The organism is Brevundimonas sp. Br13, from assembly GCF_055391505.1.
On record NZ_AP044008.1, the window covers coordinates 607359 to 664203 of the forward strand.

The window sequence follows — 56845 nt, forward strand, 5'->3', positions numbered from 1 at the left end:
CAGGATGTTGGCGGAGGCGGTCAGCCGGGCCGCCGCCGTGGCCTGGTCGGCCAGGGCGAAGGCCTGTTCCTTGAACGGGGCGGTGACGTTCAGGCCCTGGATCAGACCGGCCCGGCCGGCGGCGACCAGGGCCTCGAACCCCGCCGCATCGGCGGGGGCGAAGGGGACATAGGCGCCGTCGATGTCCCCGGCCGCCAGCCAGGCGTTGTGGATGACGGGGCTCAGGGAATGGGCCACCGGCTTGCCGGCGATGCCGGCGACCAGGGCGGCGCCGGTAATGCGATGACGGCTCATGCGGACAGGACCCCAACGCGACGCAGCTCAGTCAGGACCGGCCAGAGCGGCAGGCCCAGGACGGTGAAATAATCGCCGTCCACCGCCTCGAACAGCTGGGCGCCCAGTCCCTCCAGCCGATAGGAGCCGACACAGGCCAGCAGGGCCTCGCCCTCTGCGGCCAGATAGGCGTCCAGAAAGGCGTCGGAGAAGTCGCGCATCCGCATCTCGACCGTGTCCACGCCCGACCAGACGATCTCGCCCTTTATCGCCAGGGCGGCGCCGGAATGGAGATGGTGGGTGCGACCACGCATCGATTCCAGCCGCGCGCGGGCGGCCTCGAGCGATTGGGCCTTGGAGACCAGCCCCCCGTCGAAGGCCAGGGTCTGGTCCGAGCCGAGAACCCAGGCGGTCGGATCGTCGCGCGAGACCGTCAGGGCCTTGGCCTCAGCCAGACGCACCGCGAGGGCGGCCGGGTCCAGATCGGTCGAGACGGCCTTGATCGCCGCCTCGTCCACATCGGCGATGCGAATGTCGAAAGGCACGCCGGCGTTTTCCAGCATGGCCCGGCGGGCGGCGCTCTTGGACGCCAGGATCAGGGTTTCGGCCGTCACCAGCTGGTTCCGATCTTATGGGTGCGGTGCTCGCTCAGCAGATTGGTGATGGCGGCCGCCGTCTCCTCCACCGAACGCCGGGTGACGTCGATCGTGGGCCAGCCCCGCCGAGCGAAGGCGCGCTTGGCCTTGATCGTCTCCTCTCGAACCGCGTCCTGGTCCGTATAGCTGGACGACTGGTTGGCGTTCAGGTTTTCGATCCGGTTGCGGCGGATCTGGACCAGGCGGTCGGGCGAGACGGTCAGGCCGATGACCAGGGGATTCTTCAACTGGGTCAAGCGCTCGCCGTCCTCCTGGCCCGGCACCAGGGGCACATTGGCCGCGCGGATGCCGCGATGGGCCAGATAGATGCAGGTCGGAGTCTTGGACGTTCGGCTGACGCCGCACAGCACGACATCGGCGCCCTCCAACTGCTCCAGGGTGCCCTGACCGTCGTCATAGGCCATGGCGAAATCGAGCGCGGCGATCCGATTGAAATAGTCGTGATCCAGAGCATGCTGGGCCCCGACGCGGGTCGAGAGGGCCGCCGCGCCGAGATAGCGGGACATGGCGCCGACGAGGGGGTCAAGGGCGCCGATCTGGGGCATTTCCAGCCGGCGACATCCCTCCTCCAACTGTTCGCGCAGCTGGCGGTCGACCAGGGTATGCAGCACCACCCCCGGCGCGGCCTCCACCTCCTGCAGAACCCGGTCCATCTGCTTTTCCGAGCGGACCAGGGCGTAGATATGTTCGATCGGAATGACGCCGTCGAACCGCGCCGTCACCGCCTTGGCCATCGCGTTCAGGGTCTCGCCGGTCGAGTCCGACACCAGATGCACGTGAAAATAGGTGGCCAGGCGGGCAGGGCCGGGGCGGGCGGCGGCGGGTCGCGCAGGACTCATTCGGGGATCGTCTCTCTGTTGAAGGACGGGTCGCGCCCTGGGGATGGCTGGGGACCGTCCGGGCGTTTCTCTCCTTAGACCCAGACGGCGACGGCGGCGAGCGGGGATGAGGGTGGACGACGAAAACCCTCCGGCCCCGGTTCATCCCAAGGCGGAAAACCGTTTTCCGCCTCTTTGTGGAAAATCCTAATGAAGGGTTAACGCCGGTTTACCTCGTTCACAGGCCGAACGCCCCGCAAAGCCTTTGCCGTTAAGGTTTCATTAGAGATTGTCCACCGGCCGTATAATCCTGTTCCGCATCCCCGACGGCGCCTGGAGGCGCGTGGATATCCGCTTTTGTTCCGCCACAGCCGCCGCATTCATCCCCGCCGTTCCACCGCCCTACCTGCCACTACGAATCTTTTAATTCTTAACTTGATTAGGGATTGAGAGCGGTGGGCTGTGACCTTAATCGTCCGGCATGACCGATCCGACCCAGAACGCCGTTCAGACGCCCCAAGAGGCGCCGATGATGATTCGGGCTCTCCGAGGAGAGACGCTGGATCGACCGCCGGTCTGGTTCATGCGTCAGGCGGGACGGTATCTGCCCGAATATCGCCGGCTGAGGGCCGAGGCGCCGGATTTTATCAGTTTTTGCCTGAACCCGGAGATGGCCGCTGAGGCGACGCTCCAGCCGATGCGTCGGTTCGGCTTCGATGCGGCCATCGTATTCGCCGACATCCTGCTGATCCCCCAGGCCCTGGGTCAGGACGTGTGGTTCGAGGCGGGGGAGGGACCGCGTCTGGGCGCCATGCCCATTCCGGGGCGGATGATGGAGTTGGCCGCCGGGGCGGGCGAGCATCTGTCCGCCGTGGGCGAAACCCTGTCGATCGTGCGCGCGGCGCTCGAGCCGGAGCGGGCCCTGATCGGTTTCGCCGGCGCGCCCTGGACCGTGGCCACCTATATGCTGGACGGCGAAGCCCGGACCATCGGCAAGGGCGAGCGGGCGGCGGCGCGGACCTACGCCTATGCCGATCCCAGGCGGGTGGATGAGACACTGGAGGTACTGGTCGAGGCGACGGCCCGGTATCTGAAGATGCAGGCCGACTCCGGCGCCCAGGTGCTGAAGATCTTCGAGAGCTGGGCTGAGGGCCTGCCCGACGATCTGTTCGAAAGGCTGGTCCTGAATCCCCACCAGGCGCTTGTGAAGCGCACGCGGGAGTTGGGCGTCACCGTGCCCCTGATCGGTTTCCCGCGGGGCTCTGCAGCCCTGGCGGAGCGGTATGCCCAGGCGGTCGAGGTCGATGCGGTCGCCCTGGACACCGCCTGTCCGCTGGAAGTCGGCGGACGGGTGCAGCAGATCAAGCCGATCCAGGGCGCGCTGGACCCCCTGCTGCTGCGCGCCGGGGGCGAACTGTTGGACCGCCGGGTGGATCAGCTGATGGAGGCATGGGGCCAGGGGCCGTGGGTGTTCAACCTGGGTCATGGCATATTGCCCGACGTGCCCATCGACCATGTCGAACAGGTTCTGAAAAGGATCGGCGCCCAATGACCCAACCCTTGCCGGGCCGCCGCATCGCGGTGGTGCTGTTCAATCTGGGCGGACCCGACGATCAGGCTTCGGTGAAGCCCTTCCTGTTCAATCTGTTCAATGATCCGGCCATCATCGGCCTGCCGGGGATCGTGCGAACGCCCCTGGCGAAGCTGATCTCCAGCCGGCGGGAGGCGAGCGCCCAGGCCAACTACGCCTTGATGGGAGGCGGGTCGCCCCTGCTGCCTGGAACCCGGCTGCAGGCTGAGGCCCTGGAGGCGGTGCTGAACGCCCGGTTGGCCGGGGACGAGGTCCGGGTCTTTATCGCCATGCGCTACTGGCGGCCGCTGACCGATCAGACGGCGGTCGAGGTGGCGGCCTTCGCGCCCGACGAGGTGGTGCTGCTGCCCCTCTATCCGCAGTTCTCGACGACGACGACCCAGTCCTCGCTGAAGATCTGGAACGAGACCTATGCCGGGTCGGGCGTCAGCCGGACGGTCTGCTGTTATCCTCGCGCCGACGGCTGGGTCGAGGCCCAGGCCCAGGCGATCGCATCCAAACTGGATGAGGCGGGCGACGGACCGGTGCGGGTGCTGTTCTCGGCCCACGGCATCCCGGAGAAGTTGGTCAGCGGCAAGGGCGACCCCTATCAGGAACAGGTCGAGACGACCGTCGCCGCCGTGGTCGCCGCCATCGAGCGCGACCGGGGCCCCATCGACCATGCCCTCTGCTACCAGAGCCGCGTCGGACCGATGAAATGGCTGGGGCCGTCCACGCCTGAGGCGATCGAACAGGCCGGCCGCGACGGGGTCGGGGTGGTCATCACCCCCATCGCCTTTGTCTCCGAACACATCGAGACCCTGGTCGAGCTGGACATCGAATACGGCGAACTGGCCCATGATAAGGGGGTCAGGCCCTATCTGCGCGCGCCGGCGGTCGGCACTGCGCCCGTGTTCATCGAGGCTCTGGCGGCGGCGACGATCGACGCCCTGGGCCGCACGGGGGTCGCTCCCTTCGGTCTGGGCTGTCAGACGGACTGGAAGGCCTGTCCCTGTCGTAACGAAAGGAGCGCAGCGTGAACCTGTACGATCTGGCCCGGGGCCTGCACATACTGGCGGTGATCGCCTGGATGGCGGGTCTGCTGTTCCTGCCGCGGCTCTATGCTTATGACGTCGAGCAGAACGCCAAGCCCGAGCCCCTGCGCGGCGAGATGCAGGCCCTGCTGAGGCTGTGGCAGACGCGGCTGCTGCGCATCATCCTGAACCCGGCCATGATCCTGGCTTGGGGCTTCGGCCTGTGGCTGATCCATATCGACGTCTCGGCGCGGGGGGCGGCGCTTCTGGCCGAGCCGTGGATGGTGGCCAAACTGATCGGCGTCCTGCTGTTGAGCGGCTGGCACGGCTTCCTGGCGGCGCAGCGCAAGAAGATCGCGGCGGGGACGTCGAAATATTCCGGCAAGTTCTGGCGGATGACGAACGAGGTCCCGTTCGTCCTGGCCATCATCATGGTGCTGTCGGTCACCACGGAGTGGACGTTCGGGTGAGCGGCTCCGCTTGACCTGACCTCTCGCCTGTGGTTCCGCTGGTGGTGAACCGTTCGGTCCGTCCAGCGGTCCCTCTCTTTTCGCGACGCCCGCCGGTTCGACCAGCGGGAGACCGTCGTGCCCCCCTTCGGCCGAAAGGCCAGACATTTCCAGAGACCTGACGCCGTGCGGTTCCGTGCGCGCGTCCGCGAGCCTGTATCATGACCGACGTCACCGACACTCCCGAGACCGAAATCGAGGCCGAAGCCCCGACCCATCACGGCGCCGCGCATGAGGCCGGCGAGGCGGCGGGCGCAGACTCGGGCGTGGACACTACGGCGGACGAGGATGAGGACGGCGAGCCCGTGGTGCCGAACGGCCGGATCACCCTGGCCGAGTTGAATGAGAAGACCCCGGCCGACCTGGTCGCCTTCGCCGAACAGCTGGAGGTCGAGAACGCCTCCAACCTGCGCAAACAGGATCTGCTCTTCGCCATCCTGAAGGCCCTGGCTGAGGAAGAGGTCGAGATCATCGCCGACGGCGTGTTGGAAATCCTTCCCGACGGGTTCGGCTTCCTGCGCAGCCCGGACGCCAACTATCTGCCCGGCCCGGACGACGTCTATGTGTCGCCGTCCCAGATCCGCCGCTTCGGCCTGCGCTCGGGCGATACGGTCCACGGCGCCGTGCGGGCGCCGCGCGAGGGCGAGCGCTATTTCGCCCTGCTGAAGGTCGACACCATCAATCTCGAAGACCCTGAGATGGTGAAGACCAAGGTCCTGTTTGACAACCTGACGCCCCTCTATCCCGAGGAGCGGCTGCACATGGAAATCCAGGATCCGACCCTGAAGGATCGCTCGGGCCGGGTCATCGACATCGTCGCCCCCCTGGGCAAGGGCCAGCGCTGCCTGATCGTGGCGCCGCCGCGGGTCGGCAAGACGGTGATGCTGCAGAATATCGCCAAGTCGATCGAGCGGAACCACCCGGAAGTCTTCCTGATCGTCTTGCTGATCGACGAACGGCCGGAAGAGGTCACCGACATGCAGCGGACCGTCAAGGGCGAGGTCGTGGCCTCGACCTTCGACGAGCCGGCCACGCGCCACGTCGCCGTCGCCGAGATGGTGATCGAAAAGGCCAAGCGCCTGGTCGAGCACAAGAAGGACGTGGTGATCCTGCTGGACTCCATCACCCGCCTGGGCCGGGCTTACAACGCCACCGTCCCGTCGTCGGGCAAGGTGCTGACCGGGGGCGTGGACGCCAACGCCCTGCAACGGCCCAAGCGCTTCTTCGGCGCGGCGCGGAATGTGGAGCAGGGCGGGTCTCTGACCATCATCGCCACGGCCCTGATCGACACCGGCAGCCGGATGGACGAGGTGATCTTCGAAGAGTTCAAGGGCACCGGCAACTCGGAAATCGTGCTGGACCGCAAGGTGGCGGACAAGCGCATCTTCCCCGCCATCGACGTGCTGAAGTCCGGCACCCGCAAGGAAGACCTGATCACGCCGAAGGACCAGCTGGCCAAGACCTATGTGCTGCGCCGCATCCTGAATCCGATGGGTCCGCAGGACGCGATCGAATTCCTGCTCGACAAGCTGCGTCAGTCGAAGAACAACGCGGACTTCTTCCAGTCGATGAACACCTGATCCGTCATCTGATGGTTTCACGTGAAACAGGAGGCACGGCGGCATGAAGGTTCAGATCGAGATCGATTGCACTCCGGCGGAGGCGCGCGCCTTTCTGGGACTGCCTGACGTCGCCCCGCTGAACGAGGCCATGGTGGCCGAGATGACCAAGCGGATGGAAGCCAATGTCGCCGCCATGCAGCCGGACGAACTGCTGAAGACCTGGACCAGTTTCGGCCTTCAGGCGCAGGATCAGTTTCGGCGGTTGATGGAAGCGGCGGTGAAGTGAGCCACAGGTTTCTCCGCAGTTGGAGAAGCCCCTGAGACCATGACCCAGGACACCATCTTCGCCCTCGCCACCCCGCCCGGCCGAGGCGCCATCGCCGTCTTGCGTCTTTCGGGGCCGGCCGTCGCGCCGACGCTGAAAGCCCTGGGCGCGGGGGGACTGAAGCCGCGGCTGGTTGCGGTCCGGGATCTGAATCATGATGGCGTCGCCATTGATCAGGCCCTGGTCCTTCGGTTCGTCGGGCCCCATTCCTACACAGGCGAGGACGCAGCCGAGCTTCATCTGCACGGCGGCCGTGCCGTGGTCGAGGCGGCTAGTCGCGCCCTGATCGCCTTGGGACTGCGGCCCGCCGAGCCGGGTGAGTTCACCCGCCGCGCCTTTCAGAACGGCCGGATGGATTTGGCCCAGGCGGAGGCGGTGGCCGATCTGATTGATGCGGAGACGGCGGCCCAGGCGAGACAGGCTCTGGGTCAGCTGGACGGGAAGCTCAGCGAGACCTACGCCGGTTTCCGTCGCGACTTGCTGAAGGCCCTGGCCCTGGTCGAGGCCGAGATCGACTTCCCCGACGAGGAGGTGCCGGACAATCTGGCGCGGACGGCGGGGCCTGTGCTCGAGCAGCTGGCGCGCGATCTGCACCGCGCCGTCGAGGACGGGGCGCGGGGAGAGCGGGTCCGGGACGGCTATCGCGTCGTCCTGATCGGCGAGACCAACGCCGGTAAGTCGTCGCTGTTCAACGCCCTGATCCAGCGCGAGGCGGCGATCGTCACGCCGATCGCCGGGACGACGCGCGATGTTTTGGACGCCGAACTGGTGATCGGCGGCTATGCCGTCACCCTGTCCGATACGGCCGGATTGAGAGACAGCGACGACCCGGTAGAGGCGGAAGGGGTTCGGCGCGCGCGGGCGCGCGCAGAGGGGGCGGATCTGAGGCTATGGGTTCGAGCGCCCGGCGATGTGGAAGGCGTGGCGGCGGACTATGTTCGGTCGGGTGATCTGATCGTGGCCAATAAGAGCGACCTGGGATCGGCCGATATCCGCTCCCAAGGCTGGGATCAGATCGCCGTAAGCAGTCATACCGGCGCGGGCCTGAGTGAGCTTCATGACTGGATCGCCGCGCGATTGGAGCGGGATCTGTCGGGGGCGGACTTCCCGGCGATCACGCGCGAACGTCATCGGCTGCGGCTGAGCGAGGCTCTGGCGGACGTACGGACGGGCCTGGCTGCGCTGGAGGTCTCTCCCGAAATGGCGGGCGACGATCTGCGCCGCGCCGCTCAAGCCCTTTCACGCGTCACCGGCGAGATCGGTGTCGAAGAGGTGTTGGGCGAGGTGTTCTCGACCTTCTGCATCGGCAAGTAATACCGGTGTTTCACGTGAAACACCTTAAGTAGGACTACGTTCAGCGAACCCTGTCGTCACCGTCGCACGCTCTCGCCTCTGGCGAAATCTGCTGTTTTGGCCTATGTGGCGCGCATGATCCCCACAAGCGACTATTCGTTCGACGTCGTTGTCATCGGCGGCGGCCACGCCGGCTGTGAAGCCGCCGCCGCCTCTGCGCGCGCGGGGGCCCGAACCCTGCTTCTGACCCAGAAGTTGGAGACCATCGGCGAAATGTCCTGCAACCCCGCTATCGGCGGCCTGGGCAAGGGGCATCTCGTGCGTGAGATCGACGCCATGGACGGGATCATGGGCCGTCTGGCGGACGCCTCGGGCATCCAATTCCGACTGCTGAACCGGTCCAAGGGCGCCGCCGTTCGGGGACCACGCAGCCAGATCGACCGACGCCTGTATCGGGAAGCCATGCAGGCGGAGCTGGCCCAGACGGCGAACCTGACGCTGACGGCCGGCACGGCGGAGCGGCTGATCTTGGACGGCGACCGCGTCACGGGCGTGATTACCGGGGCAGGGGAGAGGATTCGAGCCGCTGCTGTCGTCCTGACGACCGGCACCTTCCTGAACGGCGTCATTCATCGGGGCGATGAGCGTATTCCGGCAGGCCGGCACGGCGAGGCGCCGTCGACGGGTCTGGCCGTTGATCTGCACGCCGCCGGCCTGACCATGGGCCGGTTGAAGACCGGCACGCCCGCGCGACTGGATGGGCGGACCATCGCCTGGGACCGACTGGAGATGCAGGAGGCCGACGAAACCCCCAGCGCCTTCTCCTTTCTGACGGATCGGATCACCGTTCCCCAGATCGCCTGCGGTGTCACCCACACGACCGAACAGACCCATCGCCTCATCGCTGAGAACCTGAGCGAGAGCGCAGTCTATGGCGGGCGTCTGTCGGGGCGCGGCCCCCGCTACTGCCCTTCGATCGAGGACAAGGTCGTGCGGTTCGCTGACAAGACCAGCCACCAGATCTTCCTTGAACCGGAAGGTCTGGATGATCCGACCGTGTATCCCAACGGGATTTCGACCTCCGTATCCGAAGCCACCCAGCAGGCCTTCCTGCGGACCATCCCCGGTTTGGAGACTGTTGAGGTCTTCCGTTACGGCTATGCGATCGAATACGACTATGTCGATCCGCGCGAACTGACGGCCGCCCTTGAGGTCAAGAAGAGACCGGGTCTCTATCTGGCCGGCCAGATCAATGGGACGACCGGATATGAGGAGGCGGCGGCCCAGGGCTTGATGGCCGGGCTGAACGCCGCTCGGGCGGCGGCGGGCCAAGATCCAGTGATCCTGGGTCGGGACCAAGCCTATATCGGCGTCATGGTCGATGACCTGGTGACGCGCGGCGTCACCGAACCCTATCGCATGTTCACCAGCCGGGCCGAATACCGTCTGACGCTGCGGGCCGACAATGCGGATCAGCGGCTGACGCCGCTGGCGATGAAGCTGGGGATCGTCGGCTCCGACAGGGCGGCGCGCTTTTCGGACAAGGCCGGAGCCTTGGCCTTGGCGAGCCGTGTTTCACGTGAAACGCTTTTCACGCCGAAAGAGGCCAATGCCCTGGGCATTCCCGTGAACGCCGACGGCCGTCGCCGCTCCATGCGTGAACTGCTCGCCTTTCCGGGCGTCACCCTGCAACAGTTCATGCCGACCATCCCGGCCATCGCGGACTGGAAGCCTGAAGTCCGCGAGCAGATCGAAATCGACGCCGGCTACGGCAACTATCTCGATCGCCAGGCGATCGACGCCCAGGCCCTGCGCTCCGAGGAGGATCTGATCCTGCCAGCCGATCTCGACTATGGCGGCGTCGGCAGCCTGTCCAATGAGGTGCGCGAGAAGCTCAGCCGCATCAGGCCCCGCACCCTCGGCCAGGCGGGGCGTATCGAGGGCATGACGCCGGGCGCCCTGACGGCCCTGCTGGCCCATGTCAAAAAGTCGCCCAAGGTCGAGGCGGTCGCCTGATGCTGGAAGGGGAGATGGCTGCCTTCCAGAGCAAGGCCGGCGCTTCAGATGAGCAGATGGCCGATCTGGAGGCCTTTCGCCTGCGGTTGGGCGAGGCGAACGCGGTGATGAATCTCGTTGGGCCGGACAGCCTGCCGGATTTTTGGAACCGCCATGCCTGGGACAGCGCGCAACTGCTGCAAATGGCCCCTACGGCGCGCAGTTGGGCAGATCTCGGCGCCGGCGCGGGTTTTCCCGGCGTGGTCCTGGCGATCTTGCTGAAGGGGCGATCGGACGCCCGAGTCTGGTTGATCGACAGCCTGGGAAAACGCTGCCGGTTTCTGCAGGAGGCGGTCGATGCTCTCGCCTTGCCCGCCACGGTGATCAACGGCCGGGCGGAGGATCAGACCATAAAATGCGACGTGGTGACCGCTCGCGCCGTGGCCCCGATGGAGCGGCTGCTGGGTTATGCACAGCCCTACTTTGAAAGGGGTGCACAAGGTCTGTTCCTCAAGGGGGAAAGGGTCGAATCCGAGTTGATCGAGGCCCGTAAATCCTGGCATTTCGAGGCTGAACTGGCCCCGTCGCAAAGCGACCCGCGCGGCCGCATCGTGACCGTCCGGAGTGTTCGTCGTGCCCGTTCCAAGCACTAACAAACTGCCTGCCCGTGTTCTCGCCGTCTCCAACCAGAAGGGCGGCGTGGGCAAGACCACGACGGCGATCAATCTGGGAACCGCCCTGGCCGCTATCGGAAAGCGGGTGCTGATCGTCGACATGGACCCCCAGGGCAATGCCTCGACCGGTTTGGGCGTTCCACGTGAAACACGACGGGTCACCATCTATGATGTGGTGGTGGATCAGCGCTCTATCGAAGACGCCGCCGTCCAGACCACTGTTCCGGGGCTCTGGATCGTCCCTGCCGATGCGGACATGTCGGGGGTTGAGATCGAGTTGAGCCAGGCGGATCGGCGATCCTATCGCTTGAGGGACGCTCTTCGGCAGCATGACGACGGCCCTACCGCGTATGACTATGTGCTGATCGACTGTCCGCCGTCGCTGAACCTGCTGACCCTGAACGCCATGGCGGCGGCGGATGCGGTTCTTGTGCCGCTCCAATGCGAGTTCTTTGCGCTTGAAGGGCTCAGCCAGTTGATGCGGACCATCGACATGGTCAAACAGAGCCTGAACCCGTCTCTCGAAATCCAGGGGCTGGTGCTGACGATGTTCGATCGGCGGAGCGCCCTGTCGGGCCAGGTCGCCAATGACGTGCGCGCCCATTTTGGCGACAAGGTCTATGACAGCGTCATCCCGAGAAATGTTCGGGTCGCCGAGGCGCCGTCGTTCGGAAAGCCCGCCCTGATCTATGATCTCAAATGCGCCGGCAGTCAGGCCTATCTGCGCCTGGCCAAGGAAGTGGTGAAGCGCGAACGCCAGCGCCAGAAGCTGGCCGCCTGAACGGCCGCTACACGCCTGATTAGAAGAAGAAACGGAACAGTATTTTGGCTGAACGACAAAGAGGTCTGGGCCGCGGCCTGTCGGCCCTGATGGGCGAGAACATCGAGGCGCCGACGGCGCCCAACGCCGCAATGCCTTCCGGCGTGCAGCGCGTGCCGATCGAGAGTTTGAAGCCCAATCCCGATCAGCCTCGGAAAATCTTCACCCAGGAACAGCTGGATGAACTGACGGCCTCCATCCGTGACAAGGGGGTGCTTCAGCCGATCCTGGTCCGCACCCATCCCAAGGAGGAGGGGGTCTGGCAGATTATCGCCGGTGAGCGCCGCTGGCGCGCTTCCCAGGCGGCCCGGCTGACGGAGGTGCCGATCGTCGTCCATGAAATGGATGACGTCGAGGTTTACGAAGTCGCCATCATCGAGAACGTCCAGCGCGCCGATCTGAATCCGCTGGAAGAAGCCGACGCCTATCGGATGCTGATGGAGCGGTTCGGCCGCACCCAGGATCAGGTCGCCGGCATCGTCGGCAAGAGCCGCAGCCATGTGGCCAACACCCTGCGTCTGCTGCAACTGCCTGAAGAAGTGCTGTGGTACGTACGGAACGGCAAGTTGACGGCCGGCCATGCCCGCGCCCTGGTGACGGCGCCCAACGCCGGCGCCCTGGCCGAGCAGGCCTATAATGAGGGGCTGAACGTTCGCCAGGTCGAGGCCCTGGCTCGCCGCGCCGCCGAGGGCCCCAAACCGGTTAAGGCCAAGCCTGCGCCCAGCGAGGAAGGAACGGCCGACGTCGCCGCCCTGCAACAGGATTTGGCCGACGCCCTGGGCCTGTCCGTTCAGTTGAACGACCGCGCAGGCAAGGGCGAGCTGACCATTCGCTACGGCTCCCTGGAACAGCTCGACGACCTGTGCCGTCGATTGATGCGCGGCTGAGCCCCGCGATGTGCTAGACAGGTGGAATGACCGATAATGTTCCGCCGCCAACCGCCGCCGAAAATCTGAAACAGGCGCTGGCCGCCAAAAAGGCGCGCCGGCAGGGCGGAGCGGGCCAGGGTTTCGCCGGTCCAGCCGGCGCTCCGTCCGCCGGCGACGAGCGCAGCGTGGCCGCCCGCAACATGGCCCTGGCCAAGCCCGCCTTCCGCAAGGCGTCAAAGCGAGGCTGAGCCGCAGCAGCCCCGCTCAAAGCCCCAGACGCTTAGCCCGTCCGGCGATCTCCAGCAGCAGGCGTTCGGCGATCAGCTGGTCGGGCATGCCGGTCGTCTTGGTGGCGACGTCGGCGGTGTTGACGCTGTCGAGCACCTCGTCCAGCGCCTCCAGACGCCAGGCGCGGGCCTGACGCAGCATCTCCGCCTCCTGTTTCCAGAAGACGCCCGCCGCCTTGGCCGCCTCCTTGGCGCCGGCCCCGTTGGCCTGAAGAATATTGATCCGCCGCAGCCGCCCCAGATGCAGGGCAGCGGATCGGACGGCCAGGACCGAGGATTCCCCCTCTGCGAAGGCGCGACGCAGACCCGCTTGAGCTGGGCCGGGCCGCCCGCCGAAGGCCTGGAGCGCAGCGTCGGACAGGGAGGCGTCCGGCTCGACCCCAAGATGCTGGTCCAGAAGCTCGCTGTCGATCGTCCGCCCGGAACCGGGACCGATGAACAGGGCCAGGCGTTCGATCTCCTGGCGCATCAGACCCCGCTCACGCGGCAGGCGAGCCACGAAACGATCGAGGGCGTCGGCGGTCAGACCCACCTTGTCGGCCGCCAGGGCCTCGCGAGTCATGCGGGCGACGTCGCCGGTCTCGTCTTCATAGCAGACGATGCCGACGGCGCCGGCCTCCTTCTCGGCGGTCTTGCGCAGGGCGGAGTCACGGCCCAGCTGGTCGGCCTCGACCACCAGCATGGCGTCGGGATTATAGCCGCCCTCGGCATGGATCTTGACGGCGGCGGCCACCGCCTTGTCCACTCCGGGTTTCAGCGCCGACAGCCGGATCCGCACCAGACGGCGCCCGCCCATCAGGGACATGGCCGTCAAGGCCTCTTCAAGCTTGCTTTCTTCGCTGTCGATGTCGCTGTCGGTCAGGACGGTGACGTTGAAAGGGTCGTTCAGGTCCGGGGTGATCGCCCTGCACAGGATCTCGGCCCGTTCGGCGACGCCCGACCGATCCTTGCCGTGGATCACCGCTGCTCGGATCGCCGGATCGGGCGCCTTCAGAAAGCGGTCGATCTCGGGGCGTTTGGCCAGAATCACCGGTTCGACAGGGCCTGCATCAGGTCCAGCCGGATCAGACGCGCCAGTTCGGCGGCCGCGCGTTCTTCACCGTCCTGCTGGGCGGCGATGGCGGCATAGGGCTGGTCGTCGGCGGCGTAGGTGGTGGTGACGGTCTCCACCCCGGTCGCGGGCGCGCCTCCAGCGACGGGCGTAAGGGTCCAGGTCGCCTTGACCGTCAGCTCATAGCGGGTGGCGGTGTCGTCGATCCGGCGCCCCAGGGGCCGCCGGTCCTGTTCGACACGGGTCGTCAGCCGGTAAAGCGGCGCTGCGGACCGATCCCAGGCCAGGGCGTCCTCCAGCTGTTCACGCAGGCGATAGCCCAGTCGGTCGTCCTGGGCCGTCACCGCGATCCGGCGCAGGGGCGAGCCCACGCCCGGCTCGGCGTACATGGGCGTAAAGCCGCAGGCTGCGAGCGCCAGGACGCTTAGTAGGACAAGACTGGTTGGGACGCGCATCAGCCGGCCACCAGATTGACGATCCGGTCTTTGACCACGACGATCTTCTTCACGCTCAGACCCTCCAGACGCGCCTTAACCGTCTCGTCGGCCAGAACCAGGGCCTCGACCTCGGCCGGCTCCATGCCGCGCCCGACGCGGATTTCCGCCCGACGCTTGCCGTTGATCTGGATGGGCAGAACCACCTCGTCGTCGGCCGCGAGCGCAGCGTCCCACACCGGCCAGGGCGCGTCCAGAACCATCCCGTCCTCTCCCAGCCGGGTCCAGCATTCTTCAGCCAGGTGGGGGGTGAAGGGGGCGATCAGGCGCGCCAGGGCCGACAGGGCCTGACGCTTGGCCTCGCCGCCCGCCTGGGCGCTGTCACGCACCGTGGCGACGAAGGCGTAGAGCTTGGCGATGGCCGAGTTGAAGCGGAAGCCTTCGACCCCCTCGGACACGGCCTTGATGGCCTTGTGGGTCTCCCGCAGCAGTTCGGCGTTGGCCTTGTCCTCGCCGGCGAAGCCCGGGTCATAGGCGTCGAACAGGCTCCAGGTCCGCTGCACGAACCGGCTGGCGCCCTCGACCCCGCCCGGCGTCCATTGCACGTCCCGCTCGGGCGGGCTGTCGGACAGTACGAACAGACGGCCGGCGTCCACCCCGTGGCTTTCCAGGATTTCCTGAGGCGCGACGACGTTCTTCTTGGACTTGGACATCTTTTCGATGTCGCCGATCGACAGACGCGCGCCGTTCGACAGGCGGGTGGCGACCCGCTGGCCGTCGACCGTCTCGATGCGGACGTCGGTGGGTTCGACCCAGCGCGGCTTTCCGACCTCGTCCTGGCCTTCGAAATAGGTCTCGTGGACCACCATCCCCTGGGTGAACAGGCCCGCGAACGGCTCCTTCACCGCCAGCATGCCGGCGTCCGAAAGGGCGCGGGTGATGAACCGGGCGTACAGCAGGTGCAGGACCGCGTGCTCGACCCCGCCGATATACTGATCCACCGCCAGCCAGCGGTTCGCCGCCTCGCTGTTGATCGGCTCGGCCGCCTTCGGGTCGGTGAAGCGGGCGAAATACCAGCTGGAGTCGACGAAGGTGTCGAGCGTGTCGGTCTCGCGCGTCGCATCCTGGCCGCACGACGGGCATTTGACGTGTTTCCAGGTCGGATGGCGGTCCAGCGGATTGCCGGGCACGTCGAAGGTCACATCCTCGGGCAGTTCGACCGGCAGCTGGTCGGCCGGAACCTCCACCGGGCCGCAGGACGGGCAGTGGATGATCGGGATGGGGCAGCCCCAGTAGCGCTGGCGCGACACGCCCCAGTCGCGCAGCCGATAGATGGTCGCGCCCTGGCCCGTCCCGGCCGCCTCGACGCGGCGGATCGCCTCGGCCTTGGCCGCCTCGATGTCCAGCCCGTCCAGGAAGTCGGAATGGAAGATGGAGCCGGGGCCCGTATAGGCCTCGTCGCCCACGGCGAAGTCGTCGCCGGCGCCCTCGGGGCGGACCACCGGGATCACCGGCAGGCCGTATTTGCGGGCGAAGTCCAGGTCGCGCTGGTCATGAGCCGGGCAGGCGAAGATGGCGCCCGTGCCGTATTCCGACAGGATGAAGTTGGCGATCCAGACCGGGATTTCGGCGCCGGTGAAGGGATGAAGCACCTTCAGACCCGTATCCCAGCCGATCTTTTCCGCCTGTTCGATCTCGGCCTGGGAGGCGCCGCCCTTGCGGCATTCGGCGACGAAGTCGGCGATGCGCGGATCGGCCTCGGCCAGCTGTTTCGAGATCGGGTGATCCGGCGCCAGGCCCAGGAAGCTGGCGCCGAACAGGGTGTCGGGCCGGGTGGTGTAGATCTCGACGCCGGTCTCGTAGCCGGCGGGGGCCTGGCCCGAGAAGTCCCAGGTCATCTGAAGCCCCTTGGAGCGGCCGATCCAGTTCTCCTGCATCAGCCGGACCTTCTCGGGCCAGCGATCCAGGGTCTTCAGCCCGTCGATCAGGTCGTCGGCATAGTCGGTGATGCGCAGGAACCACTGGTTCAGCTTGCGCTTCTCGACCACGGCGCCGGAACGCCAGCCGCGCCCGTCGATCACCTGCTCATTGGCCAGGACGGTGTTGTCGACCGGGTCCCAGTTGACCACCCCGTCCTTGCGATAGACCAGACCGCGCCGATACAGCTCCAGGAACCAGGCCTGCTGCTTGCCGTAGTATTCGGGGTCGCAGGTGGCGAATTCGCGTGACCAATCCAGCGACAGGCCCAGCAGCTTCAGCTGCTCGCGCATGTTGGCGATGTTGGAATAGGTCCAGCCCTTGGGGTGGATGCCGCGTTCCATGGCCGCATTCTCGGCCGGCATGCCGAAGGCGTCCCAGCCCATCGGGTGCAGGACGTCGTAGCCTTGCGCGCGCTTGGACCGCGCCACCACGTCGCCCATCACATAGTTGCGGGCGTGGCCCATGTGGATGTTGCCCGACGGATAGGGGAACATCTCCAGCACATAGTATTTCGGCCGGCCGGTGTCCTTGGTCACAAAGGCGGCGGCTTCGGCCCAGCGGGCCTGCTGGCGGGGTTCGGCGGTCTTGGGTTCGTAACGGGCCACGGTCGTCCTGAAGTCAAAAGGGCGCTGCCGCCCTCCCGGCTCACTAGCCCGAAGGACGACAGCGCCCAAGCAGATTTGCGCTCAAACCGCCCTCTGAGCGGCGCCAGGCGCAAAAGGGTGCTCAAGTAGCCCGAAGGGCGGTAGCACCAAAAAAGCGCTCAAACAGCCCGAAGGGCGGTAGAACCTACAGGGAAAGCTAAAGCAGGCGTTAGCCTGCTTTAGCCCGCATTAGACAGGTTCAGCTGGCGCGCCTTGGTCAGGATGGCGTTTTCCAGGTCCGCCTCGGTCTGGGCGGCGACCGGAGCGGCGGTCCACTGACCGTCGGCGCCCTTGATCTCCTTGGTCACGGTCACGTTCAGCGCATCGGCGCGCAGACGAGTGTCCAGGATGAAGACGGTGGCCTTGAAACGCTCGTTCGGCGTCTGGGGGTTGATGTACCAGTCATAGTTGATGACCCCGCCCCACGGATCGGCGGTCAGCAGGGGCATGAAGCTGAGGGTGTCCAGCGAGGCGCGCCAAAGATAGCCGTTGACGCCGATGCCCTGCTGCACGTCCGTCTTGGCCTTCTTCTTGCCGTTTCCGACAAAGGGGAGGCTGGAGCAGGCGCTCAGGGCCAAGCCTGAGACCAAGGCGACAGCGACGCCGCGAACCAGGGCCTTGTTGAGGCTCATCAAGGAAGTCTCCGTAAACTCAGGGACGTGAAGGCCCTCGCCCCCACGCGCGCGCGGCGTCGCTCTGACGGTCTGCGCCGTTGCGCTGTTCTATAACACGGGCAAAAGGGGCGATGACAAGGCGAACTCGGCCGTGAGACGTCGCGGGAGCGGTCTCGCGGCGGAGGAGACGACGGTTTTGGCCAGAATCTCGTGACGCTTGAGCCACATCGCGGTGCAACAATGCAGAGGAACCCCGCCCCGGCGCCAACGTTGCGTTGACCGGAAGCGCCCCCGGTGTCTAATCGCGGCGTTCACGGCCCAAAGCGCCGGGGCAGGGTTGAAGGCGTCGCCGTCGGCGGCGTTTGAAGGGTTTGGAATGCGTTTCGGCGGTTTCTCGGCTGGACTGGTTGCGGCGACGGCTGTGCTTGCCGCCACGCCTGTGCTTGCGCAGAGCGCAGCGTCACGCAGTTCGAGCCTGTCCCTGTCGGAAGCCCAGTCGGCTCAGCGCCACGCCCCCGCGCAGCAGCGTCGCGGCCTGCGTCTGAACGACAGCGGACGCTGGGCCCTGGATTTCAATCTGAACCAGCCTGTGGGCCGCGAGACGGACTGGGGAGACGTCGAAGCCGGCGCCTATTACCGGCTCAACGACCGTCTGCGCGTCGGCGCCGCTGCGGCTGTGGCCTCGCCGGAGGCTGATCCTGCCCGAGCGCCGGAAACCAGCGCCCGCACCCAGCCCCGCGTCCGTCTGGAAACAATCTTCAAGTTCTGACGCCGCCGAAGGCGGATTGGATCGTCTCCACCGCCGCCAGGCCACAGGCGCCCGATCCCGTCAGCAGAGCAACCCGGTCCGGACGCAATCCTCCCAGGGCGTAAACAGGAACCCCGGCGCGTTGGACCAGGGTTTTGAACGCCGGCGCCCCCAGGGCCGGCTTGGTCGCCGACGCGCCCCCAGCCGGAAAGACCGGCGACAGGATCAGGGCCTCCACGCCTGAAGCCGGCGGTCCGGCGCCGTGCCAGGCCGCCGTCAGCCGCCAATCCGGGCGCCGTCTTCGCACATCGGCGGCGCGATCACCTTCTCTCTCCGGCAGATGCAGGCCGTCGGCCGATACGGCGTCGGCGAGATCGGCGTCCTTTCCGACCAGAAGTTCAACCCCGGCCTCATGCGTCGCGGCGCGCAGGCGACGGCCGATCTCGAGCGCCTGATCGGCGCCGAAGGCGCGATAGACCACGGCCGATCCCGGCGGCAGGCGGGCCGCCGTCTCCCAGGGGCGGGGGGTGCGCGCCGGGTCGGTGAAGAACAGCAGCGGCGGCAGACGCGCCGCCGCCGGGCTGACAGAGGCGGCGGCGCGGTTTAGAGCGGTGGCCGCATCCCAGAGCATGCGCGCATCGTCGCTGTAACCGGCCGGCAGGATCATGACCTCTTCTTCTCCCGCTTCGGCGTCTCCGTCCACCGATGCCGCCGCAATCTCCGACAGGCTGGCCGTCGTCCGCGCCCGTATCGCAGAGGCCTGCCGTGCCGTCGGGCGCGATCCCGAAACCGTCGTTCTGACCGCCGTCTCCAAGACCCAGCCGCCGGAGGCCATCGCGGCCATGAGGGCGGCGGGCCAGAGGGTGTTCGGCGAAAACCGAGTGCGGGATGCGCAGGGACGTTGGGCCGAGGGCCTGTACGGCCGCCCCGGCGGAGCGGAGCTGGAGCTGCGTCTGATCGGGCCGCTCCAGACCAACAAGACCGAAGACGCCGTGGCCCTGTTCGACGTCATCGAGACCCTGGACCGGGAGAAGCTGGCGCGCACCCTGGCCGAGGCTGCGGCGAAACGGGGCCGATCGCCTCGTCTGCTGATTCAGGTCAATACGGGGGCGGAGCCGCAGAAGGCCGGCGTCCTGCCCGACGCCGCCGAGTCTCTGATCGCGACGGCGCAGAAGACCTATGGGCTGACGGTCGAGGGATTGATGTGTATTCCGCCCGCCGATGAGCCGCCTGAACCCCATTTCCGCCTTCTGGCGCGGTTGGCCGAGGACAATGGTCTGTCGGTCCTGTCCATGGGGATGAGCGGCGATTACGAGACGGCGATCCGCTGCGGCGCCACCCATGTCCGGGTGGGAACGGCGTTGTTCGGGGAACGAAAACCATCCGAAACAGTCTCTAGGCCGTAACTCGACGTGAATTCGCACCCCCAAGCCTTGGCGCGGGGGCCAAGCCTCGCCATTGTCTGTCCATGCCCACGCCCAAGACCATTCTGATCATCGATGACGACGACGACCTGCGCGAGGCCTTGGCCGAGCAGTTGAATCTGCACGAAGAGTTCAAGACCCAGCAGGCCTCGACCGCCGCGGACGGCGTCCGTATGGGGCGCGAGATCCGTGCAGACCTGATCCTGCTGGACGTCGACCTGCCCGATATGGACGGCCGCGAGGCCTGCCGCCTGCTGCGCAAGGACGGGGTCTCCACCCCAGTCATCATGCTGACCGCCCAGTCGGCCGACGCCGACGCCATCCTGGGCCTAGACGCAGGCGCCAATGACTATGTCACCAAGCCCTTCCGGTTCGCGGTCCTGCTGGCCCGCATCCGCGCCCATCTGCGCAGCCACGAACAGTCGGAAGACGCCGTCTTCTCCATCGGCCCCTATGAGTTCCGGCCCGCCGCCAAGGTCCTGATGGACGCCAAGGGCAAGAAGGTGCGGCTGACGGAAAAAGAGACGAACATCCTGAAGTATCTCTACCGCGCCGGCGCCAAGCCCGTGTCGCGCGAGGAGCTGCTGACCGAGGTCTGGGGCTATAACGCCGGCGTCACCACCCACACCCTGGAAACCCACATCTATCGCCTGCGCCAGAAGATCGAGCCAGAGCCGGGCCAGGCCAGGCTTCTGCTGACCGACGCGGGCGGTTATCGGCTGCAGCCCTGAGGGGTTCCGAAAAAGGCGTCGCTACACTGGGCGCGCCGGTTCTCTGTCAGGAAGCGTTTTTCGCCCTTCCTCCTTTCCCACCGTGAATACCGGAAGGAAGATCTGGACCAGCGGGCCGATGGCGAGGGCGTAGAGGATCGTCCCGACCCCGACCGAGCCGCCCAGGGCCCAGCCGGCGACGACGACAGTCAGTTCGATGGCGGTCCGCACGACCTTGATCGGCCAGCCGGTGCGGGCGACCAGACCTGTCATCAGGCCGTCGCGCGGTCCTGGACCCAGGCCCGCCCCGATATAGGCGCCGCTCGCCACGCCATTCAGCACAATCCCCGTCGCCAGGAACAGGCTCCGAACCGGTAGGACCGCGTCCGTCGGAATGTGCCTCAGCGCCAGGCCGGCGACCGAGCCGATGACCAGAACATTGGCGATCGTGCCTATCCCCGGCTTCTGGCGCAGCGGAATCCACAGCAGCAGCACGGTCATACCGATCAGATTGACCACCATGCCGAAGCCGAGACCGGCGGGTTCGGCGAACCGTTCGAAAACGCCCTGGCTCAGGACGTCCCAAGGGTCGAGACCCAGATCCGCCCTGACGATCAGGGCGATGGACAGGCCGTAAAGGCTCAGGCCCAGGAAGAGTTGGATCAGGCGGCGGGTCATGAGAGGCGTTTCGCCTGAACTGGCTGTGGAAAAAAGGTCCAGTTCTGTCATTCTGGCCCCATGTCCTCGCGCTCTATCGGCACAGCCTCACTGATCCGCCACTTAGGCGTTTGGCGCGCGCCGGGCGCCGGCCCGGCCTACCGTCAATTGGCCGGAGCCGTCAGACTTTTGATCCTGGACGGACGACTGCCTCTGGCGGCGCGACTGCCGGGCGAGCGCGAAGCGGCGCAGGCGCTGGGTTTGAGCCGTACGACCGTGTCGGCCGCCTATGGGCGACTGCGGGATGACGGGTTTCTGACGGGGGGACGCGGCGCCTCGGCGCGGACCAGCCTGCCGGGGGAGGCGCCGACGGGCGGCTCGCGCGGCCTTCCTGAAGCTAGAACCTCTTCCCGCGCGGACGAGGTACTCGACCTGACCGCCGCCGTCCTGCCGGCCGATCCCAGCGTTCACGCCGCCTATGTCCGGGCCTTGGAGCGGCTGCCGATCCGTTTGCCGGGCCACGGCTATGAGGCCTTGGGGGTTGAGGCCCTGCGCGAGGCGGTGGCGGCCGCCTATCGCCGGCGCGGCTTGCCGACCTCGCCCGCCCAGATTCTGATCACCCACGGGGCGCACAATGGACTGGTTCATCTGCTGCGGCTGATGGTCAGGCCGGGTCAGCCGGTCGTCTTCGACCATCCCACCTATCCCCAGGCGCTGGACGCCATTCTCGCGGCCGGCGCGCGTCCCACGCCGGTCGCCCTGCCGGACGACGCCGGGGCGGGAGCGGGGACTGAGGGGTGGGATGTGGAGGGTCTGATCGCCGCCTGTCGGACCAGTGGCGCGCCCCTGGCCTATCTGGTCCTCGACCATCACAATCCCACCGGGCGGATGATGCGGGCGGCGGATCGGCTGCGGCTTCTGGCGGGGCTGAAAGGGTGCGAGACCCTGCTGGTGCTGGATGAGACCCTGGTGGAGCTGACCCTCAGCGGCCCGCCCGCCCTGACGGCCTCGGCGGTCGATGCGCCGCGTGTCGTGCGCCTGGGCTCCCTGTCCAAGAGCGTCTGGGGCGGGTTGCGCATCGGGTGGATTCGCGCGGACCGGGCGGTGATCCAGCGGCTCGCCCAAAGCCGCGCCAGTTTCGATCTGGGCGCGCCGATCCTGGAGCAGCTGGCGGCGGTCGAACTGCTGGGCGACGGCGGCGCCGGCCTGGCGGCGCGACGGCCTCTGCTGCGAGCGCGACGCGACCATCTGCGGATGCGGCTGGCGGAACGGCTGCCGCTGTGGGCCTGTCCCCGGCCGGCGGGCGGCCTTTCCGTCTGGGCGCAACTGCCGGCGCCGATCAGCTCGGCCCTGGTGGTCCAGGCGGCCGAGCGCGGCTTGAGATTGGCGTCCGGTCTGCGCTTCGGCGTGGACGGCGCCTTCGAACATCGGCTGCGGCTGCCCTACACTCTGCCGGAGCCTGTTTTGGACGTGGCGGTCGAGCGATTGGCTCAGGCGGCCGAGGCGCTGGAGCGCAAGACACGGCCGGTTTCCGCGCCCCCGCCCCGTCGCGTCGCCGTCTATTGAAGGCGCGGTTCGCCTATCCGGAAACGATAGAGGGCGGCGGATTTGCTCCGCCGCCCTCCTGAGCGTCAATCGACTGGGTCGTAGGATCAGAAGGTGGCGTTGACGCTGACCTGGAAGATCCGACCGGTTTCCAGATAGCCGCCCTTGCGGTCGGGCGAGACATAGCGTTCGCCCGCCCCGACGGTCGACCAGCGGGTCGGTTCGTCGGTCAGGTTGCGGACCGCAGCCCCCACTTCCAGTCCCGGCGCCAGGGTCAAGGCCACGCCCAGGTTCAGCTCCTTGGACGGCTGAACATAGATGTCGGGCTGGCTGTCCTGAACCGTGTCCAGGCGACGACCGGTATAGTTGTACCAAAGGCTGGCCCGCACCGGCCCGTGCTCATAGCCGGCCTCCAGATTGTACATCAGCTCGGGCGCCTGGGGCAGGTCGCTCTTGCGGGTCAGGGTCGAGGAGAGGCGGTATTCAGCCTCCGTCTGCTGATAGGTCAGGTTCCCGCCCAGCGACAGGCCGTCCATCCAGCCGTCGACCGGCAGGGCGTAATGACCGCCCAGTTCGATCCCGGTAGCGGAGCCGCCCAGGCCGTTGAACGGCTTGATCAGAATGACGCCATCGCTGGTCGTGCTCGTGCCCGTCCGCAGGGCGGTCGGCACGACGATATTGTCCAGGTCCTTGTGATAGACGGCCATCTGAAGGTTGGAGCCGGCAGCGTACCATTCCAGACCCAGATCATAGCTCCAGCCCTCGACCGGCTTCAGATCGGGGTTGGGCTGGCTGATGCTGATGACGGCGTTGGTGACGGGGTCGCGGCTGACGGTGGTCGGACCCGCCAGCTGGCTGCCCGCGGGCCGGCTGTAGCTGGAACGCGCGGCCGCCCGCACCACCAGGGCGTCGCTGGGACGCCAGGCGGCGATGACGCTGGGATCGACATGGTCGTAATCCCGATCTGCGGTCGCGAAACGGGCGCCGTCGGCGTCCTTCACGAAGAAGCGGGCTTCGAAGTGGTTGTCCTCGTAGCGGACCCCCGGCGTGATCTCCAGGGCGCCGCCGGCCAGTTTCAGGGTGGCGGCGGCGAAGGCGGCCGTCCGGTCTTCCCGGCTGTCCGACAGGCCCTGGTTCAGCTTCTCTTGCGAAACCACCACGGTCGAGCCGTACAGATCGCGTTCGTTTTCGACGAAGCGGCGATCGACCAGCTTCACCGGGCGCACCGTGCCGTGGTCCATGAAGTCGGTGATCAGGCGGCCGGGCGTCGCGCCGATCGACGGGCCGTCCACGGTTCCAGCCTGCAAGGACGTGCGGAAACGGTAGCGGGTGTCGTCCGGGGCCAGGCTGCGGCCGTCCTGATCGGCCGTCTCGTACAAGCCGCCGACCGAGGCGCTGGCGAGCACGCCGGAACCGGCCCAGGTCAGGTCGCCCTTCACCGTCTTCTTCACCTCCGACAGATAGCCGTAGCCCTGCTGGACATAGATCTGGCTGGGACGGTCCTGGCTGGCGACATAGGCGGTCGCGCCGGCCGACAGCACCGGCATGGGCCAGCGAGGGTCCGACAGGTCCAGCTTCAGCCCTTCGGTCGAGGCGCCGGTATTGCCCGTCGCGCCGTTATAGGCGACGCCTCGCCAGGCGGCCTCGATCGTATTGGGCGAGTCCAGACGGCCGTCGGCATAGGCGGCTTCCAGCGAGGCGGTGAAGTCGCCGAAGCGCAGCTTGCCCCCCGTCTGGACCGACAGCAGCTCCTGTTCGACGTCCTCGACGCGGAAATAGTTGGCCGGATTGATGCCGTAGGGCGTGTAGTCGCCGGCGGCGTTGTAGTTGGCGCCGCCCGGATTGGGATTGGTCTGGCCCGAGGTCCGCTCGCTGCGAAGCCCCGTCTGGTTCATCGTATTGGTGTTGGTGTAGGTCGCATAGTTGACCCGGGCGAACAGGTCCAAGGGCTGGGTGCGATAGTCCAGAGAGGCCGTGGCGCCGTAGCGTTCCACCGTGGAGTTGAAGAAGTTCCACTGAAGACCGTCCGCCGACAGGGCGTTCTCATTCTCGCGGGCCGAGCCGACATTGGCCCTGGAAGTCTTGTAGTCGTTCTGAACAGCGACGCTTTCGGCGGCGCTGTCCTTCTGCTCGTAATAGGCGGAAGCATAGACGCCCAGGCGACCGTCGGCGAAGCGACGCGCCATGTCCACGCCGACTGCGCCGCCCAGGCTGTCCTGACCGCGATCCTGGGCCAGTTCGGCCATCTGGCCGACGGCGCGCAGGCGCAGCATCTGGTCACCGAAGTCGAAGGCGGTCGGCGTGACCAGATTGACGATACCGGCGATGGCGTCGGCGTCGAGCGTCGCATCCGGCGTCTTTTCGATGCCGATGGTCTGGATGGCGAAGGGGCTGAACAGGTTCAGCGAGATCGAGCGGCCGCCGGCCGTCTGGGGCAGGCGCAGGCCGTCCAGCGTATAGGCGTTGAAGCTGGTGTCGAAGCCGCGGATGGCGACGTATTGGGCTTCGCCGGTGGCCGACTGGTTGCGGCCCTGGTCCTGACTGACCGACACGCCGGGCAGGCGCTTGGCCAGGTCGGCGATGGTGGTTTGGGGGTTCAGGCTGACGTCGCCGACGGCGACGGCGTCCACGACGCCGGTCGCCTGGCGTTCCTCGACCAGAACCGTCTGGGCGCGCCGGGCGCCGGTCACGACGATCTCTTGCAAGGTGGCTGGGCCGGTAGCGGTCTCGGACTGGGCCCAGGCCGAACCGCCGGCGCAGAGCGCGGCGAGGCTGCAGGAAACGCCGAGAAGGGCGCGCCGGGTGGACGAACCTGAAATGGTCATTGGAAATCCGATTAAAAAGGCCGCGCCCCCATGGGCGGCGCGGGCTCCTTAGTGCGGGTCAATGACAGGCTGCCTAAAGCTATGCGCCTGAAAGGCTAAGCTTGTGCGACGCTTGTGGGACAGTTGTCGGGGTCAGACGGACAAATCGACCGTCACCGGCGCATGGTCGGACGGCCGGTCCCACTCGCGGACGTCATCATGAATCCGGGCCGTGTCCTTGATGACGGCCGGGGTCAGGCCGGGCGAGGTCCAGATATGATCCAGGCGCAGGCCGCGGTTCGACTTGCGGAAGTCGGCGGCTCGATAACTCCACCAGCTGGCCAGCTTCTGCGGTTCGGGGAAACGGTCGCGCAGCACGTCGGCGAAGCCGCCTGTAGCCTGAAGTCGGTTCAGCACCTCCACCTCGATCGGCGTGTGGCTGACGATCTTGGACATGTAGCGGTGGTTCCACACGTCGCCCTCGCCCGGTGCGATGTTGAAATCGCCGGCCATGACCAGGGGGCGAGACCGATCCTGTCGGGCGACGATCTCGGTCAGCTGTTCGTAGAAGTCGAGCTTGTGATCGAACTTGGGGTTCAGCGTCCGGTCGGGCACGTCGCCGCCGGCGGGAATGTAGAAGTTCTGAACGTCGATCCCGGCGACCCGGGCCGAGACGCAACGGGCGTGGCCCAGTTTGCAGACCTGGAAGGTCTCGCTGTCCTCAAGCGGCAGGCGGCTGGCGATCGCCACCCCGTGCCAACCCTTCTGGCCGGCGACACGCATATGAGGCAGGCCCATCTCTTCGAAGGCGGCGCGCGGGAACTGATCCGTCGTGCATTTGATCTCTTGCAGCATCAGAACGTCGGGAGCCCGTTCGGCGACGAACCGGGCGACCTGATCGATGCGCAGGCGGACGGAGTTGATGTTCCAGGTGGCGAGGCGAAGGGTCATGCTTCGCTTTAACAGGCCGCGCTCCGGAAGAACCACCCAGAAAAAAGGCCCGGCCTCTGCGGGCCGGGCCGATCCAGTTTCGTCTCTCTCGCCGCCGGGGAGGGGGATGCATCCGGGCGGTAGAGCGGCCGCCGCCGCTCTGTGTTCTAGATGTCACGACCGAAGGAAAAGGTCAAATTGTCACATTTCTCGCTTGGCCGTGATTCTCCGGCAACGGACGGATACCGATGATTCGCGACTTCCGCTCTTGCAGGCGCTAGTTCCGACCGGGTCGGCGGGTAGGGTCTCGCAGTTGGAACAGGCTGGCCGCCAAGCCGGAGGCAGGCTGAAGCGAGGTCAGCTGAGTGCGGGTCCGCGATCCCTGGGCGTCGGAAATGGTCCATTCGTGCAGGCGGATCGGATCACCGGCGAAGGCCAGAACCACCTGGCCGTCGTTGGGCCGATTGGCGTCGCGGGCGGTGATGGCGAAGGCGCCGGACTGCATCCGCGTGACGCGGTCGATACGGACGCCCTGGTCCAGCCGCACATTGCGCGCAAGGAAGGTCGAAAGGGGCGTTCGTCCCAGCGGAACCTGCTGGAAATTGTTCAGTCGCGGGTCATAGCGTTTGACGTTGTAGCCGTCCGACACGACCAGCAGGCCGGCCGGATTGGTGTATTCGAACCGCATCTTGCCGGGGCGCTGCAGATAGAAGCGGCCCTCGCGGCGCTGTCCGCCCGGACCTGTCTCGACGAACGTGCCCTGGGCCGAGGTCAGGCCTTGGAGATAGGTCTGGGCCCGTTGAACCACCGCCCGATCCTCGGCCGATAGATTGGATTGGGCCTGGGCCGCGTCGAACATCCCCAGGGCGGCCAAGCCCGTCACAAGTCCGGCGCCCAGCAGCAGGGCGCGGCGGTGGGAATCGACGGGGGCGCCGATCGGGGCGGCGAGGCTCTCGGCGACGGCGGTGGTGGTCATGAAGTCAGTCTCCCGTTCGGGATGGTCAGCGATGCCGCCGTCTTGCCCGATCGGCTTGGCGTCGGAATGACGCGAGCCTGACCATATTCCGGCGCTCCGATGAAGCCCTGTTCATCGAAATGCTGAAGCTTGGACGCGACGGCGGGTCAGACAACGGCTCGAAGGCGCAGCCGTTCCTCGGCTTGGCTCACACCATCGGCGGCGGGCCGGCCAGGACATCGCGCTTGCCGGCGTGGTTGGCGGGGCTGACCACGCCTTCCTGCTCCATGCGCTCGATCAGGGAGGCGGCGCGGTTGTAGCCGATCTGCAGACGACGCTGGACGTAGGAGGTCGAGGCCTTGCGGTCGCGGGTCACGACGGCGACGGCCCGGTCGTACAGATCGTCGCCCCCGCTCCCATTTGGGCCGCCGTTTCCACCCTCGTCGAAGCCGCCGTCCCCGTCGCCGTCCGGTTCGTCGGTGATCAGGTCCAGATAGTCGGGCTCGGCCTGGGCCTTCAGGTGTTTGCAGACGTCCTCGACCTCCTTGTCGTCGACGAAGGGGCCGTGCAGGCGGGTGATGCGGCCGCCGCCGGCCATATAGAGCATGTCGCCCTGGCCCAGCAGCTGTTCGCCGCCCTGTTCGCCCAGGATGGTCCGGCTGTCGATCTTGGAGGTGACCTGGAAAGAAATCCGGGTCGGGAAGTTGGCCTTGATGGTGCCGGTGATCACGTCCACCGACGGGCGCTGGGTCGCCATGATCAGGTGGATGCCTGCGGCGCGGGCCATCTGGGCCAGGCGCTGGACGGCGCCTTCCACATCCTTGCCAGCGACCAGCATCAGGTCGGCCATCTCGTCCATGACCACCACCAGATAGGGCATGGGCTCGGGACGGATCTTCTCGGACTCATAGACGGGGCGGCCCTGGTCGTCGAAGCCGGTCTGGACGGTGCGCTCGAAATGCTCGCCCTTCGCCTGGGCCTCGCGGGCGCGCTCGTTGTAGCTGGCGACATTGCGCACGCCGAGCTTGGACATGCGGCGATAGCGGTCCTCCATCTCGCGCACCGTCCATTTCAGGGCCACGACGGCCTTCTTCGGATCGGTGACGACCGGGGCCAGCAGGTGCGGGATGCCGTCATAGACCGACAGCTCCAGCATCTTGGGGTCAATCATGATGAAGCGGCACTCGGCCGGGCTGTGACGATACAGGATCGACAGGATCATGGCGTTGACCCCGACCGACTTGCCCGAGCCGGTGGTGCCGGCGATCAAGAGGTGGGGCATGCGGGCCAGGTCGGCGACATAGGGTTCGCCGCCGATGGTCTCGCCCAGCGCCAGAGGCAGCAGGTGGCCCTTCTTGTCGTATTCGGCGCTGGACAGAAGGTCGCGCAGATAGACGGTCTCGCGCTTGGCGTTGGGCAGTTCGATGCCGATGGCGTTCCTGCCCTGAACCACCGAAATCCGGCAGGCGCGGGCGGACATGGAGCGGGCGATGTCGTCGGCCAGGGCGACCACGCGGCCGTGTTTCACGCCGGGGGCGGGGACCAGCTCGTACAGGGTGACCACGGGGCCGGGGCGGATCTGGTCGATCACGCCGCGCACGCCGAATTCCTGCAGCACGCCTTCCAGCATCTTGGCGTTCTGCTTCAGGGAGTCCTCATCCACCGAACCGACGCGCTGGGCGGGCTTGGTGAGGATGCCCAGCGGCGGCAGGTCGAAGGCGCCTTCGGGACGGTCGAAGACGAAGGCCTGCTGGTCGACGTCTTCCTTGCGCGGCTTGGGCGCCTTGACCGCGGCGACGCGGGGTTCGACCGCTCGCGGCGCGGCGCGGGCGGCGGGGGCGGGCTCCTCCTCCCAGGGCGGCAGGTCGTCATAGGCCGTCTGGGGACCGTCGGCGTCCTGATCCGGCGCGACGGCGGCGTCCGGGGCGGGGGCGGGCGTGCGAACCTCGGGCTTGGGCGCCGCCTTTTCGCGTGCGGGGGCGCGCGGCTTTTTGGCAGCGACGGCAGGCGGGGGCGCGGCGGGGGCGCGCAGCGAGCGGCCCCAGTGCAGGGCGTCGATGAAGTCCATGGCGCGCAGGCCGATGGCGAAGCCCGTCAGCCACAGGCCGCCGCCCAGGAACAGCAATCCGGCGATGATCCGCCCGCCGGGAATCCTCAGGGCGGCCAGGCCCTGGGCGGTCAGGCCGGTGAAGGCGTCGCCCCACAGACCGCCCAGGCCGGCGGCTAAGGGCCAGGCGGCGGGGGCGGCCAGGGCCGCGAGGGCCCCGGACAACAGCAGGGTTCCGGCCGTGGCCGACAGGGCCTTGATCGGGCTGGGTTTCAGACGTTGCTGGATGGCGTCGCCGATGGCGCGGGCCAGGCCGAAGGCGATCGCCAGCAGGGCGGCGAGCCAGGCGGCCAAGCCTAGGGACTGCATGAACAGGTCCGCGAACAGGGCGCCGTTCGCGCCCAGCCAGTTGGTGGTCGGCAGGCTTGAGGCGGCGTTCAGACTGGCGTCCGCCGGATTCCAGGAGATGAGGGCGATCAGCAACAGGGTCGCCAGCAGGGCCTGAAGCACCCCCCGGAACCGCACGACGAAGGGCGCCTCCCAAAGGATACGGGCGCTGATCCAGGCCTGGCGGCCGACGGCGAGGGCGGTGGACATGAAAGGCGAGACCTTCCGGGCGGCTGACGTTCGACCCGCCTTGTCGCATCCCCAGGGTTAAGGGCTCATTTACCAGGCGCCGGAGACAAACCGTCCTCTGGACCTTTTGAGCGTGCGGCGCGACAAGCCTGCCATGGCAGAGACCGAACGCTACGACATCATCATCGCCGGCGCGGGCCTGGCCGGGGCGAGTTTCGCCCTGGCGGCGGCGCAGGGCGGGCTGAAGGTGGTGCTGGTCGATCCGCAGCCGTTCAGCGCCCAGCTGGCGCCCAGCTTCGACGGGCGTTCGACCGCGATCGCCTTTTCGACCTTCCGAATGTTGGACGCCCTGGGCCTGGGCGAGACCCTGCGGCCGCACGCCTGCCGGATGGATCACATTCTTGTCACGGACGGCCGTCGGCCAGGCGCGGCCAGCAAGTCGCCCTCGCCGGCCTTCCTGCGCTTCGACGCCGAGGAGATCGGCGGGCGGACCGGGGGCGAGCCCCTGGGCTATATGGTCGAGAACCGGCGGATCCGGGCAGCCCTGGCCGAGGCGGTGACGGCGGCGGGGATCGAGGTGCGGGCGCCGGCCTCGGTCGTCTCGGTCGAGCGGGATGCGGGCAAGGCGACCGTGACCCTGGCCGACGGCTCGATCCTGACCGCCGCCCTGGTGGTGGGGGCGGAAGGTCGGGGCTCGATCGTGCGCCGCGCCGCCGGGATAGAGACGGTCGGCTGGGCCTATGGCCAGAGCGGGGTGGTGGCCACGGTCCGGCTGGGCCGCGACCACGGCAATGTCGCCCACGAATATTTCCTGCCCAGCGGCCCCTTCGCCATCCTGCCCCTGACCGACCAGCGGGCCAGCCTGGTCTGGACCGAGACGACCCGGCGGGCCGAGGCCCTGCGCGGCGCCTCGGACGCGGCCTTCCAGTCGCATCTGATGCGGCGGTTCGGGGCCTTTCTGGACGGGGTTTCGGTCGAGGGGCCGCGCTTCGTCTATCCGCTGTCGCTCAGCCTGGCCGAAAAACTGGTCGCGCCGCGTCTCGCCCTGATCGGCGACGCCGCCCATGGGGTGCATCCGGTGGCGGGCCAGGGGCTGAATATGGGGCTGAAGGACGCCGCCGCCTTAGCCGAGGTTCTTGCCGAGGCCGCGCGCCTGGGCGAGGACCTGGGGGCCGAGACGGTGCTGGAACGCTACGCCCGCTGGCGCCGGTTCGACAACGCCGCCCTGGCGGCCGGTTTCGACGCCTTCGTGCGGCTGTTCTCCAACGACATCGGCCCGGTCCGGCTGATGCGGGATCTGGGGATGGCGGCGGTGAACCGGATCGGGCCGCTGCGCCGGGCCTTCATGCAGGAGGCGGGCGGGGCGACCGGCGACCTGCCGCGGCTGCTGCGCGGCGAACCGGTCTAGTTCAATCGCATTCGAACGCGCTCGAAGGTCGTCGATCGACGCGCTTCTTCGACGCCGTCCAGGCCGCGAGCCCGCGACAGGGCCTCCAGTGAACCGGCCAGGGCGCCCTGTTTCTCGCGGGCGGCGGCGACGTCCAGCCAGGGCCGGTGGTCTTCTGGATCCAGGAGGGCCCGGCGCAGGGCCGAGCGTTCGGCCGCCTCATAGTCGTGGCTGCGGATGGCGCGGCTGAACAGCAGGTTCTGCAGCCGCATCAAGGCCTGACGGTCGCTGACCGGAGCCATCAACAGGTCCAGCCTGTCGGCGACGTGCGGCGTCAGACCGGCCCGAAGCGCCCGCCGGGTCAGTTCGCTGGGCAGGACCAGCCGACCCTGGCTGAAGGGATCGAGCGCCACCGGACCCTCGGCCGTCTCGACCCGGACCAGGAAATGGCCGGGGAAGTCCACCCCCGCCGCCTTCAGCCCCGCCGCTCGGGCGGCGTGGAGATAGAAGACCGCCAGGGCGGCGGACAGGCCGCGGCGGCGCTCGGCCACCTCGATCAGATCCGTGTTGGCGGGATGGTCGTAATGGAGCAGGTCGCCGTTCAGACGCAGGTCGGCGGCCATGGTTTCGGACAGGGCCTCGTCCGGGCTTTCGCCCCCGACCCGCTCCTTCAGCCTTTCGCAGGCGCTGCGGGCCAGGGTGCGGACGGGTTGGGGGTCACGGAAGGGATGATCGTGGATGGCGCAGGCGATCGCCGCCTCCAGCAGGGGGAAGCCCTCGTCGCCGCCCTCACCGGCCGACGTCAGGATGGCCTCGGCTTCTTCCCGGGTCATGCGATCCCTTCAGTTCCCGCGCCTCTGAACGCCGCGAAGATGACGCGGAAATCGACTGGGAGCCAGCGCCACCATATCAATTCTCAGTTCAAGGGGTTGCAGGGCCGGGCGATTGCGGCGGACGGCCTCGCCCGCCGCAACCAGCCGATCGTGCTGAGCGGGCTTCAGCGCCAGGACGGCGAGGTCGAGCCGGGAGCGGCGCTTGACCTCCACCACAGCCAGGATTCGGCCGCGACGGGCTAGCAGGTCGATCTCGCCGGAGCGGGTATTCAGCCGAAACCCGAGAATCTGGTAGCCCTTCAGCATCAGCCAGAGGGCGGCGATCCATTCCGCCGCATGGCCGGCCTTGAAGGCGGCGCCCCCCTTGGCCTGACGCCAGGCCGCCTTCGGACGTCGATCCAGCGTCGGGCGGGGCAGGCGGGGGCTCACTTGCCCTGAAGCTCCAGGGCGCGGCGGTACAGGGTCTTGCGGTTCAGGCCCAGGGCGCGGGCGACTTCCGAGGCGGCTTCTCCGGTCGAAAGCCGGGTCAGGGCGTCGCTCAGGGCCGCGTCGGCGTCCGCCTGGGTCGCTTCCTCCGCCTCGCCGGGGCCGATGACCACGACGATCTCGCCCTTGGGCGCATCCAGTCGGGGATCGACCGCCAGTTCGTCGAGCGAGCCCCGCACGCATTCTTCGTACAGCTTGGTCAATTCACGCGCCACGGCGGCCGGGCGAGGGCCGAGAACCGCCGCCATGTCGGTCAGGCTGTCGCGCAGGCGCGGCCCGCTTTCGAAGAAGACCAGGGTCTGGCGCTGGCCTTTCAGCCCTTCCAGGGCGGCGGTCCGCCCGGCGGTCTTGGGCGGCAGGAAGCCGGCGAACAGGACGCGGTCGGCGGGCAGGCCGGCGATGCACAGGGCGGCCAACAGACTGGACGGGCCGGGGATCGGGTGGACGGGCAGGCCCTCGGCGATCACGGCGCGGGCGACGACGAAGCCGGGGTCGGACACCAGGGGGGTGCCGGCGTCGGAGACCAGGGCCACGACCTCGCCGTTCCGGAGGCGCTCGATCGCCAGTTCGGCCGCACGGCCGGAGGCGTGGTCGTCGCAGCGTTCCAGCTTCGCCTTCAGTCCATAGGCGGTCAGCAGCTTGGCGGTGACGCGGGTGTCCTCGGCCAGGACCAGGTCGGCGGCGGCCAGGACGTCGAGCGCCCTGAGCGTCATGTCGCGCAGGTTCCCGATCGGCGTCGCCACCAGATAGAGACCCGGCTCCACCCGCCGGGGCGGGGGGGCGGTGGGCGGGAAGGAGCCGGGCTCGCTCATGATCAGACGGTGGGGGGGACCGCCGTGCTCGGCTTTTCGACCACGGCGGCGGGCGGGCGCGGCGCCGAGGTCAGGCCCGAGCCCTGGAAGGCCGGACCGGCGTCATAGGCGGCGAAGGTGGCGGCGGTGATGATCTCGCTGACCGAAGCGCCCAGGGAGACGATCTGGACCGGCTTCTCCAGCCCGACCAGCAGCGGTCCGATGACGGTCGCGCCGCCCAGGGCCTGGACCAGCTTGGTCGAGATGGCGGCCGAGTGGATGGCCGGCATGACCAGGACGTTGGCCGGCTTGGTCAGGCGGTTGAAGGCGTAGGCGGGATGGCCCTTGGGATCCAGGGCGACCTCGGGGGGCATTTCGCCCTCGTATTCGAAGTCGACGCCCTTCTTGTCCAGGATGCGGATCGCCTCACGGACCTTTTCGGCCCGGTCGCCGGGCGGATTGCCGAAGGTGGAATAGCTGAGGAAGGCCACGCGCGGATTGCGGCCGAGTTTGCGCACAGTCTCGGCGGCCTTGATCGCGATGTCCGCCAGCTCAGCGGCGTCCGGCAGTTCGTGAATGGTGGTGTCGGCGACGAACAGGGTCCGGCCCTTGGCCAGCAGGATCGACAGGCCGATCAGGGTGTCGTCCACGTCCAGGACGCGCTGGACCTCTTTCAGGGCCATGTTGAAGTTGCGGGTGACGCCGGCGACCATGGCGTCGGCCCGGCCCTTGGCGACCAGGGTGGCGGCGAAATAGTTGCGGTCCTGGTTGATCATCCGCTGAACGTCGCGGCGCAGATAGCCGCGACGCTGCAGCTTCTCGTACAGCCAGTCGGTGTCCTCGACATTGTGGCCGGAGACGCGGGCGTTGGTGATCTCTATGCCCAGATCGTCGAAATTCAGCCCGGCCTCGGCGGCGTTCTGGCGGATCAGATCCTCGCGTCCGACCAGGATGGGGGTGCCCAGATCGGCCTGTTTGAAGCCCCAGGCGGCGCGGATGACGGCCGGCTCCTCGCCCTCGGCGAAAACGATGCGCTTGTTGGGTCCGCCGCGCACGGCCGAGTTGATCTTCTGCATCAGGGCGGCGGACGGATCGACGCGCGAGCGCAGGGCGTTGCGATAGGCGTCCATGTCGTCGATCTGGACGCGGGCCACGCCCGAATCCATCGCCGCCTGGGCGACGAAGGGCGGGATGTACCAGATCAGCCGAGGATCAAAGGGGGTCGGGATAATGTAGTCCGGGCCGAACTTCAGCTTGCGGCCGCGATAGGCGGCGGCGACCTCGTCCGGCACGTCCTCGCGCGCCAGGGCGGCCAGGGCCTGGGCGCAGGCCACCTTCATCTCATGGTTCACCCGGCGCGCCCGCACGTCCAGGGCGCCCCGGAACAGATAGGGGAAGGCCAGGACGTTGTTGACCTGGTTCACATAGTCCGAGCGGCCGGTGGCGATGATGGCGTCCGACCGTACCGACTTGACGTCTTCCGGCGTGATCTCGGGATCGGGGTTGGCCATGGCGAAGATGATCGGATTGGGGGCCATGGAGGCCACCATCTCCTTGGTGATCGCGCCCTTGGCGGACAGGCCCAGCACCACGTCGGCGCCGACCATGGCCTCGGCCAGGGTGCGCAGCGGGGTGTCGGTGGCGTGGGCCGCCTTCCACTGGTCCATGCCGTGTTCGCGGCCCTTGTAGACGACGCCGTCCTTGTCGCAGATGACCGTGTTCTCGGCCTTGACCCCGGCGGCCTTCATCAGGGCGATGGAGGACAGGCCTGCGGCGCCGGCGCCGGCCAGAACCACCTTGACCTCGTCCAGCCGCTTGCCGGCGACATGACAGGCGTTGATCAGGCCGGCGGTGGAGATGATGGCGGTGCCGTGCTGGTCGTCATGGAAGACGGGGATGTCCAGCAGGTCCTGAAGTTCGCTCTCGATGACGAAACATTCGGGGGACTTGATGTCCTCCAGATTGATGCCGCCCCAGGTGTCGCCGATGTTCTTCACCACGGTGATGAACTCGTCCGGATCGGTGGTCTTCACCTGGACGTCGAAGCTGTCCACATCGGCGAAGCGTTTGAACAGGACCGACTTGCCCTCCATCACCGGCTTGGAGGCCATGTGGCCCAGATTGCCCAGGCCCAGAATGGCGGTGCCGTTCGAGATGACGGCGACCAGATTGCCCTTGGAGGTGTATTCGTAAGCCTTGTCCGCATCCTGGGCGATGGCCAGGACCGGCACGGCCACGCCCGGCGAATAGGCCAGCGACAGGTCGCGCTGGGTCGCCATCGGCTTGGTCGGGGCCATCGAGATCTTCCCCGGCGTGGGGATGCGGTGGAAGTCCAGCGCCTCCTGGTCGGAGAAGGTCTGTTTTTCTGTTAGATCGGGCATCGGGACGTCCAGGGTTCGGCGCGGCTGTAACCGTTCGTGTCCTAGAGCTTGGGACGCGCCGCGCCAAGCCTTGACGCTCCGGAAGGGGCACACGCCTCAGCGCAAGCTTCCCTTCACGTCAGCGTCACCCCCATCGTGTCAGAAGGGCAGGGCGCCGGTGCGCTCGACCTCGACCGGGCCGGTCATCAGCACATGGTCCGTCGCCGGATCCCAGTCGATCGTCAGCTCGCCGCCGTCGACGACCACGGTGGCCTTGCGGTCGGTCAGGCCGCGGCGGACCGCCGCCACCTGGGCCGCGCAGGCGCCGGTGCCGCAGGCCTTGGTCAGGCCGGCGCCCCGCTCCCAGACCCGAAGCCGGATATGATCGCGGTCCAGCACATGGGCGAAGCCGACATTGACCCCTTCGGGAAACAGGGGGTGGTGTTCGACCAGGGAGCCGGAGCCGGTCACGAAGGCGTCATCCTGCCGGTCGGTGAAGAAGACGACGTGCGGATTGCCCATGGAGACGGCGCCCGGCGTGTGCAGGATCGGCGCGTCGATGGGGCCGAGCTGAAGCTCGATCCCGCGGGTGTCCATCTCTTCGGCCAGGGGGACTTCGGTCCAGTCCAGCCGGGGCCGGCCCATATCGACCGTCACCCTGTGGTCGCCGGCGCGGGACGCCGTGGTCGGGCCTGCGGCGGTGTCGATGACGACCCGGTCGGAGCCCTTGGCCTCCATCAGCAGCCAGCCCACGCAGCGCAGGGCGTTGCCGCAGGTCTCGACCATGGAGCCGTCGGCGTTCCAGACCCGCATGAAGGCGTCTGCCGTGTCGGACGGTTCGATGGCGATCAGCTGGTCGAACCCCTCGCCCGAGGCGCGGTCGGCCAGCGCGCGCACCTGGTTCTCGCTCGGACGAAACGGGGCTTCCAGCGCATCCACGACGACGAATTCGTTGCCGGCGCCGTTCATCTTGATGAAAGGACGGGTCATTCAGGCCATATAGGCCGATCCCCGCCGTCCGGAAACCGCCGTGTCCCAAACCGAAATCGATCCCAAGGACGATGGCCTGCGACTGCGTGCGCGGCTGAGATATCTGTATCACGGCGGCCAGCCGGCGGCGGTGAAGTTCCGGCTGACGGTCATCGTCATCGACTTCGCCATCATCGCCTTCTTCCTGGCGGCCCCGATCCTGAAGAACATGGGTTGGGCCTTCTATGTGCTGGACTATCTGATCGCCGCCCTGCTGGCGGCCGATCTGGCGGCGCGGGCCTACGCCTATTCGGACATTCGCGACTGGCTGAAGAAGCCGATCGTCTGGCTGGATCTGTTCGTCCTGGCGACCCTGTTGTTCCCGGCCTGGCTGTTCAATCTCGGCTTCCTGCGGATGCTGCGGCTGTGGACGCTGCTGAACTCGGACTTTTTCTGGCGGACCGTCGGGGCGCGGTTCGACGACACCCGGGTCGAGGGGATCGTGCGCGCGCTTTCCGGCCTGGTCACCTTCGTCTTCGTCGTGACAGGCTTCGTCTATGCGACCTTCCGCGGGCATGACGGGATCAGCGGCTATATCGACGCCCTCTATTTCACCGTGGCGACCCTGACCACGACCGGGTTCGGCGACGTCACCCTGCCGGGGCCGCTGGGCAAGTTGTTGTCCATCGCCATCATGCTGGTCGGGATCACCCTGTTTCTGCGTCTGGCCCAGGCCCTGATCAAGCCGCACAAGGTCCGCCACCCTTGCGACCGCTGCGGCCTGCAGACGCATGACCCGGACGCGGTGCACTGCAAGGCCTGCGGGAACCTGATCTGCATCCCTGACGAGGGTTGAGAAAGATGACAAAACCGTAAGGGCGGATTCGTCGCCTTGCCGCCCGAGGGACCGTCGCTAAGGTGCGCCCCTTAGTTTCGGGGACTGTCCATGATCCGCTCATCCGCCGCCGTGCTCGCGGCCCTTCTCGCCTCCACCAGCCTGACCTCGGTATCCATGGCCCAGACCGCCTCCTCCGCCCCCGCCTTCGCGACCAGCGAGGCGACCGACCCCTATGTCTGGCTGGAGGAGGTCGAGGGCGAGCGGGCCATGGAATGGGTCAAGGCGCACAACGCCCATTCGCTCGGCGTGCTTCAGGGCGATCCCCGCTATGAGACCCTGCACCAGCAGGCGCTGGAGATCGTCCAGTCGCGCGACCGGATCCCTTCGCCGGGCTTCACCCACGACGGCCATATCGACAACTTCTGGCAGGACGCCCAGCATGTGCGCGGCGTCTGGCGCCGCACGAGCCTGGACTCCTACAAGACCGCCGAACCCCAGTGGGAGACGGTGCTGGACTTCGACGCCCTGGCCGAGGCCGAGAGCGCCAACTGGGTCTACAAGGGTTCGACCTGTCTGGCCCCTGAAGAGCGCTACTGCCTGATCAGCCTGTCCAACGGCGGCAAGGACGCGGTGACCCTGCGCGAGTTCGACAGCGTGACCCGCAGCTTCGTCGAGGGCGGCTTCGTCCTGCCGGAATCCAAGGGCGGGGCGACCTGGCTGAACAGGGACACCCTGCTGGTCGCACGCGATTTCGGCCCCGGCACCCTGACCAACTCGGGCTATCCGATGGTGGTCAAGCGAATGACGCGCGGCCAGTCGCTGGATCAGGCCGATGTCCTGTTCATGGGCGAACCGACCGACGTCTCGGTGTCCGGCTATACGCTGCGTGACGCCGACGGGGTGCTGAAAGCGACCCTGATCAACCGGTCGATCGACTTCTATTCGTCCGAGACCTATCGCGTGACCGACGACGGGGCGGTGGTCAAACTGGCCCTGCCGGCCAAGTCGGACATCACGGGTCTGGTCGCCGGCCAGCTGGTGGTGTCGCTGAAACAGGACTGGACCGCGCCGTCGGGTCAGGAGTTCAAGAGCGGCGACCTGATCGCCTGGCCGCTGGACGCCTGGCTGGAAGACCCCGCCACGCCCGCCGTCCTGGTGCTGCGTCCCACGGAACGTCAGGCGGTGGAGGGGGTGAACGCCACCCGCAACACCCTGGTCGTGGCCCTGTACGACAATGTGCGCGGCTCGGTGCGGGTCTATCGGCCCGGCGAGACCGAATGGACCTATTCCACCCTGGACCTGCCGCAGAACGTTTCGGTCGGCGTCGGTTCGGCCTCGGAGACGGACGACAAGGTCTTCGTCAGCGTGACCGGCTATCTGAACCCGTCCAGCCTGTGGCTGGCCGATGCGGCGACCGGGGCGGTCGAGCAGGTCAAGTCCATGCCGGCCAAGTTCGACGCGACCGGCATGACGGTGGAGCAGCACGAGGCCCGTTCGGCCGACGGGACGATGATCCCCTATTTCGTGGTCCATAAGGCGGACATGCCGCTGAATGGGTCCAACCCGACCCTGCTGTACGGCTACGGCGGGTTCGAGAGCTCGCTGCTGCCCGGCTATTCGGCCACGGTCGGCAAGCTGTGGCTGGAGCGGGGCGGGGTCTATGTCATCGCCAATACGCGCGGCGGCGGCGAGTTCGGCCCGCGCTGGCACGAGGCGGCCTTGCAGCAGAACCGCCAGCGCGCGCACGAGGACTTCCAGGCCGTGGCCCTGGACCTGATCGCGCGCAAGATCACCAGTCAGCCGAAGCTGGGGATCATGGGCGGCTCGCAGGGCGGCCTGTTCATGGGGGCCATGCTGACCCAGAGGCCGGACCTGATCAATGCGGCCGTCATCCAGGTGCCCCTGTTCGACATGCTGCGCTTCCACAAGCTTCTGGCCGGCGCCAGCTGGATCGGGGAATACGGCGATCCGGACATTCCCGAACAGCGCGCCTGGATCCAGGCCTATTCGCCCTATCAGAACCTGCGCGCGGGCCAGCCCTATCCAGAGGTCTTCATCCACACCTCGACCAAGGACGACCGGGTCCATCCGGGCCACGCCCGCAAGGCGGCGGCGCGTCTGGAAGAGCTGGCCTATCCGGTGCTCTTCTATGAGAACACCGACGGCGGCCATGCGGCGGGGGCCAACCTGCAAGAGACGGCGCGGCGGTTGGCGCTGGAATACACCTATCTGTCGCGGCGGCTGATGGACACGCCGGCGAAGGAATAGGGTCTTTTCTTTCCGCTCATCCCGGCGAAAGCCGGGACCCAGTGCTTTCGCGAGGTTCGGCGGCTGGGATCGAGTTCAGTACGAATGGGCGGCGCCGAACGCTCAAAGATCTGGGTCCCGGCTTTCGCCGGGATGAGCGGAGTTTTTAGATGCGTCAACTGATCCTGTCCGCCGCCATTCCGGCGCTTCTGATGGGGGCCTGTGCGGGCACGCCCGTTGAGATCGGTTCAGATGAAGTCGTCGTATCGACCAACGACGCTCCCCCGCCGCACTTCCCCCGCGACCTGACCCCGGCCGGCGTCGCGGCGGCCGACGACCATCTGGCGCTGGAGCAGGTGGACGGGGCTGAGGCCATGGCTTTCGTGGCCGAGGAGAACCGCAAGTCCCTGGCCGTCCTGACCGGCGACCCGCGCTATGAGACCTTCCGGGCCGAGGCCCAGGCGATCCTGACCGCCACGGACCGGATTCCCAGCCCGTCCTTCCTCGGCGACGGCGTCGGCAACTTCTGGCAGGACGCGACCAATCCCAAGGGCGTCTGGCGTCGCACGACGCTAGAGAGCTACCGCACCGCGACCCCGCAGTGGGAGACCCTGCTGGACATCGACGCCCTGTCGAAAGCCGAGGGCAAGGACTGGGTGTTCAAGGGCGCCGATTGCCTGGCGCCGGACGAGACCCGCTGCCTGATCAATCTGTCGGACGGCGGCAAGGATGCGGTGGTGGTGCGCGAGTTCGACCTGACCACCAAGCGTTTCGTGGACGGGGGCTTCAACCTGCCCGAGGGCAAGCACCGGATCGAATGGCTGGACCGCGACACGCTCCTGGTCGCCACCGACTTCGGACCCGGCAGTCTGACGGAGTCCGGCTATCCCTTCATCGTCAAGACCCTGAAGCGGGGCCAGACCCTGGCCCAGGCGGTCGAAGACTATCGCGGCGACGCCTCGGACGGCGGCTACGGCGTCAGCCCGGCGGTCTATCGCGACAAGACCGGCCGGGTCACGGCGGTGATCATCACCCGCCCGTTGGACACCTTCCGCTCCGAAACCTGGATGATGGCCCATGACGGATCGACGGTGAAACTGGCCCTGCCGGACCGGGTCAGCGTCTTCGGAGCGCAGGGGGGCCTGCTGATCGTCTCGAATGACGAGGCCTGGACCTTCAACGGCCTCGCCTACAAGCCCGGTTCCCTGCTTTCCATACCCTTGAACCATCTGCGGTCCGACCGCGACGATCTGAGCGTCAGCAACCAGGCCCTTCTGATCTATGAGCCGGCCGCCCGTCAGTCGTTGGGCGACGTGCGGGTGCTGGATCGCCAGGTCGTCGCCTCCCTGTCCGACAATGTGGCCGGGCGGCTGGCGATCTTCGAGAACCGGGGCGAATTCGGCTGGCGCCGCCAGGATGTGGCGACGCCAGAAAACATCGCAGTGGGCCTGGGCGACTCCTCCAAGTCCAAGGGCCAGGTCTTCGTCTCGACCCAGGGCTTCCTGACCCCGCCGACCCTGAGCCTCGCCTCGGTCGGCTCCACCACCCTGACCGAGCTGAAATCCGCTCCGGCCAAGTTCGACGCCTCGACCCATGTGGTGGAGCAGTACGAGGCGACCTCGACCGACGGGACCAGCATCCCCTATTTCATCACCCGCCCGCGCGACATGAGGCTGGACGGGTCGAACCCGACGATCCTGTTCGGCTACGGCGGGTTCCAGGTCAGTCTGAACCCGGCCTACAAGCCCGAGATGGGCAAGCTGTGGCTGGAGCGGGGCGGGGTCTTCGTTCAGGCCAATATCCGCGGCGGCGGCGAGTTCGGGCCCGACTGGCACCAGGCGGCCCTGGACGGAAACCGCCAGAAGGCCTTCGACGACTTCGCCGCCGTGGCGCGCGACCTGGAGCGGCGCGGGATCACCAGCCCGCGTCGTCTGGGCATCTATGGCCGGTCGAACGGCGGGGTGCTGACCTCGGTGTCGATCACCCAGCACCCGGAGCTGTTCAACGCCGCAGTGATCGAGAGCCCGCTGATCGACATGCTGCGCTATCACGAGCTGCCGGCCGGCGCCTCCTGGATCGGCGAATACGGCGATCCGCGCATTCCTGAGGAGGCGGAATGGATCGCCCGATATTCGGCCTATCAGCAGCTGCGGCCGGACGTGGACTATCCGCGCGTCTACATCACCACCAACACCCGCGACGACCGGGTGCATCCGGGCCATGCGCGCAAGTTCGCCGCCCGGCTGGGCGACCAGGGCCACGACCATCTCTATTATGAGGACACGGCCGGCGGCCATTCGAACGACGCCGACCCCGTGGCCAACGCGCGGCGCTGGGCCCGCCACTATGTCTATCTCTCCCAGCAGCTGATGGACTGAACGCCGCCGCAGGCGAGGGTCACGCACTTATGACCCCCGCCTGCGCGCCCGGCGGTTAAGAACGTCGCCATGAGACACAGGATCGGGATCATTGCAGCGGCAATCACGGCGGGCGCCGCCCTATGCGCTGGATCGGTCGCCCAGCCCGCCGCCTCGCGGCCGGGGCGGCACGCCGTCGCCGCCGGACCGCCGGTGGTGGTCGAACTGTTCACCGCCCAGGGGTGCGGCGCCTGTCTGGAGGCCAATGCCACGGTCGAACGGGCTGCGGCCGAGCCGCGCGTCATCGCCCTGACCTACGGGGTCGACTATTGGGACTATCTGGGCTGGACCGACACCTTCGCCCGGCCTGAGTTTTCTCAGCGCCAGCGGGCCTATCGCGCCGCCCTGCGTCAGCGCGGCGTCTCCACGCCCCAGGTGGTCATCGACGGCCGCCGACAGGTCTCGGGCGTGCGCGGACCTGAGCTTGAGACCGCCATCCTCGAGGCGGCGGGCCGCCGCGCTTGGCCGCCCGAGATCGAGTTCCGCCAAGGCGGCGATCAGGTCGGCGTCGGCTCGGGCCGCGTCCCGGCGGGCGGGGCCGAGGTTCTGGCCGTCACCTATACGCCCGGCGTCCAGGTGGTCGAGGTCGGTCGCGGCGAAAACCGCGGCCGCGAGGTGCGCCAGCTGAATGTGGTCCGCGACGTCACGCGCCTGGGCGACTGGCGGGGCCGGCCGATGTTGTACCCCCTGCCTCAGACGCGGGACGAGGACGCTGTGGTCGTGATGATTCAGGACAAGGCGGATCGGCGCATTCTGGGCGCCGCCGTCCGCAGGCCGACCTCCGGGTCCGGCGGGGCGGATCGAGACGGCTGAAGCCGAGGCGGATCAGGCCCCCGCCTTCTTGGCAAACGTCCAGGCCGCCTCGCTGAGCGGCCCGACCTGGGCGGCCATGCTGCGAGCGTGGGCGCTGGCCGCCGTGCCGTCGCGGACACGGCCGGCGATGCCCTGGCAGATGGCGGCGAGACGGAACAGATTATAGGCGTAGAGCCACTCGAGATCGGCAGGTCGCATCCCAGTGGCGGCGGCGTAGCGGTCCACCGTTTCCTCGACCGAGGGAATGCCCAGGGCCTCCAGATCGGCGCCGGCGAGGCCGTTTCGCAGGCTGGCGGGGATGGCCCAGGCGATCAGCAGATAGGAGAAGTCGGCCATGGGGTCGCCCAGGGTCGACAGCTCCCAGTCCAGAACGGCGCGGACGTCCGCCCGATCTTCAGCCAGGATCATATTGTCCAGGCGGAAGTCGCCGTGGACGATGCGGCAGGGACCCTCCGGCGGCAGGCTGGTCGGCAGGAAATCGATCAGTCGGTCCATGGCGGGAACGGCCTCGGTCTCCGAGGCGCGATACTGTTTGGTCCAGCGGCCGACCTGACGGGCGAAATAGTTGCCGGCCTTGCCATAGTCGGCCAGGCCGATGGCGGCGGGATCGAAGGCATGAAGCCGGGCCAGGGCGTCGGTCTGGGCGTGATAGATGGCCCGGCGCTCGGCGGGGCTGAGGCCGGGCAGTTTCAGATCCCAGAAGATACGGCCCTCCACCTTGTCCATCACATAGAAGATCGAGCCGATGACGCCCTCGTCCAGGCAGAGGGCGTGGGGCCTGGCCACGGGAAAGCCCTGAGCGGCCAGGGCGGAGATGACCTGGAATTCGCGATCGACGGCGTGGGCGCTGGGCAACAGCAGGCCCGGCGGCTTGCGGCGCAGCACATAGGCGGCGGTCGGGGTGGTCAGCTCATAGGTGGGATTGGACTGACCGCCCTTGAACTGGCGCACCGTCAGAGGGCCGGCGTAGCCCGCGACGTTTTCGGTCATCCAGGCGTCCAGCCCCGCCTCGTCCAGCCGATAGCGGGGATCGACCTCGCGCGTGCCGGAAAAGGCGGCTTGAGCATCCTGAAGAGGCGCGTCGGCGGCGGAGGCGTCGGTCATGTGCAGCCCAGTCGGTTCTTTCAGCGTTTCCCTAGAGCCGCCCGCGTCTTAGGCGCGGTCCGGCGCGGCGATGATGGCGGCCTTGACCGCGCGACGCCAGCCCGAAAGCAGGCGGTCGCGTTCCTGGGGCCTCATCCGGGGTTTCCAACAGGCCGGGGCCTCGGCCGGTCGGGCTTCGAGATCGGAGATCAAACCCACGCCCAGGGCCGCCAGACGCGCGGCGCCCAGGGCCGTCATCTCCTGGAAGGCCGGACGTTCGACCTCGACCTCGCAGATGTCGGCGACGAACTGCATGGCGAAACTGTTTGCGGTGACGCCGCCGTCGACCTTCAGGGTCTTCAGGGGCGGGGCGCCGTCCTGGGCTAGGGCGTCGAGCAGGTCGCGGGTCTGATAGGCCAGGGCTTCCAAGGCGGCGCGGACGAAATGGGCCGGGCCCGAATCCCGCGTCAGCCCGACCACGGTCCCGCGCGCCTCCGGCTCCCACCAGGGGGCGCCCAGGCCGGTGAAGCCGGGGACCAGATAGACGCCGCCGTTGTCGGCCAGGCTCTGGGCCAGGGCTTCGGACTGGCGGGATTCAGAGATCAGCTTGACCCCGTCCCTCAGCCACTGGATCGCCGAACCGGCCGAGAAGATCGACCCCTCCAGCGCATAGGCGGTGAAGCCCTCGGCCTGGTAGCCGAGCGTGCCCAGGAGACGGCGGGTCGAGGCCACCGGCTCGGCGCCGACATTGGCCACCAGAAAGGCGCCGGTGCCGTAGGTGATCTTGGCGTCGCCCGGCGTAAGGGCGCCGTGGCCGACGAGGGCGGCCTGCTGATCCCCCGCCGATCCGGCGATGGGCAGGGGGCGGCCGAACAGCGCCGGATCCGTCTCGCCGATCCGGCCGGCGCAGGGGACGATGGCGGGGAGGGCCTGGCGCGGCACGTCGAACAGGGCGCACAGGTCGTCGCGCCATTCCACCGTCTTCAGGTCCATCAGGGCGGTGCGCGACGCATTGGCGGCGTCGGTGGCGTGAACCCGGCCGCCGGTCAGTTTCCAGATCAGCCAGGCGTCGATCGTGCCCAGCTTGACCTCGCCCCGCGCCGCCCGGTCGCGCGAGCCGGGCACGGCGTCCAGCAGCCAGGCGAATTTGGTCGCCGAGAAATAGGGGTCGAGGATCAGGCCGGTGGCGGACTGGACCCTCGGCTCATGGCCTTCGGCGGTCAGGCGGGCGGTCACCTCGGCGGTGCGGCGGTCCTGCCAGACAATGGCGCGGCAAAGGGGTTCGCCCGTCGCGGCGTCCCAGATCACCGACGTCTCGCGCTGGTTGGTCAGGCCCACGGCGGCGAACCGGTCGACCCCGCCCGCCTGGCGCACCACTTCGCGGCAGGTCTGGAGGGTGGCGGACCAGATTTCGCCCGCGTCATGCTCGACCCAGCCGGAGCGGGGGAAATGCTGAGCCAGCTCGATCTGGCTGACGGCGACCGGGCGCAGGTCGTGGTCCCGGACCTCGAAGGCGATGGCCCGGGTCGAGGTCGTGCCTTGGTCGATGGCGAGGATCAGGCTCATTGTCTTTCTCTCCCTGCGCCGTCTTGGGCGACGCCTGCGGTCGGGCTAAGGGGAGCATATGACGACGCACCTGCCCAGCTATGAAGGCGTTCTCGACGCCGCCCGCCAGATCGACGGTGTCGCCGTCCGCACGCCCCTGATCGAGAGCCCCGCCCTGAACGCCGTGGTCGGCGGCCGGGTTCTGATGAAGGCGGAGAACCTGCAAAGGGCCGGGGCCTTCAAGTTTCGCGGCGCCTATAACCGCATCAGCCGGCTGAATGCCCAGGAAAAGGCGCGCGGGGTCGTGGCCTTCTCGTCCGGCAATCATGCCCAGGGCGTGGCCGCCGCCGCGGCTCTGGTGGGATCTCCGGCGATCATCGTCATGCCGTCGGACTCGCCCCAGGTGAAGGTCGAGGGGGTGATCGGTTTCGGCGGCGAGGTGCGGCTCTACGATCGCTGGACCGAGAGCCGGGAAGAGATCGGCGCCGCCATCGCCGCCGAGCGGGGCTGCGTCCTGGTGCCGCCGTTCGACGATCCCTTCATCATCGAGGGCCAGGGGACGACGGCGCTGGAGATGCTGGACCAGGCCGACGCGCCGATGGACCAGCTGTTGTGCGGCGCCTCCGGCGGGGGACTGATGGCCGGGATCAATTTGGTCATGGCCGAACGCAGTCCCGAGACCCGCGTCCTGGTGGTCGAGCCCGAAGCCTATGACGACACGGCTCGGTCGCTGGCGGCCGGGGAACGGGTCGGGCATCCGGCCGGGCCGCCCTCGATCTGCGACGCCCTGATGAGCCCCATGCCGGGGGTTATGACCTGGCCGATCAACAGGCGGCTGGCCGGTGCGGCGACCGTGTCCGACGCCGAGGTCGCCGAGGCGGTGCGGTTCGCCTTCCGCCATCTGAAACTGGTGGTGGAGCCCGGCGGGGCGGTGTCCCTGGCGGCCCTGCTGGCCGGAAAGGTCGAGGGCGCGGGCCGGACGACAGGCCTGATCCTGTCCGGCGGCAATGTCGATCCCGGGCTTTACGCCGCGATCATCGAGGGGCGGTTCGAGGGTTGACCCTTTTCACTGCTCCGGAGCTGGGTCAAGGTCTTGGAAAATAGAGAGACGGAGGAGAAGACGGCCATGACCCGGACACAGGATGTTCACGCCTTGATCGGTCAGGAAGTCGGGGTGTCCCGATGGTTCGAGATTGGTCAGGATCGGATCGACGCCTTTGCGGACTGCACCGAGGACCATCAGTTCATCCACGTCGATCCCGAGGCGGCCAGGGCGACGCCCTTCGGCGGAACCATCGCTCACGGTTTTCTGACCCTGAGTCTGGCGTCCACCATGAGCTATGACGCCGTGGCGCCGCTGGATGGTCTGACCATGGGCGTCAACTACGGTTTCGACCGGCTGAGGTTTCTGGCGCCCGTCCCGGCGGGATCTCGCGTGCGGGGCCGGTTCCGCCTGTTGGATGCAACCGACAAGGGCGAGGGGCGCTGGCTTCTTAAACATGAATTGACGATCGAGATCGAGGGCGCCGACAAGCCGGCTCTGGTGGGCGAATGGCTCGGGATGCAGATCGTTTCCGCAGAGAGCTGAAGGTTGAGCCGCCCTCGGCGGAAGACGGGAAAAACGACGGAACTCGGACGAATCTGCGTGTGAAGGCCAATTACATCTGTAGCATCAATGGCACGGCGCCTCATTTCGGGGCTTGCGTCGTCAAGTTTCAGCCTCGACCTTCCACGGCAACGCTGGTAAGAGCCGCCTAGGCGGTAAGATCCGCCCTAGGTTCTAACAGGCGGAGGGCTATACCCTATGCGTATGAAGACTATCGTGCTGGCCTCCAGCGCAGCGGCCGCCCTGGCCCTGTCGGCTGGCGCGGCCTCGGCAGATCCCAACGGTTGGTATGGCGCGATCGACGCCGGCTACCACATGATCGACGACATCAACGCCGAGTCGTCGACGACCGGCGCGAACTGGAACTATGAGGTGAACAACGGCTGGGCGGCCTTTGCTCGCCTGGGTTATCGCTTCAACCCCAACTGGCGCGTCGAGCTCGAAGGCGGCTACCGCTCGGGCGACATCGGCAAGGTGCGCGCCGTTTCGGGCACTCAGGGTCTGTGCAATCTGACCCCGGCGACGGGCGGCTGCTATTCGCCGGAAGGCGACATCGAGTCCGCCACCCTGATGGCCAACGTCATCTATGACTTCGGCTATGAAGCCTGGGGCGTGCGTCCCTTCGTCGGCCTGGGCGCCGGTGTGAACCACGTTGCCACAAACATGCTTGGCAACCAGCGCGCCAATCGCGCCGCGACCATTGATGTCGACGACAACTCGACCAAGTTCGCCGCCCAGGCGATCGCCGGTCTGGCCTGGGCCGTCAGCGACCGCGCCAACATCGACCTGACCTACCGCTATCTGACGGGCGACGCCTCTTGGGAATCGGTTTCGGCCGGTGTGACGGGCGCGACCCAGTTCGGCGAATGGGACGGCGACTACGACCAGTCGCACACCGTGACCCTGGGCCTGCGCTACAGCTTCGGCGCCGAAGAAGCGGCCCCGCCGCCTCCGCCGCCTCCGCCGCCCCCGCCGCCTCCGCCGCCTCCGCCCCCGCCGCCCCCGCCGCCGGTTCCGCAGACCCCGGCCGCGCGTCAGTTCGTGGTCTATTTCGACTGGGATCGCTCGGACCTGACGGCTGAGGCTCGCTCGGTCGTGACCCAGGCCGCCAACTACGCCAAGACGGGCCGTCCGACCCGCGTCCTGATCGTCGGCTACACCGACACCTCGGGCTCGGCCGCCTACAACGTCGGCCTCTCGAACCGTCGTTCGCGCACCGTCGCGGACGCCTTGGTCGCCCAAGGCGTCAACGGCGGCGTCATCGCCCTCGACGGCAAGGGTGAAACCGCCCTGGCCAAGCCCACCGCCGACGGCGTGCGCGAACCGCTCAACCGTCGCGCCACCATCGACATCAACTTCTAAGACAGGCGAAGGATCGACCCGGTTTCACCGGGTCGATCCCGCCGATCTCGAAGCTGAAGAGCTGAACGCCGTCTCCGAAAGGGGGCGGCGTTTCTGTTTGCGGAGGGGGTGTCTGCGACAGGTCGCCCCCCGTGCCGTGTTTTCCAGCATGTGGCGGCGAAGAGGACGGAGGGGCGGCGCGGCGTCTCAGCCGGCTGTATTGGTCAGAGCCGGAGCTTGCGCGGCGGATGTAGGCAGAGAGGGGGCGAGAAGGGCCTCGCCGGCCGTGATCACGAGGGTGGCGCTCAGGACGGCGCAGATCACAGCGACTGCTGCGAGTGTCAGACTCTTGGCCAGGTCCCGGTCATCCGGCGTCATGGTTCCTCCCCCGACGTCCTTCTGGGAGGATCACGACGCGCGCGGGGATGCAAGTCACGGAACGGTGTCAGGCGGACAAAGGCGGCGTCGCGAGACGCCGCCTTCCGGATTGCGGATTTTTCTGAAAGTCTCAGCCGGTGAAAGGCCGGATCAGAATCTCGACGCGGCGGTTCTGGGCCTTGCCTTCGGGAGTTGCATTGGACGCCACGGGGTTCCGGGAACTGGCGCCGGCGACATAGAGGCGCTCGGCCAGGATGCCGCGACGCACGAGTTCCGCCGCCACGCTGCTGGCGCGGCGCTCCGACAGGGGCTGGTTGATCGCATCGCCACCCGAGGAATCCGTATGACCGATCACGTCGATGGTGGAGCGATCATATTCCTGCAGCACCCGGGCGACGTCATCGAGCACGGGCAGGAAGCGCGGGTCGATCGAATACTGGTTGGTGGCGAAGGTGACGTCGGACGGCATGCGGAGCACCAGATTGTCGCCCTGGCGCGCCACGCCGACGCCGGTGCCGGAGAGCTGAGCCTCCATGGCGCGTTGCTGGCGGTCCATATACTGACCGACCGCAGCACCGCCCAGCGCGCCGACGCCCGCGCCGATCAGGGCGTTCTTACGACCCTGTTCGCCGTTGGATGTGTTGGTCAGATAGCCGAGCAGGGCTCCGCCCAGGGCGCCGGCGATGGCGCCGGTTCCGGTGTTGTTGCGGACGGGGGTCGAGCGATAGGGGTCGGTCGTGGTGCAGGCCGCCGCGCCCAGTAGGGCGGCGATGGAGACACCGGCGACGAAAATCTTGGCGCGCATGGATTGGTCCTTCCGATTGGCAGTCTGGCGCGAGAAACGCCCCCCCTACTGTCTAGGTTCCAAGCTGTACCTTAGGTGAACGGGCGAGCGGTTCTTGCGGGACCGACGGCTTGAACCTGACAGGGGCGCGGAATGGGGGTAAGGAACCGCCGCACATTGTCTGAACAAGGACGACGCCCGTGAGCGCGATCTCGGCCCCAACCGCCGCCTCAACCATCACCCCTGTTTCCATGACCTTGTATGACAAGGATTTTCAGGCGTTCAGCGATGAGCTGGGCGCCTCCTTCACCCGGTTCGGCTTTGGGGTTGTGGCCGACCATGGTCTGGACGAGGCGCGTATCGCCGCCGCGATCGACGCCGCCAAGACCTTCTTCGCCCTGCCGGAAGCCACCAAACGCCAGTACCACCAGCCGGGAACCGGCGGGGCGCGGGGCCTGACCCCGTTCGGGGTCGAGGCGGCCAAGGGGGCGACCGCCGTGGATCTGAAGGAATTCTGGCACGTTGGTCGCGAACTGCCGCAGGACCATCCGTACCGCCGCTTCATGCGCGACAACCTCTGGCCCGTGGAAGTGCTCGGTTTCCGGGACCACCTTTACGGCATGTACGAGGATCTTGACGCGCTGGGGCGGCGGATTCTCCGGGCCATCGCGCGTTTCCTGAAACTGAGCGACGACTATTTCGACGACAAGGTCGAGATGGGCAACAGCGTGCTTCGCATGTTGCACTATCCGCCGGTTCCCGCCGATGCGCCGGGGGTTCGGGCCGGCGCCCACGAGGACATCAACGTCATCACCCTGCTGCTGGGGGCCGAGGAGGCCGGACTTCAGCTGAAGGAGAAGGACGGAAGCTGGCTGGACATCGCGCCGCCGCCCGGCGCCCTAGTGATCAATATCGGCGACATGCTGCAGCGTCTGACGAACCACGTTTTGCCGTCGACGACGCACCGGGTGGTCAATCCCGCGCCCGAACGTCGAGGCTTCGCCCGCTATTCGACGCCCTTCTTCCTGCATTTCAACCCGGACTTCCCGATTGAGACGCTGCCGAGCACGATCACGCCGGACAATCCCGATCGCTATGCCGGCAAGACCATTCTGGCAGAGGACTATCTGACCGAACGTCTGCGCGAAATCCGCCTGCTCTGAGGCGAGTCGTCCCTAGCGGGAGATGCGCAGTCGGGTGATGTCCCGTCCGATGTCTCGGAAGGCGTCGGAAAGGTCGGTGGAGCTGGACGCCTGGAAAGCCCGGTCGGGGTTGGTGGCGCACCGCGCCATCAGCTCGCCGGCGGAATCGATCGGACCGGTCATATTCTGTGCCGCGCCGATATCGAAGCCGACCGTATAGACGATGACGCCGACGGCCTTCATGTTTTGACAGAGCCGATAGGCTTGGTCGAAGGAAGAGCCGTTGGTGGCGGGCTGGTTGATATGGGTGTCCGCCCCGCCGCTGCCGACCCCTGCGTCTCCGGCGATCACGCCCCGGAAATAGGGGGTGTTGAACTCCCCGTCGGTCATCAGCACGACGGCCTTCAAGGTCTTGGTGGAGTCATAGGCGGCGGGCGCGCCTGCGCCTGACCACAGGCCGAAGGTCGGCGAAACCAGATACCAGCCCCAAGCCAAACCGATATGGCCCGCCGTCGATCCGACCGCCGACATTCCGTTGATGGCGTCGGTCAGGGTCTTCTTGACGTTGGTCAGGGGGACGATTCGGGAGGCCGGGCAGGCGTTGCCGGTTCCGGCGTAGCTTCGTCCAACCCAGGACGAGGTGGACGGGGCCGCATCCGTATAGGCCTGCGCCCCGGCTCTTTCCGACACGCAGGTCGTTCCGGGAAAGCGCGTCCAGGTTCCTGCCGCATTGACGAAATCTCGGTTCGAACAGCCGTCCACGCCGCAGACCAGCTGGCCGCCCGACGTATAGGCGGCTCCGCCCATGGGGGCGTTCGCCAATTGGGCTTGAGAGGCGTCGAGCGCCAAGGTCGCCGTGGTCGCGCTGACGCCGGCGACGCGGAAACCGATGTCATTCAACTGGCTGAGGCCGCCCATGCCGCTCAGGACAGCGGCGTCCCCATCGGGCGACAGGCCGTGGCGGGCCATGGTAATGACGATGTTGCAGTCCGCCCGGGCGCATTTGGCGACATAGGCCCGGCCTGAGAAGGCGGAATAGTAGCGGGTGTCCCTATCGACGAGGCTGAAGGTGTTTGTCGTGGCGTTGCCAACTGTAAGAGCTACGCCGTTCAGGCCCCCCATCGTCTCCGCGCTCCAGATCGTCACGATGTCGCCGTTTTTGAACCCGTGCTTCGAAGCGGTGACCACCGGGGTGTAGGCGCGGGTGATGCTGGTGATCGTCTTGACCGAGCCCGTCAGCCAGGTCGCTGCGGTGATGGACTGGGTGCTGGAGGCGAGCGCTCCGCGCGCCCTATCAGCATAGGTGTCGCCTACATTGACGCCCATGGAATAGGGAGCCAGGGCCACCTTGGAATAGAAGGGCGACTGGTTGTCTTGGACGACGATGTCGATCAGCTCCTTGGCCGCCGACTTCAGATTGTCGATCTTGCGGCCGCTGGAGCAACTGGCGGCGCAGTCGTTCATCGAGCCGGTGATGTCCAGGACCAGGGCCACCTCCACATCGCGCGAGGAGCGGTTGACCTCGGATCGCACCGAGACGGGCAGGGTGTCGTCCAGCAGTTGGCCGTAGGGCGGAAGCACGATGTTGGCGACCAGGGTCTTTACCCGCCCCTGAGCGGTGGCGATGACGACGCTCTTGTCGTTCATGGCGACCTGAACGTCGCCGTCCTGAACCGGCTCGAGCTCAATCCCCTTCAGATTGGCGCGAAGATTGACCAGGGTGATGCTCTTCAGCTCTTCCGGCGTCGTATAGGGAGACCGCGCGGCGGCCAGGGCGGCGGCGTCCAGGGCGTCCTGAAACTGGGCCTTGGCCGTGGTTATGCGGTGAATGTCGACGCCGCCCAGGGCCAGCATGACGATGACGGGCAGGCTGAGAGCGAAGATGATCGCTACATTGCCGCGCCGGTCGCCGCCCAGCCGGAAGGCCAGGGCCCGAAGGCCGCTGAGGACCTTATGGATCGGTTGTGGCGCCAATGTCGTCGCTTCCTTACAGGCGCGCGCCGCCCGCATGAGGCCACAATGGCCTCATGCGGTTAAAGGAAGGCTGACGGATCGCGGTTAACAGACCCGGCCTAAGGACCGTCTTCAGGCCTGCGACCAACCGCAGTCATGGCCGCGGTTTTGGACCGTCAGCCATTGATTCAAAGGGGCGAAATAGTCGGCGACCGCCGAGGCGTCGTTCCGCGTCTCGCCGGTGAAAGCCTCGAGCGCCTCGGGCCAGGGCTTGGACTGGCCCATTTCCAGCATGGCGTTGAAACGGGCGCCGACGTCCTTGTTCCCGTAAACCGAGCAGCGGTGCAGCGGGCCGGTCCACCCCGCCTGCTTGCAGGCCGCGCGCTGGAACTGGAACTGGTAGATGTGGGCCAGGAAATAGCGGGTGTAGGGGGTGTTGCCCGGCACATGGTATTTGGCGCCGGGGTCAAAGGCGTTGGCCGGACGCGGGCCGGGCGGAACCAGGCCCTGATACTTCAGCATGTCCGCCGTCCAGGCGGCGTTGTACTGGTCCGGCGTGGTCTCGCCGGAGAAGACGCCCCAGCGCCAGCGGTCCACCATCAGGCCGAAGGGTAGGAAGGCGATCTTGTCCAGCGCCATCTTCAGCAGGAAGGGAATGTCCTCTTCCGCCCCCGGCGTCGTCTTCAACAGACCGATCTGGTTCAGATAGGTGGGGGTCAGGGCCGACAGGCCGACGAAGTCGCCGATCGCCTCATGGAAGCCGTCGTTCGCCCCGTTGCGGAACAGCATCGGCTGGTTCTTGTAGGCCCGCTGGTAGTAGTTGTGACCCAGCTCGTGGTGGACGGTGTAGAAGTCGTCGCCGTTGACGTTGGTGCACATCTTGATGCGGATGTCGTCGGCGTTGTCGAGGTCCCAGGCCGAGGCGTGGCAGACGACCTCACGGTCGCGGGGGCGCACGATCTGGCTGCGTTCCCAGAAGGTCTGGGGCAGAGGATCGAGGCCCAGCGAAACGTAGAAGCCTTCGCCCGTCCTGACCATTTTCACCGGGTCGTAGTCGGCGGATTTGAGCAATTCGGTCAGGTCGTAGCTGGAGGCGCCGCCGCTGGTCGGGGCCACGACATCATAGATATTGCCCCATTGCTGCGACCACATATTGCCCAGCAGATCAGCGCGGATCGGGCCGTGGTCGGGTTGAACGGCGTCGCCGTATTTGGCGTTCAGCCGGGCGCGGACATAGCAGTGAAGGTTCTCGTAGAAGGGCTTGACCTGGGCCCAGAGCCGATCGGTCTCCTCGGCGAAGTCGTCGGCGGGCATGTCGTAGCCCGAGCGCCACAGGGCGCCGGTGTCGGAAAAGCCCAGTTCGCGCGCCCCCTCGTTGGCGATCTCGACCATGCGGGGGTAGTCGTTCTTCATCACCGGCGAGATGGTGCGCCAGCCTTCGTAAAGGGCCTTGGTTTCGTTCGGGTCGCGGCTGTCGGCCAGGATCAGCGAGGCCTCGTCCAGGGTAATCTGCCGTCCCTTGAAGTCGAACTTGCCGGTCGAATAGGTCGAATCCAGACGGGTGGCGATCTGCGACAGCTCCTCGGCGGCGCCGGGGCGGTTCGGGGCGGGCAGGACGATGCCGAGCCGCAGCAGGTTCAGCTTGCGGCGGACCACCGGATCGACTGCGACGTCGTTGAACTTGGCCGCCTGGTTGGCGAACTGGACCTGGAGCTCGGTCGCCTCGGCGTTGACCTTGGATTCCAGCCACATGGTGTCGAAGGTGATGTTGGTGGCGCGGGCCCACTGCACCCGGGCGGCGTATTCGCCGAAGGTCAGCATCTTGGCCTCGGCGTCGGCGACGAACTGGGTCGCGCCTTCGGCGGTCGTGGGGTAGTCGGCCCTCAGGCCGGTGGCGGTGACCGGGGCGGGAGTGAAGGTCTGGGCGCCGGCTTCGGCCTGAAGCGGCAGAGCCTTGTCCGGGGTCGGGGCGGCGGCGCAGCCGGCGGCGAAGGCGAGGGCGCAGACCGCAGCGGCGGTCGTCATCTGACGCTTCATGATGGATCTCCTGAACAGCGGGCGCAGGAGAGGTCAGGGGCGGCGCCGCGTCAAGCGGAGCGGTTCAGCGGGCTTTCTTGCGGGCTACCGGCCTTCGGCCTACTTGAGCTGTCTCTGGGCTACCGGCCTTCGGCCTGTTTGAGTCGGACGCAGCTGTCCAGGCCGTCGTTGCGCACCGTACCCATGGCGGCCTGGATGCGGGCGGCGCGGCGACGGACGTAGGGGCCGGGGGCTGCGGCCTGATAGCGGCGCGGCGCCGGCAGGATGGCGGCGAGGCGGGCGGCCTCGCGCCGGCTCAGGTCTGCGGCGTCCTTGCCGAACCAGTGCTGGGCCGCGGCCTGTGCGCCGTAGACGCCCGGCGCCCATTCGACGACGTTCAGATAGACCTCCATGATCCGGCGCTTGGACCAGACGGCCTCGATCAGGACGGTGTATCCGGCCTCGAAGCCTTTGCGGACCCAGTCGCGGCCGGGCCACAGGAAGACGTTCTTGGCCGTCTGCTGGGTGATGGTGGAGCCGCCGCGGATGCGCCCGCCCTCGGCGTTGTGGTCCAGCGCCTTCTGGATGGCCTCCATGTCGAAGCCGTGGTGGCTGCAGAAGCGGGCGTCCTCGGCGGCGATGGCGGCGTCGACCAGATGGGGCGAGATCTGCTTCAGGCCGCGCCACTGGTAGTCCAGCCCCTCGCCGCGCACGGCCTGGCGCAGCATCAATACGGTGGGCAGGGGCGGGAAGACGGCGACGAAGAGGACGCCGCAGACCGGCACGGCGGCCAGGATCGCCGCAGCGACGGCGGCGGCCCGGAGCCAGGATGAACGACGCCCCCCCGCCATCAGAGGAGCGCCACCCCGGCCGCTCCGTCCTCGTCGGCCCAGGCGACCGCATCGGCCGCCGGGCTGAGGCAGAGGGCGACGATCACCGGACCCTTGTCGGCCTTGACGAAGTTCAGGCCCTGGGCGGCCGGATGGGCGACCCAGACCCGGCCGTCGGTCAGGCCGGCGGCCAGCAGGCCGTGGTTCACGCGGGCCGAGACCCGATTGACCAGGCTGGCCTCGTCATAGCCGATCTCGGTCGCCTCGCGTCCCATCGGGCCGTTGGAGCCGATGAAGGGCCAAAGCACGGCGCCCTGCGCCCCGGACGTCGCCAGGAGCTGGCCGTTCGCCAGGAAGGCCAGCGAGCGGACCTTGGACGGATAGCCGCCCATCCGCAGGTTCTTGGCGTCTTTCAGCCGCCAGCCGTGCATCTGATTGTCCTGCATGGTGGTGACGACGAAGGCGCCGTCCGGCGAAAAGGCGACGCCGGTGTGCGACCCGGCCCAGCTCAGCCTGGTCGGCTGCTGCTTCTCGATCCGGGCGTACCAGAGGGCCGCGCCGCCGTAGGTCGAGGCGGCGATGCGCCGCCCCTTGGGCTCGAAAGCCACACCCGAGACGGTGCGCTCGTGCTGGAAATCCCGCCGGAAGCCGGTGTCGGCGGTGTCGATGACCGAAAGGGTGCGCCCCCAGGAGAAGGCGATCAGGCCGGAGGCGGGCGCGGCGTCGACGGCGTCGATCCACTGGTTCTTGGCCTCCGCGAGAACGGCGGGCTCGGCGCCGCGACGGCTCCAGACGACCTTGCCGTCGTCGCCGCCAGTGACGACGCCCTCGCCGGACGGATGGACCACGGCGCACAGGACGGCGCCGTCATGGGCCTGGGCCGTCGCGCCGTCCTCGAACCGTACCGAGCCGTCGCCGAGAGCGAAGACGGCGCCGGTGTTGTCGAACAGGGCGGCGGTGACCTGGGCGTCGAATGCGAAGTTCATGCGCGACGCGTTAGCGGGTTGCGGGGGCGGGGGCAAATGGGGGAGGACAAGTCATCCGTTTCTCCCTCCCCGGAACGGGGAGGGAGAATGCTGGTACGCCCTCAGACCGGATCCGTCGGCTTGGGTTCGACCGGGGCCGGGGCGGCCTGGGCTTGGACCGGCTCCTCCGGGAGGGGGATGAACTCCAGATCGTCCTCGCTCGGGAGTTTCATCCGACCGGCCTTCCAGTCAGCCTT

51 protein-coding genes (2 of these 51 only partly in view) are annotated in these 56845 nt (G+C 67.5%); 24 read left to right on the plus strand and 27 right to left on the minus strand.

Translation table 11 applies throughout. The features are described from left to right. The 3 genes in view from ACZ5M6_RS02970 to ACZ5M6_RS02980 are tightly spaced (each overlapping or abutting the next) and all read right to left on the minus strand, a layout consistent with a single transcriptional unit that may run on beyond the window. Positions 1–294, minus strand: partial view of a shikimate dehydrogenase family protein gene (locus ACZ5M6_RS02970; RefSeq protein WP_152949253.1) — the 5' portion only. The gene continues 537 nt to the left of window position 1, outside the view; the window shows 294 of its 831 coding nt (coding positions 1–294); its start codon is at positions 292–294; its stop codon lies off the left edge, out of view. Beyond that, the gene (locus ACZ5M6_RS02975; protein ID WP_464159621.1) at positions 291–887 is read right to left on the minus strand and encodes a Maf family protein; all 597 of its coding nucleotides are present in this window, start codon (positions 885–887) and stop codon (positions 291–293) included. The genes ACZ5M6_RS02970 and ACZ5M6_RS02975 overlap by 4 nt, the downstream gene beginning before the upstream one ends. Next, positions 884–1768, minus strand: a complete 885-nt coding sequence (locus ACZ5M6_RS02980) for a pyruvate, water dikinase regulatory protein (protein WP_054764409.1) — start codon at positions 1766–1768, stop codon at positions 884–886. Before ACZ5M6_RS02980 ends, ACZ5M6_RS02975 begins: the two co-directional genes overlap by 4 nt. A 460-nt stretch (positions 1769–2228) precedes the next feature. Here ACZ5M6_RS02980 and hemE point away from each other — a divergent pair, with 460 nt between their 5' ends. The 11 genes from hemE to ACZ5M6_RS03035 all read left to right on the plus strand — a co-directional run bounded on the left by hemE (position 2229) and on the right by ACZ5M6_RS03035 (position 12646). Beyond that, a complete protein-coding gene (hemE, locus tag ACZ5M6_RS02985) occupies positions 2229–3299 on the plus strand; it encodes a uroporphyrinogen decarboxylase (protein ID WP_444571556.1) in 1071 nt (356 codons plus the stop codon). Then, positions 3296–4357 (plus strand): ferrochelatase, encoded by a 1062-nt coding sequence (gene hemH / locus ACZ5M6_RS02990; RefSeq protein ID WP_054764411.1) that lies wholly within the window; start codon positions 3296–3298, stop codon positions 4355–4357. The genes hemE and hemH overlap by 4 nt, the downstream gene beginning before the upstream one ends. Next, positions 4354–4821, plus strand: a complete 468-nt coding sequence (locus ACZ5M6_RS02995; RefSeq protein ID WP_054764412.1) for a CopD family protein — start codon at positions 4354–4356, stop codon at positions 4819–4821. The genes hemH and ACZ5M6_RS02995 overlap by 4 nt, the downstream gene beginning before the upstream one ends. Positions 4822–5021: 200 nt before the next feature. After that, positions 5022–6440, plus strand: a complete 1419-nt coding sequence (gene rho, locus ACZ5M6_RS03000) for a transcription termination factor Rho (protein WP_054764413.1) — start codon at positions 5022–5024, stop codon at positions 6438–6440. Positions 6441–6483: 43 nt separating this feature from the next. Next, positions 6484–6708 (plus strand): DUF6489 family protein, encoded by a 225-nt coding sequence (locus ACZ5M6_RS03005; RefSeq protein ID WP_152949258.1) that lies wholly within the window; start codon positions 6484–6486, stop codon positions 6706–6708. Positions 6709–6747: 39 nt separating this feature from the next. Beyond that, entirely contained in the window at positions 6748–8061 is a 1314-nt protein-coding gene (gene mnmE / locus ACZ5M6_RS03010; protein ID WP_464159624.1) for a tRNA uridine-5-carboxymethylaminomethyl(34) synthesis GTPase MnmE, read from the plus strand. 114 nt (positions 8062–8175) lie between these two features. After that, positions 8176–10056 carry a tRNA uridine-5-carboxymethylaminomethyl(34) synthesis enzyme MnmG gene (gene mnmG / locus ACZ5M6_RS03015; protein WP_464159626.1) on the plus strand — a complete coding sequence of 627 codons (1881 nt, stop codon included), beginning with the start codon at positions 8176–8178 and terminating at the stop codon, positions 10054–10056. Further along, a complete protein-coding gene (gene rsmG, locus ACZ5M6_RS03020; protein ID WP_287105465.1) occupies positions 10056–10688 on the plus strand; it encodes a 16S rRNA (guanine(527)-N(7))-methyltransferase RsmG in 633 nt (210 codons plus the stop codon). The genes mnmG and rsmG overlap by 1 nt, the downstream gene beginning before the upstream one ends. A 4-nt stretch (positions 10689–10692) precedes the next feature. Then, positions 10693–11490 carry a ParA family protein gene (locus tag ACZ5M6_RS03025; RefSeq protein ID WP_054766787.1) on the plus strand — a complete coding sequence of 266 codons (798 nt, stop codon included), beginning with the start codon at positions 10693–10695 and terminating at the stop codon, positions 11488–11490. 44 nt (positions 11491–11534) lie between these two features. After that, positions 11535–12416, plus strand: a complete 882-nt coding sequence (locus tag ACZ5M6_RS03030; RefSeq protein WP_221233627.1) for a ParB/RepB/Spo0J family partition protein — start codon at positions 11535–11537, stop codon at positions 12414–12416. A 26-nt stretch (positions 12417–12442) separates the two neighbouring features. Next, positions 12443–12646 carry a hypothetical protein gene (locus ACZ5M6_RS03035; RefSeq protein ID WP_152949262.1) on the plus strand — a complete coding sequence of 68 codons (204 nt, stop codon included), beginning with the start codon at positions 12443–12445 and terminating at the stop codon, positions 12644–12646. 16 nt (positions 12647–12662) lie between these two features. Here the strand turns inward: ACZ5M6_RS03035 and holA are convergent, their stop codons facing one another. The 4 genes from holA to ACZ5M6_RS03055 all read right to left on the minus strand — a co-directional run bounded on the left by holA (position 12663) and on the right by ACZ5M6_RS03055 (position 17426). Then, positions 12663–13715, minus strand: coding sequence for a DNA polymerase III subunit delta (gene holA, locus ACZ5M6_RS03040; protein WP_054764417.1), 1053 nt, complete (start codon positions 13713–13715; stop codon positions 12663–12665). Continuing rightward, on the minus strand, positions 13712–14191 hold the full coding sequence (lptE, locus tag ACZ5M6_RS03045; protein ID WP_224761142.1) for an LPS assembly lipoprotein LptE: 480 nt from the start codon (positions 14189–14191) through the stop codon (positions 13712–13714). Before lptE ends, holA begins: the two co-directional genes overlap by 4 nt. Continuing rightward, a complete protein-coding gene (gene leuS / locus ACZ5M6_RS03050) occupies positions 14191–16755 on the minus strand; it encodes a leucine--tRNA ligase (RefSeq protein ID WP_464159630.1) in 2565 nt (854 codons plus the stop codon). Before leuS ends, lptE begins: the two co-directional genes overlap by 1 nt. Before the next feature lie 218 nt (positions 16756–16973). Then, positions 16974–17426 carry a DUF3576 domain-containing protein gene (locus ACZ5M6_RS03055; protein WP_183216381.1) on the minus strand — a complete coding sequence of 151 codons (453 nt, stop codon included), beginning with the start codon at positions 17424–17426 and terminating at the stop codon, positions 16974–16976. 358 nt (positions 17427–17784) lie between these two features. Here ACZ5M6_RS03055 and ACZ5M6_RS03060 point away from each other — a divergent pair, with 358 nt between their 5' ends. Beyond that, the gene (locus ACZ5M6_RS03060; RefSeq protein WP_152949265.1) at positions 17785–18177 is read left to right on the plus strand and encodes an NtrZ family periplasmic regulatory protein; all 393 of its coding nucleotides are present in this window, start codon (positions 17785–17787) and stop codon (positions 18175–18177) included. Here ACZ5M6_RS03060 and ACZ5M6_RS03065 read toward each other — a convergent pair. Beyond that, positions 18167–18823: a thiamine phosphate synthase gene (locus tag ACZ5M6_RS03065; protein WP_464159632.1), complete on the minus strand. Its 657-nt coding sequence runs from the start codon at positions 18821–18823 to the stop codon at positions 18167–18169. The two genes, ACZ5M6_RS03060 and ACZ5M6_RS03065, sit on opposite strands and share 11 nt — an antisense overlap. Here ACZ5M6_RS03065 and ACZ5M6_RS03070 point away from each other — a divergent pair. Both ACZ5M6_RS03070 and ACZ5M6_RS03075 read left to right on the plus strand, forming a co-directional pair. Further along, complete coding sequence (locus ACZ5M6_RS03070) at positions 18822–19562, plus strand: YggS family pyridoxal phosphate-dependent enzyme (RefSeq protein ID WP_464159635.1); 741 nt, start codon at positions 18822–18824, stop codon at positions 19560–19562. The two genes, ACZ5M6_RS03065 and ACZ5M6_RS03070, sit on opposite strands and share 2 nt — an antisense overlap. A 62-nt stretch (positions 19563–19624) precedes the next feature. Further along, positions 19625–20311, plus strand: a complete 687-nt coding sequence (locus ACZ5M6_RS03075; protein ID WP_054764424.1) for a response regulator transcription factor — start codon at positions 19625–19627, stop codon at positions 20309–20311. Between the two features lie 21 nt (positions 20312–20332). Here the strand turns inward: ACZ5M6_RS03075 and yczE are convergent, their stop codons facing one another. Beyond that, complete coding sequence (yczE, locus tag ACZ5M6_RS03080) at positions 20333–20968, minus strand: membrane protein YczE (RefSeq protein WP_348683510.1); 636 nt, start codon at positions 20966–20968, stop codon at positions 20333–20335. A 60-nt stretch (positions 20969–21028) separates the two neighbouring features. Between yczE and yczR the strand changes: the two genes are divergently transcribed. Beyond that, on the plus strand, positions 21029–22513 hold the full coding sequence (yczR, locus tag ACZ5M6_RS03085) for a MocR-like transcription factor YczR (RefSeq protein ID WP_464159637.1): 1485 nt from the start codon (positions 21029–21031) through the stop codon (positions 22511–22513). Between the two features lie 86 nt (positions 22514–22599). Here yczR and ACZ5M6_RS03090 read toward each other — a convergent pair whose 3' ends face one another. The 4 genes from ACZ5M6_RS03090 to ACZ5M6_RS03105 all read right to left on the minus strand — a co-directional run bounded on the left by ACZ5M6_RS03090 (position 22600) and on the right by ACZ5M6_RS03105 (position 29825). Further along, positions 22600–25317: a TonB-dependent receptor gene (locus ACZ5M6_RS03090; RefSeq protein ID WP_464159640.1), complete on the minus strand. Its 2718-nt coding sequence runs from the start codon at positions 25315–25317 to the stop codon at positions 22600–22602. A gap of 132 nt (positions 25318–25449) precedes the next feature. Continuing rightward, the gene (locus ACZ5M6_RS03095) at positions 25450–26247 is read right to left on the minus strand and encodes an exodeoxyribonuclease III (protein ID WP_152949271.1); all 798 of its coding nucleotides are present in this window, start codon (positions 26245–26247) and stop codon (positions 25450–25452) included. 256 nt (positions 26248–26503) lie between these two features. Further along, positions 26504–27202 (minus strand): LolA family protein, encoded by a 699-nt coding sequence (locus ACZ5M6_RS03100; RefSeq protein WP_333896732.1) that lies wholly within the window; start codon positions 27200–27202, stop codon positions 26504–26506. A gap of 187 nt (positions 27203–27389) precedes the next feature. Further along, positions 27390–29825: a DNA translocase FtsK gene (locus ACZ5M6_RS03105; RefSeq protein WP_464159643.1), complete on the minus strand. Its 2436-nt coding sequence runs from the start codon at positions 29823–29825 to the stop codon at positions 27390–27392. A 133-nt stretch (positions 29826–29958) separates the two neighbouring features. On the opposite strand from ACZ5M6_RS03105, the gene ACZ5M6_RS03110 reads away from it, so the two are divergent. Beyond that, the gene (locus tag ACZ5M6_RS03110; protein WP_191554796.1) at positions 29959–31212 is read left to right on the plus strand and encodes a UbiH/UbiF/VisC/COQ6 family ubiquinone biosynthesis hydroxylase; all 1254 of its coding nucleotides are present in this window, start codon (positions 29959–29961) and stop codon (positions 31210–31212) included. Here ACZ5M6_RS03110 and ACZ5M6_RS03115 read toward each other — a convergent pair. The 5 genes from ACZ5M6_RS03115 to dapF form a co-directional block, all read right to left on the minus strand. Then, positions 31209–32024: a SirB1 family protein gene (locus ACZ5M6_RS03115; protein ID WP_464159646.1), complete on the minus strand. Its 816-nt coding sequence runs from the start codon at positions 32022–32024 to the stop codon at positions 31209–31211. The genes ACZ5M6_RS03110 and ACZ5M6_RS03115 overlap by 4 nt on opposite strands. A 9-nt stretch (positions 32025–32033) precedes the next feature. Beyond that, positions 32034–32453, minus strand: coding sequence for a YraN family protein (locus ACZ5M6_RS03120; protein ID WP_464159648.1), 420 nt, complete (start codon positions 32451–32453; stop codon positions 32034–32036). Continuing rightward, complete coding sequence (gene rsmI / locus ACZ5M6_RS03125; RefSeq protein ID WP_464159649.1) at positions 32450–33322, minus strand: 16S rRNA (cytidine(1402)-2'-O)-methyltransferase; 873 nt, start codon at positions 33320–33322, stop codon at positions 32450–32452. The genes ACZ5M6_RS03120 and rsmI overlap by 4 nt, the downstream gene beginning before the upstream one ends. Before the next feature lie 2 nt (positions 33323–33324). Beyond that, positions 33325–35682 carry an NADP-dependent malic enzyme gene (locus ACZ5M6_RS03130; RefSeq protein WP_054764434.1) on the minus strand — a complete coding sequence of 786 codons (2358 nt, stop codon included), beginning with the start codon at positions 35680–35682 and terminating at the stop codon, positions 33325–33327. 138 nt (positions 35683–35820) lie between these two features. Then, on the minus strand, positions 35821–36651 hold the full coding sequence (gene dapF, locus ACZ5M6_RS03135; protein ID WP_464159651.1) for a diaminopimelate epimerase: 831 nt from the start codon (positions 36649–36651) through the stop codon (positions 35821–35823). Positions 36652–36691: 40 nt separating this feature from the next. Between dapF and ACZ5M6_RS03140 the strand changes: the two genes are divergently transcribed. The 4 genes from ACZ5M6_RS03140 (at position 36692) to ACZ5M6_RS03155 (ending at position 42945) form a co-directional block, all read left to right on the plus strand. Continuing rightward, on the plus strand, positions 36692–37486 hold the full coding sequence (locus ACZ5M6_RS03140; protein ID WP_464159653.1) for a potassium channel family protein: 795 nt from the start codon (positions 36692–36694) through the stop codon (positions 37484–37486). 90 nt (positions 37487–37576) lie between these two features. Continuing rightward, entirely contained in the window at positions 37577–39736 is a 2160-nt protein-coding gene (locus ACZ5M6_RS03145) for a prolyl oligopeptidase family serine peptidase (protein ID WP_464159655.1), read from the plus strand. Between the two features lie 149 nt (positions 39737–39885). After that, positions 39886–42093, plus strand: coding sequence for a prolyl oligopeptidase family serine peptidase (locus ACZ5M6_RS03150; RefSeq protein ID WP_464159657.1), 2208 nt, complete (start codon positions 39886–39888; stop codon positions 42091–42093). A gap of 69 nt (positions 42094–42162) precedes the next feature. Next, complete coding sequence (locus ACZ5M6_RS03155; protein WP_054764438.1) at positions 42163–42945, plus strand: DUF1223 domain-containing protein; 783 nt, start codon at positions 42163–42165, stop codon at positions 42943–42945. Between the two features lie 12 nt (positions 42946–42957). On the opposite strand, the gene ACZ5M6_RS03160 is transcribed toward ACZ5M6_RS03155, so the two are convergent. Continuing rightward, entirely contained in the window at positions 42958–44049 is a 1092-nt protein-coding gene (locus ACZ5M6_RS03160) for a phosphotransferase family protein (protein WP_054764439.1), read from the minus strand. A 48-nt stretch (positions 44050–44097) separates the two neighbouring features. Then, the gene (gene glpK / locus ACZ5M6_RS03165; protein ID WP_464159659.1) at positions 44098–45594 is read right to left on the minus strand and encodes a glycerol kinase GlpK; all 1497 of its coding nucleotides are present in this window, start codon (positions 45592–45594) and stop codon (positions 44098–44100) included. Positions 45595–45652: 58 nt separating this feature from the next. Here glpK and ACZ5M6_RS03170 point away from each other — a divergent pair, with 58 nt between their 5' ends. The 3 genes from ACZ5M6_RS03170 to ACZ5M6_RS03180 all read left to right on the plus strand — a co-directional run bounded on the left by ACZ5M6_RS03170 (position 45653) and on the right by ACZ5M6_RS03180 (position 48541). After that, complete coding sequence (locus ACZ5M6_RS03170; RefSeq protein WP_054764441.1) at positions 45653–46633, plus strand: threonine ammonia-lyase; 981 nt, start codon at positions 45653–45655, stop codon at positions 46631–46633. Between the two features lie 66 nt (positions 46634–46699). After that, positions 46700–47161, plus strand: coding sequence for a MaoC family dehydratase (locus tag ACZ5M6_RS03175; RefSeq protein ID WP_409616256.1), 462 nt, complete (start codon positions 46700–46702; stop codon positions 47159–47161). 222 nt (positions 47162–47383) lie between these two features. Continuing rightward, positions 47384–48541, plus strand: a complete 1158-nt coding sequence (locus tag ACZ5M6_RS03180; RefSeq protein WP_464160092.1) for an OmpA family protein — start codon at positions 47384–47386, stop codon at positions 48539–48541. 186 nt (positions 48542–48727) lie between these two features. Here the strand turns inward: ACZ5M6_RS03180 and ACZ5M6_RS03185 are convergent, their stop codons facing one another. Together ACZ5M6_RS03185 and ACZ5M6_RS03190 are read right to left on the minus strand one after the other, a co-directional pair. After that, complete coding sequence (locus ACZ5M6_RS03185; RefSeq protein ID WP_182715107.1) at positions 48728–48898, minus strand: hypothetical protein; 171 nt, start codon at positions 48896–48898, stop codon at positions 48728–48730. A gap of 130 nt (positions 48899–49028) precedes the next feature. Beyond that, positions 49029–49703, minus strand: coding sequence for a YiaD family glycine zipper/OmpA-like lipoprotein (locus tag ACZ5M6_RS03190; RefSeq protein WP_054764444.1), 675 nt, complete (start codon positions 49701–49703; stop codon positions 49029–49031). Positions 49704–49933: 230 nt separating this feature from the next. Between ACZ5M6_RS03190 and ACZ5M6_RS03195 the strand changes: the two genes are divergently transcribed. After that, positions 49934–50845 (plus strand): isopenicillin N synthase family dioxygenase, encoded by a 912-nt coding sequence (locus ACZ5M6_RS03195; protein ID WP_464160093.1) that lies wholly within the window; start codon positions 49934–49936, stop codon positions 50843–50845. A gap of 12 nt (positions 50846–50857) precedes the next feature. On the opposite strand, the gene ACZ5M6_RS03200 is transcribed toward ACZ5M6_RS03195, so the two are convergent. The 5 genes from ACZ5M6_RS03200 to ACZ5M6_RS03220 form a co-directional block, all read right to left on the minus strand. After that, the gene (locus tag ACZ5M6_RS03200) at positions 50858–52798 is read right to left on the minus strand and encodes a TadE/TadG family type IV pilus assembly protein (RefSeq protein ID WP_444573151.1); all 1941 of its coding nucleotides are present in this window, start codon (positions 52796–52798) and stop codon (positions 50858–50860) included. 111 nt (positions 52799–52909) lie between these two features. After that, entirely contained in the window at positions 52910–54814 is a 1905-nt protein-coding gene (locus ACZ5M6_RS03205) for a M2 family metallopeptidase (protein ID WP_464159662.1), read from the minus strand. Between the two features lie 119 nt (positions 54815–54933). Further along, on the minus strand, positions 54934–55644 hold the full coding sequence (gene mtgA / locus ACZ5M6_RS03210; protein WP_464159663.1) for a monofunctional biosynthetic peptidoglycan transglycosylase: 711 nt from the start codon (positions 55642–55644) through the stop codon (positions 54934–54936). Continuing rightward, positions 55644–56609, minus strand: coding sequence for a WD40 repeat domain-containing protein (locus tag ACZ5M6_RS03215; protein ID WP_464159664.1), 966 nt, complete (start codon positions 56607–56609; stop codon positions 55644–55646). The genes mtgA and ACZ5M6_RS03215 overlap by 1 nt, the downstream gene beginning before the upstream one ends. Before the next feature lie 101 nt (positions 56610–56710). Beyond that, positions 56711–56845: the 3' end of a pirin family protein gene (locus ACZ5M6_RS03220; protein ID WP_464159665.1), read on the minus strand. Its footprint extends 804 nt past the window's final position; the window shows 135 of its 939 coding nt (coding positions 805–939); its start codon lies beyond the right edge, outside the window — the gene reads right to left on this strand; the stop codon is at positions 56711–56713.

Coding starts and splice junctions, on each gene's coding strand:
- ACZ5M6_RS03160 (WP_054764439.1), bottom strand. CDS start 44,049: ATGACCGACGCCTCCGCCGCCGACGCGCCTCTTCAGGATGCTCAAGCC.
- ACZ5M6_RS03060 (WP_152949265.1), top strand. CDS start 17,785: ATGCGTTTCGGCGGTTTCTCGGCTGGACTGGTTGCGGCGACGGCTGTG.
- yczR (WP_464159637.1), top strand. CDS start 21,029: ATGTCCTCGCGCTCTATCGGCACAGCCTCACTGATCCGCCACTTAGGC.
- ACZ5M6_RS03145 (WP_464159655.1), top strand. CDS start 37,577: ATGATCCGCTCATCCGCCGCCGTGCTCGCGGCCCTTCTCGCCTCCACC.
- ACZ5M6_RS03005 (WP_152949258.1), top strand. CDS start 6,484: ATGAAGGTTCAGATCGAGATCGATTGCACTCCGGCGGAGGCGCGCGCC.
- ACZ5M6_RS03090 (WP_464159640.1), bottom strand. CDS start 25,317: ATGACCATTTCAGGTTCGTCCACCCGGCGCGCCCTTCTCGGCGTTTCC.
- yczE (WP_348683510.1), bottom strand. CDS start 20,968: ATGACCCGCCGCCTGATCCAACTCTTCCTGGGCCTGAGCCTTTACGGC.
- ACZ5M6_RS03170 (WP_054764441.1), top strand. CDS start 45,653: ATGACGACGCACCTGCCCAGCTATGAAGGCGTTCTCGACGCCGCCCGC.
- rho (WP_054764413.1), top strand. CDS start 5,022: ATGACCGACGTCACCGACACTCCCGAGACCGAAATCGAGGCCGAAGCC.
- ACZ5M6_RS03105 (WP_464159643.1), bottom strand. CDS start 29,825: ATGTCCACCGCCCTCGCCGTCGGCCGCCAGGCCTGGATCAGCGCCCGT.
- ACZ5M6_RS03185 (WP_182715107.1), bottom strand. CDS start 48,898: ATGACGCCGGATGACCGGGACCTGGCCAAGAGTCTGACACTCGCAGCA.
- ACZ5M6_RS02980 (WP_054764409.1), bottom strand. CDS start 1,768: ATGAGTCCTGCGCGACCCGCCGCCGCCCGCCCCGGCCCTGCCCGCCTG.
- hemE (WP_444571556.1), top strand. CDS start 2,229: ATGACCGATCCGACCCAGAACGCCGTTCAGACGCCCCAAGAGGCGCCG.
- ACZ5M6_RS03115 (WP_464159646.1), bottom strand. CDS start 32,024: ATGACCCGGGAAGAAGCCGAGGCCATCCTGACGTCGGCCGGTGAGGGC.
- rsmG (WP_287105465.1), top strand. CDS start 10,056: ATGCTGGAAGGGGAGATGGCTGCCTTCCAGAGCAAGGCCGGCGCTTCA.
- mnmE (WP_464159624.1), top strand. CDS start 6,748: ATGACCCAGGACACCATCTTCGCCCTCGCCACCCCGCCCGGCCGAGGC.
- ACZ5M6_RS03070 (WP_464159635.1), top strand. CDS start 18,822: ATGACCTCTTCTTCTCCCGCTTCGGCGTCTCCGTCCACCGATGCCGCC.
- hemH (WP_054764411.1), top strand. CDS start 3,296: ATGACCCAACCCTTGCCGGGCCGCCGCATCGCGGTGGTGCTGTTCAAT.
- ACZ5M6_RS03190 (WP_054764444.1), bottom strand. CDS start 49,703: ATGCGCGCCAAGATTTTCGTCGCCGGTGTCTCCATCGCCGCCCTACTG.
- ACZ5M6_RS03095 (WP_152949271.1), bottom strand. CDS start 26,247: ATGACCCTTCGCCTCGCCACCTGGAACATCAACTCCGTCCGCCTGCGC.
- ACZ5M6_RS03100 (WP_333896732.1), bottom strand. CDS start 27,202: ATGACCACCACCGCCGTCGCCGAGAGCCTCGCCGCCCCGATCGGCGCC.
- mnmG (WP_464159626.1), top strand. CDS start 8,176: ATGATCCCCACAAGCGACTATTCGTTCGACGTCGTTGTCATCGGCGGC.
- dapF (WP_464159651.1), bottom strand. CDS start 36,651: ATGACCCGTCCTTTCATCAAGATGAACGGCGCCGGCAACGAATTCGTC.
- lptE (WP_224761142.1), bottom strand. CDS start 14,191: ATGCGCGTCCCAACCAGTCTTGTCCTACTAAGCGTCCTGGCGCTCGCA.
- ACZ5M6_RS03150 (WP_464159657.1), top strand. CDS start 39,886: ATGCGTCAACTGATCCTGTCCGCCGCCATTCCGGCGCTTCTGATGGGG.
- rsmI (WP_464159649.1), bottom strand. CDS start 33,322: ATGAGCGAGCCCGGCTCCTTCCCGCCCACCGCCCCCCCGCCCCGGCGG.
- mtgA (WP_464159663.1), bottom strand. CDS start 55,644: ATGGCGGGGGGGCGTCGTTCATCCTGGCTCCGGGCCGCCGCCGTCGCT.
- ACZ5M6_RS03205 (WP_464159662.1), bottom strand. CDS start 54,814: ATGAAGCGTCAGATGACGACCGCCGCTGCGGTCTGCGCCCTCGCCTTC.
- ACZ5M6_RS03055 (WP_183216381.1), bottom strand. CDS start 17,426: ATGAGCCTCAACAAGGCCCTGGTTCGCGGCGTCGCTGTCGCCTTGGTC.
- ACZ5M6_RS03155 (WP_054764438.1), top strand. CDS start 42,163: ATGAGACACAGGATCGGGATCATTGCAGCGGCAATCACGGCGGGCGCC.
- ACZ5M6_RS03110 (WP_191554796.1), top strand. CDS start 29,959: ATGGCAGAGACCGAACGCTACGACATCATCATCGCCGGCGCGGGCCTG.
- ACZ5M6_RS03215 (WP_464159664.1), bottom strand. CDS start 56,609: ATGAACTTCGCATTCGACGCCCAGGTCACCGCCGCCCTGTTCGACAAC.
- ACZ5M6_RS03175 (WP_409616256.1), top strand. CDS start 46,700: ATGACCCGGACACAGGATGTTCACGCCTTGATCGGTCAGGAAGTCGGG.
- ACZ5M6_RS03035 (WP_152949262.1), top strand. CDS start 12,443: ATGACCGATAATGTTCCGCCGCCAACCGCCGCCGAAAATCTGAAACAG.
- ACZ5M6_RS03180 (WP_464160092.1), top strand. CDS start 47,384: ATGAAGACTATCGTGCTGGCCTCCAGCGCAGCGGCCGCCCTGGCCCTG.
- ACZ5M6_RS03130 (WP_054764434.1), bottom strand. CDS start 35,682: ATGCCCGATCTAACAGAAAAACAGACCTTCTCCGACCAGGAGGCGCTG.
- ACZ5M6_RS03075 (WP_054764424.1), top strand. CDS start 19,625: ATGCCCACGCCCAAGACCATTCTGATCATCGATGACGACGACGACCTG.
- glpK (WP_464159659.1), bottom strand. CDS start 45,594: ATGAGCCTGATCCTCGCCATCGACCAAGGCACGACCTCGACCCGGGCC.
- ACZ5M6_RS03195 (WP_464160093.1), top strand. CDS start 49,934: ATGACCTTGTATGACAAGGATTTTCAGGCGTTCAGCGATGAGCTGGGC.
- ACZ5M6_RS03065 (WP_464159632.1), bottom strand. CDS start 18,823: ATGATCCTGCCGGCCGGTTACAGCGACGATGCGCGCATGCTCTGGGAT.